The organism is Psychrobacter piscatorii, assembly GCF_043641605.1.
GTDB lineage: Bacteria > Pseudomonadota > Gammaproteobacteria > Pseudomonadales > Moraxellaceae > Psychrobacter > Psychrobacter piscatorii_C.
In genome coordinates this window covers 1-57,671 of the sequence record NZ_JBHZRK010000013.1, presented here as the reverse complement: position 1 = coordinate 57,671, position 57,671 = coordinate 1, and the positions used below count along the sequence as shown (strand labels likewise).

Genomic DNA, 57,671 nt, shown 5'->3' with positions numbered 1-57,671 from the left:
CTGCAAGCGGATTGTTATAAGCATCGTTGCGGCGCTTGCGCGGTGTTTGCCTGCTATCAACAATCTTAAAATCAGGCAAAGCATGGACGATAAGACCAGTACGATAAAAACGTACCCGTTCAGGCTCTAGCATCTCACCCTTGCTATCGCGGCAAAAAACATAAGCGCGTAGATCAATAAACTCACGATGAGCGACCAAACGCGCTTCGTCATCATTATCCAGTACCGCTGTCATGCGAGCAACTTCATCATCAGTATAGTGTCCACATTTATCAGTCAGCGCACCAACTGAGCCAAAGCTTTTAGATTCCTTGGCTCGCGTTTTGGTTAAATGTAGGCGCTGAACATGGTAGATAAACTGCGGTATCTCAAGACTAGCTGGAAGCGGCAGATAATCAGGTGGCATATTGGCCGCTGGATAAAAATCCTTGGCGCGCTCAAGTAGATTTTGCCAGCGCTGCTGATAAGCTTGTACCTCTGCTAAGTTGCCTTCATAGATAGGCATATCGCGAATCTGGCGCAAAATATCCGGCGGAAACTGCTCATGACGAAAGTTTGCAATGTCCTCTTGCAACGTCGATAGCAAAACTTTGGCGTGTTTTTTGCCGTCTTTTGACGTAGGATCATCGATATAGTCTGGGGCGACAAAGGGTGCTGAGCGTCTAGACATAATGTTATATCATCAATGGATCGTGAAAAGGGGTAGTCAGTCTTAAGTATACAGAATTTATATCAAAAATATGGTCGAGAGATAGGGTTTTTCATCACTTTTAACATGCTATTACAATCGTAGAAACAAGTTTTAGGCAAACTTAAGTGAAATATTCTTATTTTATTGGCTCATAGGTTCTTATTTTTAATACTATATAAGACAACAATGATTTATAGCCAATCAAATTATTGAGAATGACCTTTATGAGCAACTACTCATCAGAATTGACAGTCTGTCCTAAGTGGCGAGCCTCATTGAAAATTATTGGCAAAATAGCCTTTATCGTCATTTGTACCGGAGTCATACTTGCACTTGGGTTTTGGTTGCTGATGATGTCAAATATGGGCTCAGTCTATTTGCCAAATATCTGCAACGGCTGTTTAGATACTTCAATCAGAATGACGTTACTCGTAGTTAGTATCGGTCTTTGGGTATTGGTGGCTACTTGGATTGTTTGGCACATATTGCTTTATTTATATCATTTGATGAAACATAACCAATAATTGGCCAGGTTTCTAACAATACTGGTATTTGCTTTTAATGATTATGTCCAATATGACTGTTGCCAGCAGGTGCTTGTCCCGCAATATCGCAAACGAGAGCCTCACTATGTGAGCTGTTTTGTGGATGTAACAGGCTTTCTACTTGAATAGTCGCATGATGAATACCGAGCGCTGATAGGCTTTGTTCAAGATTGGCAATGAGGTTACTCGACTCATGAATACTCATTTCTCCATCGACTACGACATGGCAAGATAGGGCGTTCAGGCCGCTAGTAATGCTCCAAACGTGTAGGTCATGAACTTTTTGTACTTGAGGGTGTGCGAGTAATTTTTGCTCAACGTTGACTAGCGATATGTTAGCAGGGGTGCCTTCCATTAATATATGCACAGAATCACGTACGACGCGGTACCCACTGACTAATATAAGAATCGCAACAATCACGGATGCCACGGCATCTGCCCATACCCAACCAAACCCCATCATCAACAGCGCAGCGATAATAGCAGCAACAGAGCCCAGCAGATCGCTCAGTACGTGCAAATAAGCACTTTGCATATTGAGATTGACAGGTTCTTTATTATCGGGTGTTTCTATTAATGCGGCATCATTTTTACCATGATTGTGCCCGTGCGACTCTCCACCTTGACTGCCTCGATGCATGAGCCATGCAACTAAGATATTGACCAGCATACCGACAGTGGCAACGATCAGCATACCTTGGGTTGCAATTTCTGGTGGAGAGTTAAAGCGTTTGATCGCTTCATAAAAAATCATCAAGGCGATAATAACGAGCGTAGCGCCATTAAGGGTTGCGACCAGTATCTCAAAACGCTTATAGCCAAACGTTTTTTGATGTGTGGCTGCTTTTTCGCCAATTTTGAATGCCATTAGGGTGGCGCCAAGCGCGATTGCATCGCTTAACATATGCCCTGCATCGGATAGTAATGCTAAGCTACCAGTGAGCCAGCCGCCGATAGCTTCAATAAACATATAACCGGTGATAATAATAAAGCTAAAGAGCAAGGTGCGCTGGTAACCCTTGGTGTCTCGTGATGCTGTCTGCTGTTCTAAATGATCATCATGGTCGTGACTGTCCTCGTGATTATGAGTATCGTTACGGTCATAATCGTTACTTGAGTGCTCATGGCTATCATTTTGATGACGATGATTGTGCTCTTCAGGGTTTGGATTATTCTGATTCATAACAACACTCAAGTCAGCGAATAGCTAGGTTAAGTAAACAGTATCGATTGTAGATCGAGTAGACGTGAGATTTTGATCACATACCATTTGATGAGGGTTATAAATTTAACATAGCCAAGTATCAGAAGCTGTAACGACGAAGTAAAAATAACCAGAATGCAAAAATCATAAATATTACAAAGATTACAGCACCATGCAAAACATCTACGTATGAAAGGTGCCGGCTTTACCAACCAACGGGGTCAATGTCTAAGGTAAGCTTGAGATATTTAGCACTTGGTAAGGCAAGTACGGGCTGCCACCATTGATGCAATACATGGTGCAGTTGCTGCCGGTCTTTGGCTAAGAGCAGCAGCTGTGCATGATAGCGGCTATTTTTTTTACTCATAGGAGCGTCAATCGGGCCGAGGACAGCCAAATTATGGGCGCTTGGCAGATGAGCAATGGCATCTTTGAGCGCTTGAGTGGTGGCTGCCAGCGTTTTTCCTTCACAGCGTATCAGTGCGGCATGACTATGAGGCGGTAAGCCCATCATTTTACGTTCTTGCAATAGCTCGTGGGCAAATGACAAATAGCCATCTTTGACCAGTTTTAACAGTAGCTCGTTGTCAGGCTGTAGTGTTTGGATCAATACGCGACCAGCTTTATCACCTCGACCAGCACGGCCCGCTACCTGAATCATAAGCTGTGCCGTATGCTCTGGTGAGCGAAAATCTGCCGATAAAAATCCGCGATCAGCATTAGGTAAGCAGACCAGCGTGACATTAGGAAAGTGATGACCTTTAGCGACCATTTGTGTGCCGACTAATATAGCAGGATTGCCTTGGTTAATTTGCTGATAAATGTTCTCCCAGCTGTCTTTACGCCTTGTGGTATCACGGTCAATTTGAATAATCGGATAGAGCTCTTTACTGGTCTGGGGATTGGCAAAGATCGCATGCAGGTTTTCGCTGAGCCTTGTGGTACCCATGCCTTTGGCATCTAGGTTTTGACTACCACAATCAGGGCATACTGTAGGAATATAAGCCTGCCAATCGCAATGGTGGCACTTTAAATAAGAGCTGCCTGAATAACCGCTGCGCTGCGCTTGACTGCTATAGTGAACGGTCAAATGAGCATCACAGCGGGGACAATCTGCCTGCCAACCGCAAGCCTCACACAATAAAACAGGCGCATAGCCACGGCGATTCAAAAATATTAATACCTGATCGCCGACTTCTAACGTTTGCTTGATTGCCCCAATCATTGAGTCTGTCAGCCCTGTGTCATAGCGAGCACCATCATCTTGCGCTTGCTGGTGAGTGCTTTGCAGGCGCGCATCAATCAGTTGCATGGTTGCAGGCTTGGCATTACCGGGACGAGTCAATAGTTGATACTCTACCAGTTTGCCATCTTCGACCAGTTTCAGATGCTCAAGAGAAGGCGTTGCCGTACCTAATATGACTGGAATGTTATGCTGTAGGCCGCGATAGAGTGCGACATCAGCCGCATGATAACGCAGTGTGTCTTGCTGTTTGTACGAGCCATCATGCGCCTCATCAACGACGATCAATCCCAAGGCTGCAAATGGATAGAGCACTGCTGAGCGCGTACCGATGATAATTTGTGCATGACCGGTGCGGCAGTCTTGCCAGCCTTGCAAGCGATGGGTATCGGTCAAGCCTGAATGCAGCAAAACAATATGAGCGGCAAATCGACTGGCAAAACGTGCCCGTGTCTGCGGTGTGAGACCAATTTCTGGCACCAAAATAAGTACCTGCTTGCCTGCTTCTAGTACCGCCTGCATTGCTTGTAGGTAGACTTCAGTTTTGCCACTACCAGTAATACCATTTAACAGAAAGCCAGTATAGATTTCAGATTCATGCGCAGCAACGATGGCATCAACGGCACATTTTTGCTCATCATTGAGATCAAGCGGCATTTTTGCCAATTTCACGGGGGAAGTGGCTTGCTTAGTTTGGATATAGCGCTCGATTAGACCTTTGTCTTCGAGCGTTTTTAAAAATGCTCGCTGCATACCTTCTAGTAGCAAAACATCTTCACTAGCACCGCGCTCACCATGTAGTTTTAGCATATCAAACTGCTGCTTTTGCTTTTTTGCATTGGCACGAAAATCATCATCCGTGATATGCGGCAGTATTCGCCAATGAGTAATTAGCAGATCTAGTGGTTTGCCTTGGCGGACAAGGCTTGGCAGGATGACGCCCAAGACATCGCCGAGCGGATAATGATAATAACGCGCTAGCCAATAGGCCAGCTTGAGCATGCTGGGATCCAAAATAGGGTCAGCATCCAAACACTTATTAATTGGTTTGATTTTATTGACGGGTACACTGCTCTCATCTTCAGAAACATGAGCAATCACGATACCAATTAAGGTTTGACGACCAAATGAAACCTCAACGCGGCTTCCAATTGGCGGCATAAGACGGTCTGGCGAAGCAAGCATATCCACCGGTAAGCTATAGTCAAACACCCGATAAAGGGGTACGGGCAGCGCAACTTGTACCAACATAAACGGCTTCGCAGTCTTATCAGATTAATATTGATGTGAAATAAAGAAAAAGAGGCAGAGGCCAATAAGCTTAGCATGATGCTAAGCTTATGATGGATTGACTGTTATAAGACTATCTAAATAATAGAACTATATAAACAAAAATTACTATCAGTTTTAGTCAATATATAAGATAGATTCGATTTCGACTACGCCACCTTTAGGTAAGGCTGCGACTTGTACGGCAGCACGAGCAGGATATGGCTCGCTTAAGTTCGCCACAAATACTTCGTTTAAAACCGCAAAGTCACTTAAATCAGTCAAAGACACATTAAATTTAACCACGTCATTGATGCTACCACCAGCCGCTTCACAGATCGCTTTAATGTTTTCGAATACTTGCTCAGCCTGTGCTTTAAAACCTTCTCTTAATTCCATGGTTTCAGGGTCAAAACCAAGCTGACCTGAAATATAAACGGTGTTGCCAACTTTTACGGCTTGTGAGTAAGTGCCTACAGCTGCGGGAGCTTTATCTGTTTGGATCGTTTGACGAGTCATATTATGTCCTTTTCGTATTTTATTGGTTGGCCTGTTGCGCAATAACCAGCAACAGTACCTATTATTGTTTTAGAGATTATCAAAACCTCAGTGCAATGCGTTCAAATCTGACTAGACAAAGAGTTTGCTAGACAGACAAGGTTATTATAATTGATATAGCCGTATGATGTTAGGGAAGCCGAGTAATGAGCGCAGCTCACGAATGCCTTGAGCCAAGTGATTACGACTGCGCACGATGATATGGATGATAGTATCACTATTACGCACGTCAACGGTCTCAACCCCCATATGCAGCTGGCGCAGATGATAAATCACTTCACTGATTTGCTCATCGCTAAGCGCAATAGACAGCTTTAAGTAAGCAGGAAAACGAATTTTGCCGCTATTTTTTATATCATGCTCGTCTGTTTCACCTTGTTTTACAGCGTTATCACTACGCCAACGTAGCTGAATCACCTGATAGGGATTGTCTTTACGAATGTCGTCAAGTGAAAAGCATTTGTGTCGATGAACGACTAAGCCGTGCCGAGATAAGTGCCCAACGATAGGGTCACCATAGATTGGATGACAGCAGTTAGCAAAATCAAGCTCAACCCCAGAGGCATTGGCGATCAGCTGCTGTGGCTGTGTCATGTCTTCGTTGTGCGCTTTGGCTTGCACGTCACTGACTTCATCGTTAAACAAACGAGTGACTACAAGCTGTGGCAGTAGGGTACCTGAGCTTATTTGTTCGAATAGGGCATTTTTTTCAGTCACACCGCGCCATTCAGTCAGATCTTTCCAGTCATCATCTGTTAGGTCATCGAGCGTTTTTTGATAGGTTTTGAGGGCACGATCTAATGCTTGACGGCCATGATGCTGCTTGTCAGCGGTAGATAAGTCTTTGAACCAACGTAATATCTCTTCACGCGCTTTGTTGGTCACCACAAATCCTAACCATTCTGCTTTTGGTTCTGAATGACTGTTTATCTCTATTTCAACGGACTGTCCGTTTTTTACCACGGTACCGAGTTTTGCTGCTTTATCATCGATATTGGCACCGACAGCGACGTTACCAACCATAGGCCCGACTGCGTAAGCAAAGTCTAGTGCGGTTGCCCCTTGTGGTAGCTCATAGGCACGACCTTGCGGGCTATAACAAATAATCTTACTCGAATGCAAATAATCCATTAGCTCATTAATAGTCGAGACCGCTGCCGAAAAGTTAGGACTGTTTTCATTTAAGTTGTCTTCATCGACCAAGTCTTTCATGTTACGCAGTGACGCTTGGATAACTGATTGACTCACATCAGAAGCATGCTCTGCACCGATAACACCGAGCCTTGCAGCACTTTGCATTTGCTTGGTCAAAATAGTCACTTTTACGACATCGTTGTCGCGCTCATAAATGAGCGTGAGTGATTGATTGCCACCTGGTAACGGCCTACGAATATTATCAGCAATATGCGTATCATCAATTTGATACTTTTTAATAAGGTAATACGCCAACTTGTCGCAAGCTTCGATATTATCGAGGACAATCTCAAATGCATAGTGACGTAGCAGCGTGTTGATTTCTCCGCGATTGCGGAAAAACTGGCGGTAAATGACCACGCGATTGTCTAACACTTTGACCAGTCCGTTGAGCCCCAAATTATTGAGCACGATACTCAGATAACGATGAATGGCTTCTCTTTGGAAATTACGCCCAAGTCCATGCTGTAGCAGCTTGTCAGATATCTTGTTATACATATCAGAATCAAGGTTACGATAACACAGTACCTCAATATAATCGGCGATATCATTAAGACCCATCAAGCGTGCAAATGGCACATAAAAATCTAATGTTTCTTGTGCTGTGGTACGTTGTTTTTCGGGGCGCACGGCATCAAGCGTGGACATATTATGCAGACGATCAGCGAGCTTAATGATGAGTACACGTGGATCTGCGAGTGTGGCGGTCAAGATTTTGTGAAAGGTCGCTGCTTTGTTTTGCTGCTTATTGTGAGATGATGACTTTAGTTTCGTCACACCATCGACCAGCCTAGCCACTATCTTGCCGTAACGCTGCTCGAGCTGCTCGTCACTCACATCGGTGTCTTCGACCGTGTCATGCAAAATCGCTGCAATAATCGTATCCCGATCTAAGCGAAAGCCAGCTAGTATCTCAGCCACTGCGATAGGGTGAGTGATATAAGGTTCCCCTGATTTACGCTTGTCTTTAATGTGCGCAATATCACCGAACTCACAGGCATCAACAATGTCACGGCGCTCAGCAGCAGTGAGATAACCGACTGAACGCAGCAAGTTATATTGAGCGTCATCGACGAGATGATGACTGAGTTTGGGTAGGGTTTGACTCATAAATGACGATCCTATTTTCCATGACTGACTGACTTGATCATTGATCGAAGTAAGCAGTGAATGGTGACTGAATATTGACCAACCATACGAAATTTAAGTAGGGATAGACCATTCTCTAATTAATCGCAAATCGCATTCAATGTCAACTGATAAGCGAGTAGGCGATGAAAAAATTTGACTCAGTGGGCTATTTTGATAGATAAATGGCTATCAAAACAGCAAATACAATACAGTTACAACCAAAAAACCACAGCCTATGCTGTGGTCTTTGTTATTAATAAAGGTCATGTTTATCTTATAAAGCCATTATCAGCTTCAAAGACTTGGTAAAACAAACCTTATCAAAAATAGCTTCTCAGAAGCTATGATCGCCTGACAATGCCAAATCAAGTGAGCTCGTTGCAAAGTTATGCTCTGGTTGATTTAGAATGTCGCGGGTGATTTTGCCAGCGGCAATTTCACGTAACGCCAATACTGTAGGCTTGTCATTATCGACATCAACCAACGGCTCGGCAATACCTTTGGCCAATTGGCGGGCGCGTTTGCTTGCGACCAAAATTAGTTCAAAGCGATTATCAACATTATCCAAACAATCTTCAATCGTCACTCGTGCCATAAATAGCTACCTCGGTTGTTTTTATTAGCCACGGACCTTGCCCGCCACTCAATAAAAATAATATCAAATACATAAAGGGGGATAGCTAAATATTATAGCATTTTTTGCCAAGTCGCGTAGTTGCTTTTTATATCTACTTATTAGATAAGCAACTGACGAACATTGTAGCTTAGTTTACTCTTCTACTTGCTTATTTAGCAAGTTGCTAATCGTGCGATGATAACGTTGTTGCTGACGGCTAAGGGTTTGTCTATCCGCCACGATAATCGCTTTTAGTTCAGCTAAGGCTACGTCAAAATTATCATTGATCACCACATAGTCAGCATTCACATATTGTGCCATTTCGGTGACCGCGCCAGCTAGACGGCGCTCTATCACTTCTACAGAATCCTGCGCACGGGTTGAGAGACGTTGGCGCAATGTAGCAATACTAGGTGGTAGAATGAAAATCATAATGGCATCGGCAAAGATATTTCTGATTTGCGTCGCCCCTTGCCAGTCAATCTCCAAAATAACGTCAATACCCGCCGCTAGCTGGGTACGTACGCTTTCCTCAGACGTACCATAATAGTTACCAAATACTTCTGCATGCTCTAAGAATAGACCCGCATTGATACCATTGGTAAAACTCTCAGTATCTGTAAAATGATAGTGCTGACCATCAATCTCGCCTGGGCGCGGGGTGCGAGTCGTATGTGAGACACTGACCGTTAAGTCGTTGGTCGTAGCAAGTAACTGCTTAACCAGTGAGGTCTTGCCAGTACCTGAGGCGGCAGTAACAATAAATAATGAACCTGTCATACAATTTATCCTAATGGAATATGTGCTAGTAAAATGCGTCTTAGTAACAGACTAAAAGATGATTCAGTCATGGGTAGAGACTGGAAAAAAGAAAAAAAGCCATCATGTATGGCGATAGAAATCATAATAGTTGCGTCATTATAAACTGCTTTTATGTGAGATAAAGCGGGTTTTGCAATATGTAGTTAGCATGTTGATAGTTGCACATGACATATTGCAATGAGCGCACTGCTATTTTTGAGGGCAATAAAATCAAATTATGCTAAAGTAGAGCATTGATTTTGCCCCAACTTTTGAATCAAAGCTTTTATACATAAGCTTTAGATATAAATTATCCGACGATAGGCCTTTTTATGCAAATTTATCTTGCCAATCCCCGTGGATTTTGTGCTGGTGTGGACCGTGCGATTGCGATTGTTAATGAAGCACTAACACGTTTTGAGCCACCCATCTATGTCCGTCATGAGGTCGTACATAATAAATTTGTGGTATCGGATTTGGCCAATCGGGGCGCGGTATTCGTCGAAGAACTTCACGAAGTACCAGATGGCTCCATCGTTATATTCTCTGCCCACGGCGTCTCTAAAGCGGTTGAAGATGAGGCTGAGCGACGTGATTTGACAGTGTTTGATGCAACATGCCCATTAGTGACTAAAGTACATATCGAAGTGGCAAAGTTTGCACAAGACGGTATGGATGCGGTGTTGATAGGACATGCCGGACATCCAGAGGTCGAAGGTACGATGGGACGCTTCAATCGCCGCCATGGTGGGCAGATTCATCTGGTCGAAGATGAGAGTGATGTTGCAGCATTGACTGTACAAGATGCCGAACGTTTGGCATTTGTGACCCAAACGACCCTATCGATGGATGATACGGCTCGCGTTATCGATGCATTGCGTGAAAAGTTCCCTAGTATTCAAGGTCCCCGAAAAGACGACATCTGTTATGCCACCCAAAACCGCCAAGATGCGGTAAAAGATTTGGCCAGTCGCTGTGAAGTCGTTTTAGTCGTCGGCTCGCCAAACTCGTCAAACTCTAATCGTCTGCGCGAGCTAGCAGAGCGTATGAATTGCCGTGCTTATTTAATCGATAACGCTAGTGAGATGGATAAGCGTTGGTTGGATGGTGTGCAGAGTATCGGTGTGACTGCTGGAGCATCCGCGCCTGAAGTGTTGATCCAAGAAGTGTTGCAGCAGTTGCAGGACTGGGGTGGCGATCTACCTAGTGAGCTATCTGGTATTGAGGAAAACGTAACGTTCAGTCTGCCAAAAGCCTTACGGATTCCTGTCACCCAAGTTGGTAAGTAATTAGGACACGCCCTCGTATTTGTATGAATCGTCATTTATATGGATAAGCTCGCATGAAAGAACCAAAAGCCAGATTTGTATTGGCAGAAGCCACGCTCGCTGAAGTGAACAAGCAACTGAAACTCAATATGCTCGTCATGGTAGCAGTGGTCTTTGTGCTGTTTATGAATATGATGAAGTTTATGGCAGAAAAAAGCGTTCTTTATGCTGTACTCGCAGTCATAATGATTTGCTTACTGTTCTTTATACAAAAAGCTCGCGGTATTCTTATGCTAAGAAAACAAGAGCTTACCCATAAATAGAAAGTACAAATATAAATAAAAAATACAGGTGAAAGTGCCAAATATAGGATAGCTATGACTGCTTATTACAAATTTATTAAACGCGAACAGCCAGAGGACGGCGTCAGTGTGGCGCATTATCAGCCAACCAAGCATGCACAAGGTGCTTGGAATGAGCATGAGCAGCATATGGCACCAGCGACAGGTCTTCTGACAGCTGAGATTAATAACTTTGCGCCGCAAGCTAATACCCGTATTGCTCGTGTCAGTCTTGATATTTTAGGCCTGATACCGCTCGATGATTTTACCATTACTACTCGCTGCATCCGACCCGGTAAAACCATTGAATTGATTGAAGCAGTTATGAGTAGCCGAGGCCGTGATGCCATCATTGCAAGAGCATGGCGACTGATTACGCAAGATACCAGCGAGATTGCCGGACTTGAAGATCAACCAGCAAAATACAAACCTGAAGAGTTGCCAGTTTGGGAAGACATGAAAGGCTGGCCGGGCGGCTTTATCGAAAGCGTACGTTTGGTGGCGACAGAGGATCGTCGTCCCGGACGCGGCATGGTATGGATTACCAATGATATTGACATGGTGGAAGGCGAGCTGACTGATGACTTGGTGCATCTATTAGGTATGGTCGATACGGCCAATGGTGTTGTACCAAGATTGGGTCTTGGGTTATCTAAGTTAGAGTGGATGTTCCCCAATACAGATTTGCAAATCCATATGCATCGCGCTCCAAAAGGTCGTTGGTTGGGTATTGAAGCCGTACAACAATATGGCGATGATGGTATTGGGTTGACCAGTGCGGTATTGCACGATATATATGGGCCGTTCGGTCGTAGCGAACAGATTCTCACCATTCGCCCGATGCCACGTTAAAAGAGAAAGAATCAATTATTTAGTGATTTTAGAAAACGAAACGATAATTTGTAATCAATTAATTATACAAATATTAGAAAAATGGTTTTAATAGTAACTAATAAGACGATATTACCAACAAGACGATATCAATCGACATAGAGGTTACTATGAAAGCACATACTCAATTTTCAAAAAAACTAACAACTATTTGGGAGTTATTGATAGAAGTTTATTCAGAATAGAGGTTAGCTTTTGTTCTTACGCTAAAAAATGACCGATACTAGAACACCGCCTTGATAAACAAGCGCGGTGTTTTTTATTGAATAGGGCTTTTGAGCTTGAATTTTTTCTCAATGCCCCTATTAGTATAGACAGTTTAACGGTATCACATACGGCAGGTTCTCTGACATTATGAGAGCGGCCTTAGTGAGTATATCGTTATCTGATAATAGGTCTTTCATAGAATTTAAAGGAGTTTTTATGAGTGAAGCAACTCAAGCTGAAGGTCTGAATCCAGAATTAAAAAAACATACGTTTGAAGCGGAAGTGGCGCAGTTGCTGCATTTGGTCACGCATTCACTATATTCTAATGCGGATATTTTCGTCCGTGAGCTCGTATCTAACGCGTCGGATGCTTGTGATAAGCTGCGCTTTGAAGCTACCAATGATGATAGCCTTTATGAAGATGATGGCGAATTAAAAATCCGCATTGCTGTCGATGAGCAAGCTAAAACCATCACCTTTACCGATAACGGTATTGGTATGAACGAAGCTGATGCCATCGAAAACTTGGGTACAATTGCTAAGTCAGGCACCAAGGCGTTTTTGGATAAATTGTCTGAATCACAAAAACAAGATGGTCAACTGATTGGTCAGTTCGGTGTTGGTTTCTACTCTGGTTTTATCGTCGCTGATACCATCAGTGTTGAATCGCGTAAAGCGGGTGAGCCTGCTGATAAAGGCGTGCGCTGGGTATCAGATGGTACTGGTAGCTTTACCGTTGAGCCTATTACCAAAGATACGCGTGGTACAGCGATCACTTTGCACCTAAAAGAAGAATATAGCGAGGGCGAAGACAACTATTTAGATCGCAGCAAAATTAAGCGCTTGGTTAATAAATACTCTGACCATATCAGCTTGCCAATTCAGATGCGTAAAGAAGTTTGGCAAGAAGATGTCGTCGATGACGAAAACGACGATACGCCAGCTGGCGGTGAGATGGTACTGACTGACGAGTGGGAAACCATTAACAAAGCCAGTGCACTATGGACTCGCTCAAGCTCTGAAATTGAAGATGATGAGTATGTCGATTTTTATAAGAATATCTCTTATGACATGGATGGGCCGCTTACTTGGACGCATAACCGTGTCGAAGGCCGTGTACAGTATACACAGCTACTATATATCCCTAAAAAAGCGCCAGTCGATCTATACACTCGTGAGCAGCAGCACGGTCTAAAGCTGTATGTGAAGCGCGTCTTTATCATGGACGAAGCTGAACAGTTGCTACCGATGTACTTACGCTTTGTGAAAGGGGTCATCGATTCAGCAGACTTGCCATTGAACGTGAGCCGTGAGCTACTACAAGAGTCACGTGATGTAAAATCTATTCGTGATGGTAACGCTCGCCGTATCTTGACTTTGCTGGCCAGCCTTGCTAATAGCGAAGACAGTGATAAGCAAGAGAAATTTGCGCAGTTCTATGCAGAGTTCGGCGATGTCATCAAAGAAGGTCTAGGCGAGGACGCCGGTAATAAAGAACGTATTGCTAAGCTATTACGTTATGCCACCAGCACGCAAGATGGCCTTGAGACTAGCTTTGAAGACTACAAAGGTCGTATGAAAGAAGGCCAAAAAGCGATCTACTACCTCACCGCTGATAATCTAGCTGCCGCAAAAAACAGCCCGCAACTTGAGTTGTTTAAGAAAAAAGGCATCGAAGTTATTTTGATGACCAGCCGTGTTGATGAATGGGCAATGAATTTCTTAACCTCATTTGATGACACACCGCTACAGAACATCGCCAAAGGTGCCGTAGATCTAGGCGATTTGCAGGATGAAGCAGAAAAAGCCGAAGCAGAGAAGGCCGAAGAAACTTTAAAGCCTGTCGTTGATAAGCTTAAAGCTGCGTTAGGCGAGCGTGCTAAAGATGTTAAGGTTTCAACGCGTTTGGTTGATAGCCCTGCTTGCTTAGTCGTTGGTGAAGGTGAGCTATCACCGCAAATGATTCAGATGCTACAGCAAATGGGTCAGGATGTGCCAGCAAGTAAGCCCACGCTAGAGGTCAATCCTGATCATCCACTGATTAAGAAGCTTGAGAGCAGCGAGCAGTTTGATGATTTGGCGCAAGTCATTTTTGATCAAGCATTGTTAGCAGATGGTGGTCAGTTAGAAGATCCAGCCGCTTATCTAAAGCGCGTTAATGAGCTATTGATGAGATAATGTCTGGTAATTGATGTAAAAGGAGGTCTTGTCTGCAAGGCCTCCTTTTTTATTGAGGTTTATGGTCATATTTGAATGAATTTTACAAATCATCCTTATCCTCTTGACCGACAATCCGTTACAATCGCGATAGATTAGCGAGCTAAACTATTAGGCAGTGCTAGTCATCTTCGATAAACATTCCATCGTGAATTCAATATAAATAGATGTCTACAGCCGTGAAAAAATCGTAAGTCGATTACATAAAACGGCGACGACATCATGATAGTTATCATTGGGTCATTTTATTTTTCTCGACTGGCTAGAGGTCTAAGTCTTTGTCACTTACGTCGTTAAAAACCGTATCGCTCCAGCGTTTTTCGCTTAATTTCGCTGCCAACATTATCGCAACTTTGTGGATGTTGGTGGGTTCAACTCGGGCGTTTTCTTGGGTAAAGCCCACTTTTATACAGTTTGCTGTATTTGCCTTATTGGCACTTGGTAGTAACGTCCTATTTTCGTGGTTAGCGGCTGAAAGTAGCAGCACGTTCAATGAGCAAGGCTTGGTCAGTTATTTGATCTGGCCGATGATTATTTTATTAAGTGGTATTATCTTGGCACGGCGAGCGAGCAATCAGACACTGGTTTTTGTGCCTGTTGTTCTTTGGTTGGTTGCTGATACCTTATCTGCATTATTGCAGAGCTTAGTACAATTTTTTGGTAGCTATGGCTGGTTACCTGAGTGGAGTTACTCGTTTTTACCCATACTATTTTTGGTATTGTTTTTATGGCAGACGCTCGCTTTGCTATGGATTTTTTCTCGTCGCTTGCGTATACCATGGTGGGAGCGAATTATTATTCTAGTTGGTGCTGTGGCATTGTTGACGATTTGGCAGCGTAATGTCGCTGATCAGCCTATCTTTAAGCAAATTCCGGTAGAGCCTGTGTTGGAAGAGGCGGCACTATATGAGCAGCCCCGTTTATTACAGCAAGCATTAAATAGTATAGACCCAAGTATCGATGGCAAAACCGACTGGTACTTTATGGGTGTGGCAGGGTTTTCTGGTCAAAACGTCTTTCGTTCTGAAATCAATAAAGTACGTGAGCTGTTTGATGTGCGTTTTGGGACCAGCGGGCACTCGTTGTCTTTGATTAACAATACGTATAGTTGGATGGACGAGCCAATTGCGACCAAAACTAGCATTCTACGCGGCTTAAAGAAAATCGGTCAGCAGATGAACGCTGATGAAGATGTGTTGTTTTTGACGCTGTCTTCACATGGTAATCAGGATATCGTTCAGTTAGCGAATCCGCCAGTCGCGATGGACAATCTAGATGCTGCATGGCTTCGTGAAGCGCTGGATGCTTCGGGTATTCGCTGGCGCGTGATTGTGGTATCTGCTTGTTATTCGGGTTCATTCATCGATGAACTAGCATCTCCGACCACAGTGGTGATAACGGCATCAGCCGCTGATAAGGCATCGTTTGGCTGTACCAATACCGCTGAGATGACGTATTTTGGTCAAGCATTTTTTGCTGAAAGCTTGCGAGGAAATACCAGTTTTGAGTCAGCTTTTAAGGATGCCAGTATACGGGTCAATGAGCGTGAGAGCGCAATGGGGTTTGAGCCATCAGAGCCGCAGATGGTAATCGGTAGTTTGATGGAAACCGCCTTACCTGCGTTTGAGCAAGTGCTGTTTGATAAAGCGCGACCTTCAGTTGCGAGTATTACGAATAATACTGCTTCTACAACCGTCAATGTTTTATCTGAAACTAATACTAATCTATCGGTAGGCGAAGCAGATGCAGCTGCCGAATAAATATGAGAAATGATCTAGTAACTGACAAATGCTAGTATCAAATAACGAGCACTTATTAAACGCTATCGTTGGTTTTTTGAATAAAAAGGATATCACTCATGCAGAATTCTTATAGTCATAGTTTGTCTAACAATAAGCAGCTTACGCAAAAAAGTGTGAATCGTTGTTTTAATGGTGAGCAGCATTATTATAGCCATGAATCAAAAGCCACCCAGTCCCCAATGACGTTCAGCATTTATTTGCCTGATGAAGCGTTGGCTGGGCGACGTTGTCCTGCGATATTATATCTATCGGGTCTGACGTGTAACGCAGACAATGTGACGCATAAAGGGCACTTTCAACAAAAATGTAGCGAGCTTGGTATTATTTTTATTGCGCCTGATACCTCTCCACGTAGCCATGCTGATATCGATGTGGCTGATGATGAGCGCTATTTTGTTGGTCAAGGTGCAGGTTATTATGTAGATGCCACTCAAGCACCATGGGCGCAGCATTTCAATATGGAAACCTACATCGTTGACGAGTTGTATGATTTGCTACGTGCAGAGTTCCCAATTATCAATATGGGTATCATGGGACACTCAATGGGCGGGCACGGGTCATTGTTATTAGGCTTCAAGCACCCCAGTAAGTTTATTAGTGTCTCAGCCATGTCGCCTGTGTGTGCAGCCAGTGAGTCATCATGGGGGCAACAAGCATACACCGAGTATTTCGGCGATGACAAAGCCCTGTGGGAACACTTTGATGCCTCAAAAGTCGTTGCACGCGCAGGCCAGCAGTATGTCAGTATTTTGGTGGATCAAGGCGGTGCTGATGAATTTTTCTTAGAGGGCCACCTGCAGACGTCAAAACTCCAAGCGGCCTGCGAAAAAGCCAAGCAGCCATTGACACTACGTTATCACGCTGGACATGATCACAGCTATTATTTTATACAAAGCATGATGAGCGATCATATCGAGCATCATTGGCATATGGCTCAACTGAGTTAAGATACCGTGCAGGCGACCGTGATACATTTTTGACGATCTCATTCATGCTCAACAGGTGATTTTTATGGCAAGTTATCAAGATTTGACAGCTTCTAACTCAAAGAATAAGTCAGCAGATACTAGCGCTACAAAGGCTACTATGCAGGCTGATATGGATGCCGCTTTGGCAAAAAAACAACGTACTACGACTGATAATGATCAATTATCCCAGATGAAGTCAGACGAGTTGATTGCAAAAACCGTTAACGATGCGGGCGATAGAGTACTTGATGAGGTACAAATATCTCGCGTGATAGAAATGGCATGGGAAGACAGAACGCCATTCGGTGCGATAGAGCATAGCTATGGTCTTGATGAGACTGCGGTTATCAAACTCATGCGCCAAGAGCTAAAGCCATCGTCTTTTCGCTTATGGCGTCAGAGAGTGAGCAATCGTGCCACCAAGCATGAGGCAAAGCGCTCTTTTGAAGTTGGCCGTGCTTATTGTAAGACCCAATACAAGCAGCGCTAAACCACTAAGTATTTAACATCAATATGTCAAAGGCTCGCAGCATATGTGAGCCGATTAGAATTTTCTTTTTAATCTATCCATATCTTATATAAACATGAATTAGGTAGCCCAATTATGAACAGTCCTGCTAAACCTTATCTTATTGCTCCATCGATACTTTCAGCTGATTTCGCGCGGTTGGGCGAAGAAGTAGAGAAGGTACTAGAGTCGGGTGCTGATGTGATTCATTTTGATGTGATGGACAACCATTACGTACCCAATCTGACGTTTGGTAGCATGATTTGTAAGGCATTGCGTGACTATGGTGTTGAAGCGCCAATTGATGTGCATCTGATGGTTTCACCTGTCGATAGTATGATTGAGCAGTTTTTGGAAGCAGGTGCGAGTATCATTACCTTTCATCCAGAAGCTAGCGCTCATATCGATCGCTCACTACAGCTTATCAAAGATGGCGGTGCAGAGTGCGGTCTGGTATTGAACCCAGCGACCCCATTACATTATCTCGATTACGTCATGGATAAAGTAGATCAGATTTTATTAATGAGTGTGAATCCAGGCTATGGTGGACAGTCGTTTATCGATAGTACTTTAGATAAAGTCCGTCAGGTACGTCAGCGTATCATTACTAGTGGTCGAGACATTCGATTGGAAGTTGATGGTGGTGTTAAAGCCAGTAATATCCGTGCGATTGCTGAAGCAGGGGCTGATATGTTTGTCGCGGGTTCTGCGATATTCAACCAAGAAGACTATAAAGCCGCTATTGATGAGATGCGCGCAGAGTTGTTATTAGCAAACAACAGCTAGCAAGTGTTGGATGGTTAATAAACGCTATTAGCCATCCAACAATACTATTAAAATGTGCTGTATAACTTATGACTATATAGTTAATCCTCTATAAAAGAGCTACAGCGTTAACATCGCTTGAAGTATCATATATACATCTGCACTCAGTTGCCTTGTATCTCTTTTGAATTGAATCAACTATAGATAACGGTCAGTCACGTAAAGGTGAAATATGGACACAAAAAATTCTAGCAGTTCGGCAGAGCCTTCTGAGCAAGCAAACTCTCATGAAGCGCTGAATCAGCAGGTTAGGCGGTCAAGAAGTGAGACCCCGCAGCGTAGCTTAGTGCCCAAAGGTATTACCATTGGTATGGCTATGTTCGCACTGGTACTTAGCTTGGCAGGTTATGGCTTTCGCCTGATGGTGGGTGATGATGTCGGAACAGTGTTGCGCCATGCTGCGGTCATTGTGCCTGCGTTCATGTTAGGTATTCCGCTATTTTTTTGGGTGGGTTCTCGCATACTCAATAAAGTCAAAGGCCTGCATATCGAGAGTTGGAATGCCATTAGTTTGGGTTATTTGACTTCTTGTATATCGATGCTATGGCTGATGGGTACTTATAGTTAAATGCTTTAGCACAAGGATAGTATCTATTCATAAATATAGCGTTGGAATATTTTTATACGCTATTTTCTATACCTTTTTAATCGTTAAGCCTTACTTTGTAAGCAAGGCTGGAATTTTATATGAGAATTGTACCGGCCAGTATTGCTAAAATTATCTATCCTAAAGACTTACCAAATGGCCTGTTTACTAGCTTAATCATAGCTTGTCTTTTGATGGGGCTCGCTTCACTGCGTAACGGGACAGATTTACAGGGTTGGCTCAATGTGATTGAGAACTGGCTGCTGATGTTATTGATACTTCCGACTGCAACGGCGACTGTTGCTCTGCCTTTTAAATACCGCGATCCCACCCTTGAGTTAAAGCTGGTCTATTACCTTGGGATGTTCGTTGCTTTCTTATTTACGTTAGCGAAACTGCGCTATTGGCGCTAATGTATACTCATTGCAAGGCATTCAGGTTTGTTTTTATAGTGAAGACTTATGTGATAGCCCTTGAATTCTAGTGTTAAAGCGTCCATTGTATGAGTAAGACAGATTTACCCGCGTTACTGTAAGATGATAGATTTGCTGAATGAGTTTGTTTTCAATCAATAACTGCTTTGCAATGACTAGTTTCTCTACCAGTACTAAACGGGATAATAAGGAATACATTGATGCCATATGATATCGATAACGATATAGAAGTAGACAACGAAAGTAGCGATCAATTTGCAGGGTTTGCTAAAGAAACCACGTTAGAGTTGGTGGAAGCAGATGATGGTAGATTGTTATTGCGTGATGCCGAGCAAGACGAAGCGCCGCTAATGACGATTGATTTCTCTGATAAGCTTAAAGAGCTACTTGGTAGTGACACTCAGGCGATTGGTCAACATATGATTCATGCTGCGATTCAGGTTATTATGCAAAAGCAGATGAGTAAGTGGCATGCGCATGTGTATGATAAAGAACCAACGCACTACAGTTGATCTTTAGTGTATTAGCGAGCTGAAGATAGCTAAATATACAAGCATGAAAAAAGGGTTTATCAATTGATAAACCCTTTTTTCGTTCAAATAGTACCATTTATAAAATGGAGATTATTTGATTTTAGCTTCTTTAAAGATCACGTGCTGGCGTACTTTTGGATCAAACTTTTTGATTTCCATTTTGCCAGGCATAGTGCGCTTGTTTTTAGTAGTGGTGTAGTAATACCCAGTACCAGCTGTTGATACTAATTTAATTTTATCTCTCATGATAGCTTTCCTGTAAATGAGGGGTCTTCAAACGATAGGTACGTGTCTAGAAGAATAAGTCGCTACCTATAATGTAGCAAAACAGCAGCCTGAATGATGAGAGTCATCACTCAGCTGCTATTTTTAACTTAAACTTTTTGACCTTGTGCGCGTAGATCCGCTAACACTTTATCGATACCAAGTTTGTCAATGATGCGCATACCTTTGGTAGACACACGTAGACGTACAAAGCGGTTTTCAGACTCTACCCAAAAACGATGGTTGTGAAGGTTTGGTAGAAAGCGACGACGGGTTTTGTTGTTTGCATGCGAAACATTATTACCCACCATAGGGCGCTTTCCAGTCACTTGGCAAACTCGAGACATGGCGAACTCCTAATCTATGAGGTATGAGTTTTTCTCATACCAGTCTGGGCAAGTTGCACGTTTTTGCGGCATGGACACAGCAAGCGGCAGCTTTGCACCAAACAAAACTATATGAAGGTTGAGCTGGTTTTGCTGTTATCTAAAGGCAAATAACAGGCTGACCAATTCAGAAAATTTTAAAGCCGACATTTATACCATAAAACAGATGAATACTCAAATATTTTTACAATAACTGTCGAATTAAAGGAGGGCTATTATACCCTGAAATGAGCGCGCTATGTTGTTGATTGTTTAATAGTAAAGATTAATTTTTAGTTGTAAGTTATAACAAAAGTCAGTAAAGTTGCTGTTATATATTTAATACAATCTGTTAATACATCGGTATCACTGTAAATCTAACTATCATTACCAATCTTCTTTAATTCTGTGTAATGGTTTTCTGCCTTTTTGCTCGAATAAATTACTGCTCATGCGGAGTCAAAAACATGTCATATCCCTCGCTACCTACTTCTAAGTTGTTTCAACTGACAGCGCTAACCTTATCATTGGCCTTGGCAGGTTGTGGTGGTGGGGGCACAGATACGGTTGCGCCAGAGCCTGATTTGGGTGTGCAACTACCTGGTACGGATAATGGCGGCGGTACAGAAGTTCCAGTGGGTGCTTTAAATATTAGTAGTAGTCAATTGGTAGATGCAGACAATAACCCAATAAATGCTATTGGTCTAGAAGGGGCTTACTACGAAGTTTTAGTAACTGACGATAATAGTGAGCCTGTTATTGGTGCTAGAGTGAGCTTTTCAATCGATGCCGAAGGCATTGCTTTGTCACAAACAACATCAGGATCTACTCTAACGAACAGTGATGGCGAAGCTCGTATATTTTTAAAGCCTAATGCTCCTGATGTTTCGGGCGCTTATATTATTACTGCGAATGCGAGTAATGGTAATAATACCGCGATTGATAACCTGACTTTTTCAGTGCAGGCGACTAATGTGAGTTTGAGTGCATTGCAAGTTACTGACTCACAACTAAATGCAGGTGGACAGACAGCTGTATCTTTAAAAACCACTGATACGAGTGGTAACGCCATTAGTGGTGTACTGGTCAACTTAAATGCTCCTTGCGGTCAGCTACCTGAGCAAGTTACCTCCGATGAAAATGGCATGGTTGATTTTGTGTACAAAGCCATTAACGTCGATAATACTTTGTGCAGTGGTGCTGTGCGAATATCAGCCAGTACTGGTGGCGTTACTCAATCGGCTAGCGTTTCTATACAGGCTCCTGAAGCGACTTCCATTGTCTATACAGCTAATGATCTAACGCTAGGTATTCAAAATAGTGGCTCCTCAGCAACAGGCGCAGTTGAGTTTACTGTATTTTCAAATAGAACGCCGCTTGCCAACGCCGAGGTAACTTTGTCCTTGGAAAAATCTCCGTTAGGGCTAACTTTTGGTGTACTTGGCAATACATCTAATATACCTGCTACTACTGATAGTAATGGTGTTGTATCAGTTAATATTTATCCAGGTACAACGCCTGGGCCCGTAGAAATAAAAGCTACTTTGGATAGTGATCCTCGCATCAATGCCCTATCAAAAAATATTTCTATTGCAAGCTCAAGGGTGACTCAGACAGGTCTTAGCCTATCATGGGAAAAGAATGTTTTGGATTGGTCTTTAGATGGCGATACTAGTAATATTACAGCGCGTATGGTCGATCGTAATGGCAATGCAGTACCTGATGGTACGGTCATTAATTTTACAGCTGAAGGTGGCAAGGTAACTTCAAGCTGTCCAACTAGCAATGGTGTATGTTCGGTCACTTTCTCAACGCAAAATCCACGTCCAGGTGATGGGCGTGTGAGCATTCTAGCGGTAGCGGAAGGTGAAAAAGATTATATTGATTTGAATCAAAATAACGCTTGGGACAAAGATACCGATATTTTAGTTCATAATATCGGTGATACTTTCCGTGATGACAATGAAAACGGCACTTATCAACTTGGTGAGTTTACTTATCCGTTAACGACGAGTGCTAGTGAGTCATGCGATAATAACCTTGATCGATATATTAATCTTAAGTTTCCATCATTATCTGATTTGAAAAGAATGCAGTATAAGGCAAATTATATTGGTGAGTTTGTCTCGCCAAATAAAGTTAATACCTGTAATAACGATTTGGATGCTGTAGTGCGTTATCAGGGTATTACTTTGCTTTCTGATAAGGATGCTAGATTCACGATAATCGCCCCCCAACTCAATGCGCAAACGCAAGAAGTCTATGCTAATAACAGTCTGATTTCGATAAGAATGAATAGTGATGGTTTTTATGATCTAAACCCTATGCCTTCTGGTACTACAATTAGTGCTACGGCTACTGACAATACTGATTCTGATTCGATTAATATTGATGTGAGTCCATCTGGTCGAGCTAATACTTATGATCTTGTGTTCAGCGGCGTAGAGTCTGGACGCATTTTAAAATTTACTCTTGATGAAACCACATACACAGCCACAGAAAATGATAATGGCACATATGTTTTTGAAGATTTAGAAAGAGATACTCCACCAACAGCTGATGATATTCAGGTAGAGAGCGAAGATGGTTCTTGTTCGGCTGAGATACGCTCTGGCGTAGAAAAAGTACCTGCTAATGTCGCTACTGGTAGTCCTGGAGACAATTTGGGCACTATTACTACATTTAAGTTGAAAGACTGTTCAGCTGGTGATGAGTTTACAGTAATAGCGACTACTCCAAGAGGTAACGTCACGAAACTTACTTATCCAATTCGCTGAGGCGTATTTCAAATAAAAAACCCCCAACCCTACGTTGGGGGTTTTTGTATTCCCCTTTTAAATAACTCAATTAACCTAAATAACCAAAAACAACCAACTCGCTCAGCAAAGCATCGCAAAAAAGATTAAAATAACCGGTTTACTACGCTGTCAGTCACTTCAGCGAACAGTCATCATTTTTTATATTGGGCGTATTATGTCAGACAATACCAAAACGGCTTCATCATCAAATACAACAAACACAGCCTCACAGAGCAAACAGATCCCTAGCTTTACTGATACAGCGACATTGCTCATCAAATGCAAAGATCAGGCTGGCATCGTGCAAGCAGTCTCTGAATTTATTCATCGTTACGGCGCGAATATCATTACGCTCGATCAGTATTCAACGGCTCATGAAGGTGGGCAATATTTTATGCGTTTGGAGTTTGCTTTGGCAGGCTTGAGCGATATCATTGATAATTTTGAGGCCAGCTTTGCGCATACCGTTGCTAAGCGTCATAATATGGACTGGCGTCTACACAACAATGCGACCAAGACCAAAGTGGGTATTTTGGTCTCAAAGTTTGATCATGCATTGTTAGATTTACTGTGGCGACATCAGCGTGGCTTGCTGGATTGCGAGATTACTTGCGTGGTCAGCAACCATCCTGACTTACAGCAAGCAGTACAAAATTTTGGTATCACCTTTCATCATGTCCCCGTGACCAAAGACAATAAGGCCGAAGCAGAAGAGCAAATTCATCAGTTGATGGCAGGTAATGACTTACTGGTGTTGGCGCGTTATATGCAGATTCTATCGTCTGATTTTGTGAAACGCTGGCCGATGCAAGTGATTAATATTCATCATTCTTTCTTGCCTGCGTTTGTGGGTGCAGATCCATACCGTCAAGCTTATGATAAAGGCGTCAAGCTCATTGGAGCGACCGCGCACTATGTCACAGCGGAGCTTGATCAAGGCCCTATTATTGAGCAAGATGTACACCGTGTGACCCATCGCCAAGGGGTAACAGAATTACGGGCGATTGGGCGCGATATCGAGCGCAATGTATTGGCACGCGCTGTCAACTGGCATGTGCAAAATCGTGTGATTGTGGCGGGTAACAAAACCGTGGTTTTTAACTAAAAAATCAGTATAAAATTAAGTAAGAAAGGCGGTCAGTAGCAACAGTTACTGACCGCCTTTTTTATAATGTGATATTTTATATCAGCATCTCCAAAACAAACTTACTACCCACAAAGCCAATCGCTAACAGAATAAAGGCATAAATAGTGATATTCGCCGCACGCTTGCCTCGCCATCCTGCGCGCCAATTGCCAAGCAGCAACGTACCAAATAATAACCACGAGAGCAGACTAAATACCGTTTTGTGCACAATGTGCTGTGCCATCAAATCTTCGACATAGATAAACCCGATGCCCAGTGCGATACTAAGTAGCACAAAGCCTACCAAGAGCATATCGAATAATAGACTCTCCATACTTTGTAATGAGGGTAATTTATTGACCCAAAATCGGTGAATGGTATGATGCTTGAGCTCGCGAATTTGTAGACGCAAAAATAGCGCTTGTACTGCCGCCATCAACAGCACACAATAAGCCGCTAATGATAATAGGATATGAGTTTCAAGACCGACACTGACGTCAGTAAGCGGTTGATAGGGTGCGCGGCCAATATAGCCGACGGTCATACCTATTAGCGCAGTAGGCGCAGCCAAAATACCAAGGCTCAGAATAGGGCGGTACAAACAAAACAGCAGATAAAAGAATAAGAAGAATAAACTGGTCAGACTAATGATATTGAACAAGTTGAAATTAAGACCATAAAGCGTCACAACATATGGATAGAGTAAGGTCGCATGTGCGGCCATCCCTACCAATAAAAGCCCCAAACTGACGCCTTTATGAATAGGTTTGTCCTGAATCAGCGCCCAACCAATGTGGAGGCTGACTAAGACATAAGCCATGCTAGCAAGTAAGAATGCAAGGTGCACAGATAAAAGGCCTCATCTTATACTGAGCATAAACTGCCGCTCAATGTATCGCTAAAGTGGTATTATCAGAATGATTAGAATAATCGTCCAATTTATCATAAAATGGGTGCCAGTTGAGTACCATCTTGATTATTCCTTATAAATGTTTGCCAAGGCTGCAATGAGCAAAATATAAAATCAGTCGCTTATGAATAGTCACTGATAAGAAATCACTTATAAAGATAAGAACTGAGTCTTTTGCAAAACCACTATAAGTTTTGAGCCGTGTTGATGCTATAGTATTGATAATATGATTTTTTATACATTTCTTATCAGAGAAACTCCAGTATTTGATAGTCCATCCTAATAGTATTGATGAACCATTTGATAGTATTGATGAACCATTTGAATCGTTTGATTCGCCACTATTTTATTGAAAGCTATTTTAATTGCGTATTATTTAATTGAAAACCATTTTAATTGAGAGTTATTTATGTTTGATACCTTAACAGAACGCTTATCGTCTAGCCTACGTAATATCGTCGGTACGGGGCAGTTGACCGAAGACAATATCAAAGACACCCTGCGTGAAGTACGTATGGCATTGTTAGAAGCTGACGTAGCACTGCCTGTCACTCGTGATTTCGTCAAACGCGTCAAAGAGCAAGCGCTTGGTGCTGAAGTGCTAAAAGAGTTAGCGCCAGGTCAAGCCTTTGTCAAAATCGTGCACGATGAGCTGACCGAAATGATGGGCAGTGCCAATCAGCAGTTAGAGATGACAGGCAAACCGCCCGTTGTCTATTTGCTAGCAGGTTTGCAAGGTGCGGGTAAAACGACCACAGCTGGTAAATTGGCCAAATATCTACAAGAACGTCAAAAGAAAAAAGTCATGCTGGTATCGGCTGATGTCTATCGTCCAGCGGCTATCAAACAGCTTGAGCAAGTCGCCGGTCAGGTGAATGCTAAGTTTGTGAACTCAAGCACGGATGAAAATCCAATCGATATCGCAAAGCGTGCGATTGAAGAAGCCAAAATCCAATATCAAGATATTCTGATTATTGATACCGCGGGTCGTCTACATATCGACGATACCATGATGGATGAGATTAAGGCGCTAACGGCTGCGGTTAACCCATCTGAGACGCTATTCGTCGTCGATGCAATGACGGGTCAAGATGCTGCCAATACCGCAAAAGCTTTTAATGATGCGTTGCCATTGACGGGTGTTATCTTAACTAAGACTGACGGTGATGCGCGAGGCGGTGCGGCGCTTTCTGTACGTGCTATCACAGGTAAGCCAATTAAGTTCTTGGGTCGCGGTGAAAAACTTGATGAGCTAGAGCTGTTCCACCCTGAGCGTATTGCCCAGCGTATCCTTGGTATGGGTGACGTACTAAGTTTGGTCGAAGAAGTTGAGCAAAAAATCGACCGTGATAAAGCCGAAAAAATGGCGAAAAAGATGCAAAAGGGCGGTGATTTCGACCTTGAGGATCTATTGACTCAGTTCCAGCAGATGAAAAGTATGGGCGGCATGGCAGGCTTCTTAGATAAGATGCCAGGTATGGGTGGCTCAGACATGCAAAAAGCCGTCGAAGACGCCAAACCAGAAGAAAAAGTGCGCGAGATGGAAGCATTGATCAACTCAATGACGCCGTTTGAGCGTAAAAACCCTGATAAAATTAACCCAAGTCGTAAGCGCCGTATCGCTGCAGGCTCAGGTCGTGAGATTCAAGATGTCAATCGTTTGCTTAAACAGCACAAGCAAATGGCAAAAATGATGAAAATGATCTCAAAGCCTGAAGGCATTAGTAAAATGATGAAGTCTATGCAAGGACTAATGGGTGGCGGCAGCGCGGGCGGTGGCGGCGGTCCATTATTTGGCGGTGGTCAGCAAGGCACTAAAGATGTGAATCCAGAACAAATGGCCAAGAAAATGGGACTGGATCCAAATAACATGCCAAGCACCGAAGAGATGCAAAAGCAAATGCAAGAAATGCAAAACCAAGCGCCAAAGAAGTTTAAAACGCGCTTTTAGATAACGGTTAGTTATTTTTAAGAAGTTTGATAAAAGCCCCGAAGCCAATGAAGCTTCGGGGCTTTTTATCGTTAGCAGTTGCGGATAAACACTGATGGATAAAGTGTGAAAAATATAGAAATTAATAAAATTCGTGTACCCTAAATGCTATGATAGGCGCTGTTTCATTCTGTCTAAATTTTGATAGTACATAAATAATAAATAGCTATTAAAATCTGACAAACCCATTTAGAACGCCAAAAGTAAAAGCCGAGGTTGTGATGTTTTTAGCAATGGATACCGTGTTCGATCAGTGTTCGATCGCGATTTTAGATTCGAGCGGACAGGTACTGTCGAACTATACCGAAACAGGTAAACGCCAGCAGACTCAGCAGATTTTACCGATGATTGATGCTGCGTTATCTGAGGCCCAGTTACGTCTTGCTGATATACAGGCTTTAATATTTAATCGCGGGCCGGGTGCGTTCAGTGGTATCCGCATTAATACGGCAGTGGTGCAAGCGTTGTCTGTCGCGCATGACTTGCCTTGTGTTGGTGTCTCTAGCCTACAAGCGATTGCACAATCTGCTTATCAGCATTACGGTCTGACACACCTATACAGCGCCCTTGATGCTCGTATGCAGCAAGTTTACTTTGGGCAATATGAGTTGGTAGTTAACGACCAGTTAGGTTATAGCACCATGCAGCCGGTCTTGGCTGATGGTAGCGATAGTACAGAACAGCTATTAAATTATGATAGCCAAACAGCCCTTAACTTGCCTATCGCGGGTAATGGCGCGCCTCTATTAGCACGACATGATCAGCAAGCCTGTCATGAGGATGTCTGGCCAGACGCTGTCATCATCGGGCAGCTTGGTGTTGCCCAATTTGCAAACGTTGGCGGTACGGAGGCAGCGCAAGCACTACCAAAATATCTACGCAACCAAGCTTGGAAAACGCTCAAAGAACAAGGTAAAGCATAGCTTTTGAGTATTTTTTAAGCATTAATCAATATAAAACCAACGTCAATATAGGACAGCCAATCGGCCTGTTTTTAGGAAAGTCATTGTGGATATACTGTTATTCGTTCAAGCTGTCATCATGGGTATCGTGGAAGGTATCACTGAGTTTTTACCTATCTCTAGCACGGGGTATTTGATTTTATCAGCCGATGTAATGGGCTTTTGGACCAAAGAAAAAGTTGATTTGTTTGTGGTCGTGGTACAGCTTGGTGCTATTTTGGCAGTGATATATGATTATTGGGGCAGACTGTGGCAAGCGTTGATGGGTTTGTTGACTGGCAAAGCAGAAGGCATGACCAATCCTAGGCAGCTGGGGCTCAGTCTCATTGTCGCGACCATTCCTGTGATGATTGTCGGTTTTACCTTTGCTGATGAAATCAAAGCGTATTTGTTTAATCCTATCGTCGTTGCCATTATGCTCATCATCGGCGGTCTGCTCATATTCTATGTGGAAAAACGCCCTAAAACCATCATTGCAGAAGAAGCAGAAGATGTCAGTATAAAAACGGCCTTAATGATTGGGCTGTTTCAATGTCTGGCTCTGATACCAGGTACGTCACGTTCGGGAGCCACTATCATTGGGGCGCTATGGCTTGGGGTCTCACGTAAGGCATCTGCTGAATTCTCATTCTTTTTGGGTATTCCTGTCATTGTAGGGGCAGCACTGTTGGATTTGCTCAAACATGGTGATGTACTGAGCAATCGTGAAGACTGGTTGGTATTAGGTGTTGGAACCATCGTATCATTTGTCGTCGCGCTTCTTTGTATTCGCCTACTTGTAGCATGGGTGAGTCGCCGTGACTTTACCATTTTTGCTTGGTTACGCATTATTACGGGTGTTATCGTGTTGGTTGCGGCTTGGGGCTTTGGTTACCAAATGGCGGGCTAGATTTGTACGATGGCTTGTAATTCTATAGGTAAAAAGTAAGCAGTTATAAGTAAAAAGGATGATAGTTATGACAGCGCTGCATCACACAGATAATAAGTCAGGTGACCTTGTACAGTGCCAGTTGTTCTATATGAATGACAGCCAACAAGCACAGATTGAGCGCTTACAGTCATTAATAGCTGAGCACAAACTACCAATCGTCTTAAATACTGAGCTCTCCACGGAGAAATTAACACAAAAACGTCGCCAGCAACTGAGCCAAACATCCTCTCAACCTATTTTGCTGCTTGATGAAAAAGATAAGCTATCATGGCTTAGTGATGGACTGAGCGTGTCACCAGAGTGGGATAAGCTGCAACGCCGCGTGGTGAGTGCTGGTCGTAAGTCGGAGCTATTACTGCAAGCAGCAAAGATTACCGCAGATAGCCATGTTATCGATGCAACGGCTGGCTTTGGCCATGATAGTTTGATATTGGGCAGTACGGGTGCAAAAGTCATTATGCTTGAGCAGCAGCCTTTGATGGCGCTGCTGTTACTTGCAGAGCAAGAGCGTATGCGCGCGCTACCTAATTGGCAAAAGCTGATGAGCCGTCTACAGATTATCAATACCGATGCGCTGAGCTATTTTGCGAGCCTAAAAGCTGACGATATATCGAATGATGTCAATGCAGCCGATGCAGTGTATTTGGACCCTATGTTTCCAGAGGATAGCTATCAAGACAGTAAAACGGGCAAAGGCGCAAAAGTCGGCAAGCACATGCAAGCACTGCATCAATTGGCGCGTCCACCAACGCTAGAGGAAGAGCGCCAACTGCTGAATAGTGCTAAGGCAATTGTGAGTCGAAGCGCGCAAGGACAAGGCCGTGTGGTCGTGAAACGTCCGCAATTTGCGCCCTTGCTGGCTGAACAGTCGGCTAGTGAAAGCTGGCATAATGAAGCTGTGCGCTTTGATGGGTATTTTGTCTGATAGCGATTGTTTGATGTTTATCTGACAGTCACTGTTTGTGATAAATGAGTGGATAAGTATTAATATACGCAATTCATCGGCTTGAGTATTTAGAATACATGTATTCAGGAGCAGGAAATGTCAACGCTAATCATTTGGGTCATGGGTGCAGGCTTATTGTTGGTCAATATCATGTTGCGTACTCAAGTGCTCAGGCTTGAAGCACGTTTAAAGGAATTGAGCAGTCCACAAGAGCAATTGGCATTTTTACGTCAACAAGCAGCACACAACGATAAAATCCCTGCGATTAAAGCATTACGAAAACAGTATCCTGAATTGTCTCTAGTCGAAGCCAATAACTTATGGCAACAAATCTAACGGTTAGCCAAAAAGCATATAACACTCTTTATTAATGATAATAAGAAGCCATGACATTCAAAGACAAACTACAAGCCTACATCCAGCTCACGCGTTTTGATAAACCAGTGGGTATTGAGCTCCTACTATGGCCGACATTATGGGGCGTACTACTGGCTGCCATGGGCCAAGCCCAGCAGCAAGGAGTTACAGCAGGTCTTCCAACGCTCAAGATATTTGCGATATTTGCGCTTGGAGCGATATTTATGCGCGCCGCTGGTTGTGCGATTAATGATTTTGCTGATCGTAAAGTAGATGGTCATGTGACTCGCACTAAAGGTCGTCCATTAGCAGATGGACGTCTATCTGGCAAAGAAGCCATTGCTGCATTTTTGGTACTGGTATTGCTAAGCGCCAGTTTGCTATTCTGCTTACCGATAGCGGTATTTTATTGGTCATTGGGTGCTGTTGTCTTGGCCTTTATTTATCCATTTATGAAGCGCTATACCCATCTACCGCAAGTATTTTTAGCAGCGGCGTTTGGGTGGGCCATACCGATGTCTTATGTGGCGGTGCAGGGCGCTCCCGATATTTGGTGCTGGATATTATTCTTTGCTTATATGTGCTGGACGGTGGCCTATGATACGCAGTACGCGATGGCTGACCGCGAAGATGATCTCAAGATTGGCGTCAAATCAACAGCGATATTATTTGGCCGCTATGATGTGATTATTATCTCAATCCTGCAAATGCTATTTTTGCTGATGATGGGCGCGGCTATGTGGCATTACTTTGCCCCAACAACGCTAGGCGTGACACCCGTATTCGGATTGGCATTGGTGGCGATGATGTTTGCCAAACAAAACAGCGCGTGTGCCAGTCGCAATGCACAGGCTTGCTTTCAGGCATTCTTAGCCAATATCTGGGTAGGACGCTATGTTTTTGCCGTTGTTGCAATTGCTTGTATATGGACGACTCTAAATGGATAGATTTAAGAAGTTGCCGAAATTTAAAGTAAAGAAATCCTTCGCTACACATGGCTCAGGCGTCGACTATCAGGCAAAACTTGCTGAGCATGGATTGACGCGCGAGCAAGTCATTGCCACCGAGCGTAAACTAGCAAAGTTTGCTAATACAATGGATTCTCTTGTCCGCGTGCCTTTTACCAAGCAAGGCATGGGTGCGGATGCGGCGCTCTCTACCATTCCTCTCGCAGGGGATGTCGCAGGACTGATATTGACGAGCTATGCTTTTATACTGGGTCGTCAGCTGGGTGTTCCTGCCGATAAAATGACACCCGCTGTTAGACTGGCGCTGATTGATATGATCGTTGGTATTGTACCGGGCATTGGGACATTGCTAGATATTTTTATTCGCCCTAGCCGCAAGACATTGGGTATCGTACACGAGCATTTGCATCAGGAGTATGGCATCACTGAAACCATGCATATGGATCGGCCTTTTTTGCATCAATCACTAGAAGACAAGCAGCAACAAAGCCGCTTTGGTGCCTTTTGGCGAAATCCTATAGTGGCTTGGCTGTACTTGCATATCCCTGACATGTTAGGACTCATCGTGATTGTATTTGTCGGTTGGGGAATATGGACGGCGATAAGCTGGTTGGTCGGACTTTTTGGTCAATCGACTGGGTTTGGATAAATAAAGTTATATATTAGAAATTTGAGTGAATGCAAGTAAGCGGAGAGCATTCAGTATTAGTGAAAAAAGCGGCAATGATAGTAACGTTTGCCGCTTTTTAATTATTTAAGATAAGACTTTCAAAAAGCATACAGCTAGCACTTATTCAGTGACGACTTCTGCTTCAGCGCTGACCGCATCAAAGCTCGTGACAGTATCATTTTGGATAAGATCAATCGTACTACCACCTGCATGACTCACCAGTTGGATATTGCCATCGGCTGAGCGATAAGTGGGATTGTTACCTTGTCCTTCTGGTGCGCTGAGCGTCATTTTTGGCTGGTTGGGGCGGGTGACGATGGCATTGAGCAACCCTGCTGCTGACGTTTCAAAAACGACCGATAAGGTACCGCCTGCTTCGCTTTTGTAGCGCACATCAGTGATCTGTGCGCCCTTGATTGCCTGTTCTGGATTGGGTGCTGTATCCGCATTATTTGGCGCAGTGTCTCCAAGGTTTTTTTCTAATTCTGTCACGCTCACATCGTGTGCTGGAGCAGTGTCGCTCTGTACAGGTGTGGTACCGTCATCGACAGTATTGTCATCTGCTGCTTCATTGACATTAATATTTGTGGTGACTGGTGTGGTCTGTGTTGACGTTTCAGATGGTGTTTCGGCAGGTGCTTCAGATTCTGGCGTTTCTTGACAGGCACTCAGCAGAAATAAACTCAAAAAAACAGCAGAAGCCTTGAGACCGTGAGACTTAGGGTTTGTTGGGATTGGTAGTTTTGAGGCAAAAGGGGTCATCATGAGGTTTATCCGTTAATAGCGCTCTATATCAATGTGGCAATTTGCAGGCGTTAACCTGCCAGTGAATAACTCTATATTATTACGTATTGACCGTAATAACCAGCTTGCGCTGTCCGCCATATCCAGTCACGTCTCTATGCTCGCACAAGTAAACCCCTTGCCATATACCCAAGCCCAATGCACCATCGACTAGTGGAATGGTTAAGCTGACACCCAGCATCATGCTTTTAAAATGAGCGGGCAAGTCATCTGACCCTTCTAGGGTATGGCGATACTCTGGTTGATCGGCGGGAGCGATTTTATTGAGCCATTCTTCAGTATCTAGTCTGACATCTGGGTCAGCATTTTCATTAATTGTGAGACTGGCTGAGGTGTGCAGCAAGAACAAATGGACCAACCCCGCTTTGTTAGAGTGCGGTATCAGCTGAGCAATGGCCGCTTCGATAATCGGGGTGATGATATGAATACCACGGGCATAAGTAGGTAGGGTAATGGTGGTTTGATGATAGCTCATGGTGTTGTCTCACTTAATTTTTAGACTATCGGTCGCCATGCCGCTTTCTTTATAGACATCATCTAGATATCGGCGGCTAGCAAGTAGCTTGTCCACGACACCAATTTGGCTTTGGGTGTTCAGCTTCTGCGAAAAATCTAGAATGGATGTTAATTGCTCAAGCACCATATCATAGCTGGTATTTTGTTTATCCGTATCAATCAGGACAGTTTTTGCATAATGCGTGTCAAGGCTCAGATAGTCAGTAATCAATTCTGGCACACGGGTCGCAACGAGCTTATTGAGTGTGAATAACTGTGATTCGGTAATTTGCTCGTGATGGGTAGACTCATATTGCTGACCGATAGCATCCATAATGGCTCGAAACGTGTGAGGGACTTGCTCATCATAGAGCAATTTTACAAAAGGGTGATGCGCTGAAAAATGGATAACATTGAGACCATGACTGGGTTCGTTATTTGTCTTTTCTCTTGACGTCATCTGCGCTTGAGAGTGGTCAGCCTTAAGACTTGCTGCTGCTAAATACTCTTGATGACGCTGTGCCATATCCATTTGCGACTGCTTAGATTTTTCTTTTATGACAAAAAATATAGGCACAATAAGGATCAGGCTAAGCAAAATGAGTAAGGTAAAAAAAGACATGTCAGGACTCTGTCGTTAAGAATGCTATTTATTTAAAAGATAATTTTTAGCTTACAATATAGCATGGTTGTGTTATTTTAAGGCAAAACAAAGGTTGATAAAATACTTATCTGACCACAGGGTTTGCCTAATTATAATTGAGGATAATAATGAATAATGACACGATTACCAAGAGTCAGCTAGCCGCTTATAAGCCGACTACCGCTTATGTGGGGACTTCTTGGGCCGTTATGTTGGTCGGTGTCCTTGCGTATTTACTGGGACTATGGAATGCTCAAAGTATGTTGTTAAATGAGAAGGGCTATTATATTGCGGTGTTGGCACTTGGTCTGTACTCTGCCATCAGTCTGCAAAAAACGCTACGTGATCGTAGTGAGGGTATTCCAACGACCAATATGTACTACTTTATTAGCTGGGCGGCGCTTGGTTTGTCCATTGCGCTTATTGCCCTTGGTCTTATGAATGCAGGCAGTTTGAGCCTCAGTGAAAAAGGGTTCTATATGATGGCGTTTACCATGAGTTTGTTTGCTGCGGTCACCATTCAAAAAAACACCCGTGATGAAGCGCAGATTCGAACCTTAACAGCACCATCAGCTGTCATTGATAACGATAGTAGCGCGAAAATTGCCCATCAAGCGTCACGCGAGCCTGAGGCTGGCAAGTCATTGTTTGGCGCTGTTAAGTCAAGAATGGAGAGCGGTGAGTAAAAACTATTTGGCAAGAAATCATCTAAGTCAGCGGCGTCTGTAGACGTGTACGATTGGGCGATAGACGTGCAAGCATCGCATTAGATAGTGGCGCAAATGACCCTAGCATCATACCTGCTAATGCCTCAGCGCAGATGGGCGCCAACGCATAGCCTTTTGCTCCCATTGCACTCATCGTCCAAATTCGCTGACTGTTGGTTAGTTGCCCAACGATTGGATGATAATCAGGTGTCTGAGTGCGAATGCCAGCGCGCCCTTGCCATAAACTTGTATCGGCTGGCACGATAGATTCCATCTCAGGAATGGCAGCAACGAGCTTGTCCCGGCTAATTTGGTGTTCTTCATCTCGAATGTCAGTATCCGTATCATTGCGGACAAAGCTCGCGCCTAGTAATAAGTATGGTTCGCCAGCAGCCAAGGTGTTTAGCTCATCATCGCCAGTCTGTGCGTTAAATAGCGCACAGTAACCACTATATTTAAGCGGTATTTTAGGCAAATTTGTCAGTTGCTCCGTCGTAGGTGTAAACCAAGACAGCTGCCCACGAATTTTACGACAATCAAAAATACGCTTATCTAATTGGTGACTCTCGAAGGCGGCGCAAATAACGACATTATCAGCAAGAATAGAGACAGTTTCCTGATTTTGATTGCTGCCTTCAATACACACTTGCTGTTCAGCTTCGTCAATTTTACTCACTTCTAATTGCTGAAAACGAATGAGCGGATGTGTCAATATAATAGTTTTCAATGCTTGCGGGTTGACCAAACCAGACTGGGGTAGGTATAAGTTCTCTGATAAGTCTTGTTCTTGCAACCCACTAATATTCTGCGCTTGCTCATGGGATAGGGTAGTTGCCATCTCATCAGGATAATCTGCGATTTGCTCGGTGCCAATATTGGCTTTTATCAGTAAATCAAACGCAGTAGTCGGTTCAAGTACTGGCGCTATATTGAGTTGTACGGCTCTCTGATTGAGGTCTCGATACAGTCTGCTGCTATAGAGATAACCGATGGTATGCAAGTGCTCGTCAACATGGTGAATAGGCGTCATTTTGGGGGCAAGCAAGGCTCGAGGGTTGCCTGAAGCCCCTGCCAAAGGCGCTGATTTATCCAATAAGGTCACAGTAATACCACGATTGGCAAGCGACCAAGCCGTTAGCAACCCTGAAACGCCTGCACCAATGATGGCAGTGTGATTCAGGGTGCTATCTGTTGTTATCTGCTTCGCATCGTGGCTTTTGTTATCACAATTTTTATTATCACTAGTAACGTCAATATGGTCTGTATCGGTCATGATGGCGGTGAGCATTTCTCGCTTTCGACCAAACCCTTTTACCTTTTTGATGTCAAAGCCATGTTCCTTGAGTCCGCGCTTGACGATGCCTGCACAGCTATAAGTAGCGGCGGTGGTATGCGTACGCGATAGACGCTGCATCTGTGCAAAGATACTGTCAGCCCACAATGTACTGTTGCAAGAAGGCGCAAAGCCATCCAAAAACCACGCATCGATACGAGGCTGAGGCGTAGACTGCTGAGAGTGATCTATTGCTAATTTTCTAAGGCTTTGGGCTGCATCACCAAGCCATATATCGACCGTCAGATTATCATAAGAGAAATCCAAACGATGACAGCCTGCGATGAGAGGCGGATACGCTGCCAAAAGCGGCTCAATCAATGGGGCAAGCTCGGGTGCACGCTCACTCCACAAAGCCAATATGTGTGTCAGATCTGTCAGTGGTATCGGGAATTTTTCAGTGGTAATGAAATGTAGGCGAGCATCTGCCAGTTGCGGGTGGGTATCGCGCAGCTGTCGCCATAACTGCCAAGTCGCCAAGAGGTTGAGCCCAGTGCCAAAACCCAATTCCGCAATCGTAAAGCATTGCTTTGGGGCAAGTTTTGCTAGTCGTTCAGGCAACTGATTGTGCTCTAAAAACACATGACGTGTCTCTGCTAGGCCATCCGCATGAGAAAAATACACATCCCCAAACTCACCGGATACGGGCACCATATTGCCAGTATCATCCATTTGCCACTCAACCTTAGCAGGTGTGATAATATTTAATGGTTCAGCGTTTGCGTGATGAGCGATAGACATGGGAACTTCTTAGCAGAATGATTTACTATAATAAAAATGTTCTTGATGACAGAATCAAGTTCATAAAAATACAATGAGACGCAGCAGAATAAAGCAGGTCAAAAGCTAAATTTATAAAGAGCGCATCGCTTACCAACGATCACGGCGAACAAACACCAGCCATGAGATAAAAATACCTACCAACAAACTGATCAAAACGGTAAATGCACCATACAAAAACAACTGACCTTTGCTCTCATAGACTAAAACGTTTGCTTGGGTCTGCAAGTCGTTCACTTGACGTTGCAATTGTGCATTACGGCTGAGCAGTTCTTGATTGGCCGCTGACAGCGCTTTAGTAGACGGTTGCAACTGTGCGGCCAGAGTATCATTGATATCTAGTGCTGAACTTGTTGACGCATCGCCTACAGCAGGTTGACTTGTAGGGGCTGCTGTTGGATTCGCTGCATCTGCGTTGGGTGCCGTTGGTGCGGCATGCACTGATGCTGCTGCCATTAGTAGCAGGCTAGCCAAGCTGTTTTTATAGAATCGAGTATTCAAATAAAGGACTTTCTGACTCACGATGCAGCTACTGTATCAGTTGGTGCTGGCAATGCTTGAATAAATGGCTTGATATCCACGTGACTATAGACGCCATCACGTAAATAAGGCTCATCGTTTGCCCACGCTTGTGCCGCCTCGAGAGAGTCAAACTCAGCAATAATTAAGCTGCCTGACATATCGCTCTTGCCATGTTCGATAGGCGTTGGGCCTGCAATCACCAGACGATCTTCACGACTTAGCGCCTGTAATCGCTCAATATGTTCAGCGCGAGTAATCAGACGCTGTGCGCTGCTATTAGCCACATCATGACCAATAATGACAAATAAAGACATGGAACTTCCTTAGTTGATAATAAAACGTGATGATTGATTTGAAATACATCGTATAACGCTAATGGGTGATTACTTCGAGCTTTAAAAGCAGTTTTATCAATTATAAGACAGTAGCTGCAATCAGCGCATAACTGTTATTTGCTGGTTTTGTCCGTCAGCGCAGGGTTTAGATGCTTTTTGAGTACAGCAAACTGAGCCACGACAAATACCAGCATAATCGGAATCCAGCCATAAGTCTTGAAGTTAATCCACGCTTCATCTGACATAGTGAATGCTGTGATATAATGAAGTACAGCCATGAGGGCGAAGAAAAATGCCCAAGCAACGGTCAGCTTTTTCCAACCACTAAGTGTCAAAGTAAATACTTCTTTCATTGCTAGCTGCATCAGTGGCTTATTGATAGCGGCACTGACAAACAAGGTCAACGCAAAAATACCATTGATAATGGGCGATTTCCAACGCAGATAGATATCATCGCGCAACAGCAATGTGCCACCGCAAAATAAAATGGTTAATAGTAAGACGACCCATTGTTGCTTATCAAACTTGCCTTTTTGGCGAATAAAGTGAATGGCATAAACAATGATAGTAGCGACGAGCAAAGCCCCTGCCGCTGCCAAAATACCGTTATAACGCGCCGCGATAAAAAAGGCAATCAAAGGGATAAAGTCTAATAATGCTTTCATAGCAAAGGTTGTGTCCAACAAAAACGTATGGGGTAGTTTACACGTCTACTGCCCCAAAAAAAAGCAATCAACACGATAATCCTGCGATATACGTCACCTACAGAGTAATACGGTCTTATTGCGACTAATGACCATAGCATTGACCAAATATAACCATCAAATACAGCAGCAATAGTCGCTAAATCCAGAGAATTGGCTCAGACATTATCGTTAATAATAGCAACCAATATGAATAGTGACTATCTACTATCTACTATCTACTACCTACTACTAAATTGTTTATACGCTTATTTTTTAAAATATTAAGGTTTATCTTATGAAATACGACTTACATTGTCACAGTACCTGTTCGGATGGTACTTACGCACCAACTGAAGTAGTAAAGCGCGCGCACGCAGCGGGCATCAATGTACTGGCACTGACTGACCACGATACGCTGGCGGGCATTGATGAAGCAAGAGCAGTTGCCAACGCTCATGATATACAGCTGATCAATGGGGTAGAAATCAGCTGTGAGCATACGTTGAGCGGTGGCTATGGTAAAAACAAATCTACCAACAAGATCATCCATGTGCTTGGGCTAGATTTTGCTGATCGCGAAAAGATGCATGCCACTCTGCAGCAACTACAAGACAGTCGGGCCACACGTGGTCAGCGCATCACCGAAAAGCTCAGTGAGCTGCTGGTTATAGATTTCGATGAGTTGTGGCAAGCTATTCTCGACAAGGCAGGTGGTAATCCACAAGCGGTCGGACGCGCACATATTGGGCAGGTACTATTTGAGCGTGGCGAGGTCAAAACCGTTCAGAAAGCCTTTGATAAATATTTGGCGGACAATAAACCAGCTTATGTGGCGATCGAGGCGTTGACGATGCAGCATGGTATCGAGTTGATTCATGCTTGTGGTGGCAAGGCGGTGCTCGCGCATCCCACGCGTTATCAGCTATCCGCTACACGCGTGCGCAAGCTGATTGAAGAGTTTGCTCAGCTTAGCGGCGATGCCTGTGAGCTACCAGCCACAAGTGAACCAATCAGCACCCGCAGAATGGTTGATCGTAGTATTGCCGAGCACAATCTTGTCACCTCGATTGGCAGCGACTTTCATGGTAGCAATATGCCGTGGCGTCGTCTGGGTGATGTGCCTATCTTGAACGCTGACCAACAAGGGGTTTGGGAGTCGTTCAACACGCCTGCTTAGTCTAAAGGTTTTATCATTTTTTATGAACGTTTTAGCAGTCAGTCACTTTTGTGTTTCGTCATCAAGATGACTGAGTGCTTGCATGTATGTATCATGACACTCAAAAACTGCTGATTGATAAATAAATGTATAAAACAGATTGATAATACAGACAGAACTTGTAACACTTAAAGGGTTGTTTAGAAAAGTTTATATAATATTTTACACTCCTTAACTTGGTATCAGCGTCTGTGGTTTTGGGGCGTTGATATTTTCTGCGGTAGCCCATCTATGGCTGTATCGATCTCTCATCTTGGATACAAAAAGCTCTCTCAAATGATTTTTGAGTGGCAGGCGGCTGACAGAACGTCATTGATGGCGCTATTTATTGTTATGGAAGTAGCATTACATTGGCTGTGGTGTCTGTTTGTCTGGTGGCGACAGGATGCACTTCATACCTATGTAAATATGCATTATCTGTATCCGCTATGGCTGGGTATCAGCTTGATGGGTTTGTTTTTTTTGTGCATGGTTAAGTATTTGCCGCATTCTGGAAGTAGACGGGATATTTTAGACAGATGGCAGATCGTGCTAGTTTTGACGTATACGTTTTATATTGCCACCGTCATTGTGATGATAGGTTATAGCAGTCTGTTTGCTGGAATATCGCTGGTCGGCGGTGCGATGCTAGGCATGATGCTTATTAAGCGACGCTATGCTTGGCGTATGTTTTGGCTACAAATAGCCTTAATGCTGCTGGCGATCATGTCACCTTATTTTGGTATCACTTTACCCAATCTGCGGCAGTTGACCGTTATCCACCCGCTACTAGAAACTCATAATTATTTGACTTACAACGAGATCATGGTGGTTGAAAATGCCGTTGCTGCTTCAGCGTTTGAAAACAATGTATTAAGTTGGGAAAGTATCAGTGAAATACAGCGTTCGTCAGCATTTTTTTGGCGTTCAACCCATTTATATTTAGCACTCCCAAAAGCGATTTTTATCGTTTATATATTTCGTGCTTTGCTATTGGTTTTAGATGATAGTAGGCAAGAAACCTTGCAGTATGCCAACCAAGATGAGCTTACTCAGTTAAAGAACCGTCGCTACGGCCTGAAGAAAATGAAGTATGCGTTGTCAACGGTACAAGACGATCAAGATTTGAGCGTGATGCTATTTGATTTGGATTGGTTTAAACGCATCAACGATAACTATGGTCATGATGTGGGGGATCAAGTGTTGATCGAAATATCGCAGACGCTATTGCAATCGTTATCAGATGAAACCATCATTAGCCGTTACGGTGGTGAGGAGTTTTTGGTTGTGCTACCAAATACGTCGCACGATAGTGCAATGGTGATTGCTGAGCAATTACGGCTTAGTATTGCTAAGCATGTCATCAATGTCGGTGATGTGTTTGATTTTAGCGTGACAGCGAGTTTTGGGCTTTATACCTTGACCCATCAAGAAAGGGCTTGCATTGCCAAAAATTATAAATCTATTTTGGCAAAAAAAGCCCAGTCTCAATCAAGTGCCTCACCTCTTATCAAGCCGATTGCCACGCAGAGAGCTGAGAGCCAAATGGCATTTATGCAAAAACTGCCTAGCGATATCTGCCAACGTTTGATTAGCACAGCAGACAAGGCTCTTTATGAAGCCAAGCACCGTGGACGCAATCAAGTCGTGAGTGCCAATCATATGTTTACTGAAAAAAATGGTGGTATCCATTCACTCTACAAAAACCGCTAGCTGCCACTTTGCGAGTAGCCACTACACTATCAATAACTCAATCATGAATCCATCTGCTGAACCAAACTTGCCAGCACACTAGTGGCAAAGCTACCCGTGGTCAACGTAAAGCTCAGTACCAATGTCTGCTCATTCGACCACTCCCAGCTTAATTGCTCAATAGGCAGTCGTAGCGCACGTCTTTGTGCTTTGATATCACGCTGCTCCAATCCCGTTGCTAGCTGAATGAGCAATGGGCTGTGTTGTACGACTTCGTTTTCTAACGCGGCCGCACTGCCACTGACTTTATCATTACCTGTACCCCACAATACGGCAGTTGGATGAATATCGCCGCTACTCATGCGTGCGCGTAACGTATCGTCTATCTCCTCACTGGCAAATATCGACCCCGAACCATCTAGGTTAAATACTTCCCCTGCTAAGCCAGCGTTCCAGCTACCATTACGAACCCGCGCTGCCAATATCTCATTGAATATCAAGCTACGTGCTGCCGACAGCTCCATCGTATTTTGTTCGCGCGGCGCACGCTTGCGTTTGCTCTTTTTGGGTTGCGGCTTTGGCTCGCGCGCTGGACGGGCAAATAGCGACAACGCTTCTCTGACATTATTACCCTGACGACCAAAACGCTGTGGGCCAAAGTAATTAGGCACACCTGTTTTATCAATGCGTGCTAAATGCTGCTCGACGCGTTGCTTAGCTGTTTGCTCAGGCGATTCAGTGTTTTCATCGTTAGTATCGGCAAACTGAATATCACGCAAGGTAATGATAAATTGATTGGCACGGTGGGTACCGCGATTGAGTTTTTTATTATGCCAGTGCTGCGCCAGAATAACGACGGACTCATTTTCGCCAATATCTACCGGCGCAAACTCCGTAGGTGGCAGTTGTTTTTTTGGTATTCGTAAGCTAAACCATTGGGTCGTCACCGCATGACGATCCTTCAGTCCAGAGTAGCCGACATCACGCAGTGGAATATCTGCCCACTCTGACAAGAGTTTTGCCAAATACGCGGTGTTCATGCCTAATTTTTTAATATGCAGCCATAAATGCTCACCTTCGTCGGTGAACTCTAGCGGTAATATTTCATTGACCACAAAATCTGTGGCATCTGCTTTATAAGTGGCTTGCTGTATCGGTGGACGGTTCGGCTGTGGCAAGTTTGCGGTGTCAGTGACAGCGGCAATATCAATATTACTGAGATCAAAACTATCGGTAGCCTGATTATTTGTATCGCTATCTGAGTCGCTATCTAATACGGACTGAGTAACAGAGGTGTTTTCAATATCGCTAGAGGTGTCTTGAGAAGTCATAATGTGGTCTTTTATTGTGTTTATTAATGATAAATGGAGACAGCAAATGTGCTGATAGAAATGGCGAAATTACGTTTTGCAACGCAGCAAGCATACAAAAAAACATCGTGTGCCAAGTGGTCTTGCTACTATCAATCTATAGAACGCTAAAAATAATAAGGTAAGTTGAATTTGTCTGGTTTGTTGTGGTCATTTTCAACTCGCTGTCATCAGGAAATCATTATAACTGTTAAGGAAGCATTATGACCAAGGCGATGATCAACACAGTCACGATAAGCAAAGCGGATATCCCAAGTGGTGGCATGAAATCGTATAAACAAGAAGACGATAGTATCATTTTAATCACTCGTGATGACGATGAGTTCCGTGCATTTGATGGAAAATGCCCACATGCTGGTGCAGATTTGGGTGATGGATTGCGTTGCGGTAATCGAGTGGTCTGCCCTTGGCATCATGCGAGTTTTGATAGCCGCGATGGGTCGTTACTAGAGCCGATAGCGACAGAAGGTTTGACTCAGTACGAGCTTACCAATGACGGCGATAGCGTGACGGTCGATACCTCAGCTAAGATAAACAAGCCGATAGAAAACGACAAATTAACGGACACTCATACGATTATTGTGGGCGGCGGCGGTGCAGGATTTATGACCGCTAACCAATTGCGTCATGGTGGTTATGGCGGCAAAATCACGATGATTAGTAAAGATGACAAAGCCCCTTATAACCGTCCACTATTATCCAAAGCATTTTTGGCAGGGAATATGGACGAAGACAAGCTGCTACTAGGCGGCGCAGATTGGGCGAGTAGCAACGATATTGATCTACGTCTTAATCAAACGGTCAGCGAAGTGCTACCTAATGAGGCGACCATTATCATAGAAAATGAAAACGGTACTAGCGAGCGAGAGACTGCGGATTTCTTAGTCGTGGCTACTGGTGCGTCACCGATCACTCCGCCTATCAAAGGAGCAGATATAGACGGCGTCTATACCCTGCGCAGTATGGCAGATGCCAAATTGATCAAAGCAGCCAGTCATGACCAGCGCGTGGTGATTATTGGTACAGGTTTTATCGGTATGGAGACCGCTTCGGCATTAGCGCAGGCAGGTACGACCGCTTCTATTACCGTGATTGGGCAAGGTAGCCGTGTGATGGGCAATATCGTCTCAGAAACGGTAAGTAGTGCCCTAATTAAGTTGCATGAAGAAAAAGGCATTAACTTTGTGTTCGACGCAACTGTCAATGAAATTACTAAGATCGACCGTCAAGCGGATAACGATGGCGATAATAATAATCAGGCTTTCTCAAATGTAGGCGGTGTGACGTTGGCGAATGGTGAGCATATTGATGCTGATATCGTGGTCTTGGGTACAGGTGTGTCGCCACGTACAGAAATATTGAATGAAGTTAACGATCCAGATGGTGTGCAAGTGGACGCTCATCTACAGCTGCGAGATGGGGTCTATGCACTCGGTGATATCGCCAAAGCCAGCAATCAAATAGGTCGTATGCGTATTGAGCATTGGCGCGTAGCATTGCAGCACGGCATGGTCACAGCTGGTGCGATATTAAACGATGACAATGTCGATTCGCTAGAAGCGCGCATTCCGTTCTTTTGGACCATGCAATATGGCAAAAGCCTACGCTATAGCGGTCATGCTGAGACACCTGAGCACAATATCCTGTTTGGAACGCCAGATACGCTCGACTATATCGAATATTATTTCGATGACGAAGGCGAGGATACGCGTGCGAGTGCAGCAAGTACGCTCGGACGCGACAAGGAATTGGTTGCTTTCTCTGAACTACTGCGCCGTGGTCATGCACCGACGCGTGCACAGCTCAACGCAGGATTTGATATGATTGACCAAGCGCATGCATTATCGCGCTAGTACTATAGACGGATAAGTATTAGTATTTAAGCTGGCTTAGTGATCTAAGCCAGTTTTTTTATAAATAAAAAAGGGAAAATTACAATATGAATAAAAGCAATCTGAGCAAAGATTCCGTATTTTTACGTCAGGCTGAAGCGAGTGATATCGGCGCACTTGAGCAACTATTAAACTGCTGCTATCGAGAGACGGCAGGCTGGACTAATGAAGCAGACTTGGTCGGCGGTATTCGTATCACGCCAGATGAGCTGGCGAGTACGATTAATAATCCCACTCATTATCTGTTTGTGTACCCAAAGACCACGACAGGTGAGCGTGAGGCAGAAGAGACAGGTGAGATACTTGGCTGTATTGCTGTCGATATCAAAGCCGATGCTGACTCGAATAAAAAAGCCTATATCGGTATGTTTGCGGTGCATCCTGCGCTGCAAGGGCAGGGCGTTGGCAATGTCATACTACAAGCGGCTGAGACCTTTGCAGATCGCCACTTACAGTCACAGAATCAGCCGAGCCGCCTGACCATGTCTATCTTGAGTCATCGCCCTGAGCTTTTGGCTTACTATCAGCGCCGTGGCTATCAATTAAATGGTAACAAAATACCGTTTCCAAACGATGGTAATAATGGCGAGCCAAAACGTGAAGATTTAGAGTTATTAGAACTGGAGAAGATGGTTAGCGAGTAAAGCCTATCTCGATTGACCCCAAAAATGTCCAAAGGTCATAAATAGACCAATACTTAATAAGATAAACGCCACAATAATTAAGCGCTTAAACCAATTAAAGGCTGGCAAGCGCGTGGCATTGTCGTCAGACATTAGATAAGCAAACAAAAACAACAAGCTTGCTGCCAACGTCATGATCCCAAGACCAATCGGTAATATAAACAAATACACCTGCCACACAGTCATCTCTCAACAGTCGTTATTACCTGCATCATAGCAGCAACGGGATTATGCTGTCAGTATGAACCAACCAAAATAACGCGTAGAACAACAGCCTATGATCTATACAATCGCGCGGCGGCGATAAAACAATAGCCCCGGAATGGACAAACCGAGCACCAAAGCGGAGGTCACAAATAAGGCCTCAAACAAATACACCATCATCTGGCTAAATAATTCGTCCGAATAGCCAAAATAACCAATCTGAACCATGCTCACCATTGCCTTATAAGCCGCGATACCCGGCATCATACAGATGACGCTGGGTGAGATTAAAGCTTTGGGCGGCAGAGTGTATTTCTTAGAAAAATACACGCCCAAAAAGCTGGCGAGCATCGCCCCAAAAAAGCTGGCGATCACCAGATGGACATGCTGATAAACAAGCGCCGTTTTTAACCCAAAGCCAAAAGCCGTCATCAGCAGACACGGCAAAATATAGCGTTTGGGTACGCTAAACATCAGCGTCCAGCCAAGTGTGATGATACAAGACAGTACGACGGTCTCAATAAACCACATCTAAAACCCCCAGTGCTGTATGCGTAGTAACACCAGCGCCATCACGATGCCCACACAGGCGGACAAAGTGAGCATATAAGTAAAGACGGCACGACCAATCCCAATATTGACATAGCCTTTTAAGATATCGGACAAAGAGTTAATCAGCGGAAAGCTTGGAATAAGTAGCAACACGCTAGAAGCCACGGCAATATCGGCATTATTGCCAATATCAAAATAATAGGTCGTCGCGCCAATAAGAGAGGCAATAAAAGCCGTCACAATGACGGTGATAAAAGGGTTAAAGTGGTGCTTGGACAAATAAATACGGGTAAACATCGCTACCATACCCGCGATGAAGGTCACCGCCGTAATCGACCAGCTGCCACCATTCAGATAAGCAAACGCCGCACATGACGCACCGACAAAGATGCTCACTAGCCATGTTGGATACACGGTTTTATCTAACTCATCAAACGCAAGCGTCGTGCGGTCAATCAAGTCATTATTATTGATAGTAGCCTCCGTCTTATTGACGATTTGCTGGATTTGCACTAATAAATTGACATTGATGCTCTGATTGATCGTATCTCGGGTGGTGGTGATACAGCGTTCATCACAGATGGTCGTCAGGGTAATGGCATTGAAGTTCAGCGAACATTCGACGCTGTTCATTCCCAAGGCAAGCCCCAAGCGTTTGGATAAGTCCACCACCACGGCAGACTCAGCGCCATACTGCATAAGGAGTAAGCCGCAGCGTACGCATAGTCGAGTGATACGCTGCTGCTTGACGTAGCTGATAGAGGTCATGGATGAGATACGCAAGTTGGTTGGCGATTAATACGCTATTATAAAGGGTCTGGATGCTGATTCGCAGACATTATCGGATATTATATTTGATGCTACTATAAAATATAAAATTTTTGGCAAGGAGAATAAAATGCATATCGCGATTTTGACATTGACATTTTCATTGCCCGGATGCGGCTCATTAAAAGAAAAGCGCCAACGTATGGGCGGCTTGCACGCGCGCTTTGGCAATACGCCAAGCGTCGCGGTTTGTGAGAGTGGCGGCCGCGCGCGCCATGATGCCAGCGAGTGGACGTTTGTGATCGTTGGGCTGTCTAAGCGTGAGGTCGAGGCGCAATGTAGTCAGATTGAGGAAAAGATAGAACGTACGGTAGATGCACGGGTGATGAATGTTGAAAGGGAGTTTGTTTAGGCTGTGAGCTTTAACTAGCCTACGAGCTAAGTTAGGTTTTCTGTCAAATCATTAGTATTATCTAACCACATTTTTATAGAAGGTTCGTTGTTCGGGTTATCAACAATGTTCTCTTGCAGTAGTTCCAGTATCCATAGTCTAATTTCTTCACGTTTACCATTAATCTCTCCTAGACATGGATGTAGTAAAATTGAATGGATAAATAACTTACGATTTCCTAGAAATTTATCAGTATTTATCCAAATTATCTCTCTCAATATATCTTTATCAATTAGCTCTAATATTTCTTTGTCATTACTATTGTAAGCTCTACGACTATGCTCATGAAAGTCTAAAAATATCGATGATATAGTGTTAGAGCTGATATTTTTATATTTATAGTTTGCTATCTTATCAACGGTGAAATTATAAAATCGATCATTTTCTTTTCTTCCAAAGGAGTAAAAATCATCAATAGATATTCGTATCTGATGATATTTGATACTATTTTCGATATGTCGTTTTATATGTATTTCTAACTGAATGGCTAAGTTTTTTCTATTACATGTATCAAGAATATCACAGTAAAAACTTAAGTTAGTAAGTTGTGCTCTCCCTATCTTAGCACAGGCCACATAATATAAGCGTTCTGCAAAGTTAGGTTTTAGGTCTATATTATGAAATTCGTTCAAAACCTCAGATGCTAATCTGTCGATTAATAAGACTTCTTCAGTAATCTTATCTTTTGCTATGAGATCCTTAGTGACTTCTTTATCAAAATCTAATTCTGTAATCCAAGATACAATAACTTCTCCCCAATCTGAAATTTCAAAATAATTGTAAAATGGATGAATATAATCATTAATCTTGTTGAATTTCACTATATCATCTGAAATTTCATTTTGTTCTTTATAAGCATTTTGTTTTTTGTAGCCTCTAAAGTTTTTAATATTTTTAGAGTTGAAGCTATCAACGAAAAATTTAAAGTCAATATCATTACCTAATCTTGATGGTATCTCATATATCATCCGAATTATTAAAATAAATCTTAATATTTGCTCTTTACTTAAGTGTGATAATGAAGGATATGCCTTGTCAAACAGTTTGAAAGACTTGTCCACCCGTTGATAGAACCGTAAGTTTTTTATTCCAATAATTTCATAAAACTGCTTATATACTGTGAATAGCTTACTGTCGACAATATCGTTTATGATAGATAAAGAATCATCTAAAACTAATAGCTCATCAAAAACCTTCTCTTTATACTCTTGAAATTGGTCGTTTGCTTTAGCATCATGTAAGATTACAACAACTTGACATTTTTTCTCTAACTTTAAATCGTTAATTACACCCATGACGTCTTTAAGTGATAAGCTATCTGAAATTCTTTCAATATCATCAATGCAGATAACAGTGCTAGATACTAAGCTAGAAAGAGCACTAGTTATGAGGCTCTTACCTATATTTAGACTTAGTCCTTTCCCTTGTATGCTAGATAAATCAATAGTGTCCAAGGCTTTATTAAACAATGATTTAGCTCCTTGCATTCTGTCTTCTAACTGATTTATTGCATGAGTTTTGACAGCAATTTCGTATTTCAAAGAATCAAGTGAGTCAATGCCGAATAGAGATACATAGGCATACTTTTGTAATCTAAATTGATTGAGATTTCTTTGCTTGAAGTATTTCCAGAAATACGTTTTTCCTACACCCCATTCGCCAGTTAACGCAATAGCAAATGAGCTTTCTTCCCTAATTAAATCTACAAGTCTTTTCTCAAGATTTGCTACATTTGCCATTGCTTATTACCTTATATATGTTCCTGCAATATCAATTACACTAACACCCAACCCCAAATTCTGCCCACTAAAAAAGACCCTCATGACAGAATAGCTTTTTATCACTCATTCAATAATTTCTATTAGCTTACGTCTTTGAGCGTATAGGTATTCTAAAATGATAATATTAAAATAGAAATATGTTTATTCAATCAATTATACTTAAGGATTAATAGAGATATAAAGGATAGTCATGACCATCACCACCATCCAGCTATTTACTTTCATCATTGCTGTATTCATATTTATCATGACGCCGGGTCCTGGTGTATTTGCCACGATTGCCAAAGCTATGACACAAGGCTCTTGGGCGGCGCTGCCTTTAATCATTGGACTTGCCGCAGGCGATACTATTTATATGGTGTTCTCCGCTTATGGTCTGAGCGCGTTAGCAAGCAATTTTAATACCTTGTTTACTATCGTTAAGTTTGTCGGTGCCGGTTATTTATTCTACTTGGCGTACAAGATGTGGACGACGGTTCCAAGTGAAATTATCACTGGGGATATAGCGTTAAAGAGTAAGAACGAGGGATTAAAAAGTGTAACGTCAGGCTTTTTGGTGTCCATTAGCAATCCAAAAGTTATTTTATTCTACATAAGCTTGTTACCTAGCTTTTTTCCAGTAACTAGTCTGACAGGGGTAGATATTACGATTTTATGTCTAGTGATTTTTGGCTGCGCCATTATTGCCATGATGATGTATGCCTTTATGGCGAGTTACGCGCAAAAACGTCTAAAAAGCCCTAAAGCCCGTCAGAAATTTAACCGAGTAGGGTCTTCATTTATGGGGTTGGCTGGCACATGGTTGATCGCGAAGGGTTAGGTTCATAGTTAAAATAATTCGAGTAATCCTAAAATAATACCTAATAGAAAACATATTCCAAAGAATAAAAATTTATACTTGGAAGTTTTGAAACGACTTAAATAATGGTTTTTTTTATCATAGCTCTTAAATAGCTCAGTACTATCTAATTCTTTTGTAGTAAATAATGCAACTGCTATTGGGGGTTCGTTATAAAGTTTATAGTACGCGACTTTAGTACCTATCGACAAGATATCCTTACCTCTATAACTACATAATTCATAGTGAAACATGGTATCTTCGTAGATATCTTGAATGTATGCGATACCTAATTTGCTATCTATATTAGTAATGATACCGTCACTTAGGTCAGGACCCATTCTAACCTCTTTAGTCTGTATGTTGAGTGAATTATGTGATATCTAACAATATGTTTTTACTTAATATTGAATTTTTCTCATCAACCTAGCCTGCGGGCTAAAATTAATAAACTTATCTTCTCGTTGATTGAGAGAGTTGACTATACCTGCTATCTTTTTTAAATTTTGATTCAAAATGGTAATACCAATTCCACATGAATTTGGGTAGAAAACCATTTTCAGATTTCACCTCGTTCATCATGATAAATAATTCAACTTTAACATCGTAGTCTATTCGGACAGGTGATTTTGTACCTTCAGCTATTAAATCTTTTAAAATATTAATCTTATCATTTCCAAAATATGTAAAGTAAACGGATAGTATTTCTTTATCCTGTTTGGATAGATGCTCTTTATAGAAAATATACTTTCCAGCCTGACGAAAATCGTTCTTTTCAATGTACAAGTTGGCAAGATTCTCACACAGAAAAGGATGTCCGTAACGAAGCCGCATATATCCTTTTAGATTGTGAATAGCAGTATCTATATCATTATTGCGAATAATTTTGTCAATACCATTTCTCAGCTCAGCTTCATTCAAATGCAACCTCTTTTGACATATAGTGTTGAATAATAGATATTATTGTACAACATAAAAAAAAGCCACTCCCGAAAGAGTAGCCTTTTAGCAATCATTCGCTAATTTGTATTAGCTTACGTCTTTTAACCCTTGCTCAAGCATCGGCTTTAGGAACTCACCCGTATACGAGCCTTTCACTTCCGCCACTTCTTCAGGCGTGCCTTCAGCGATGATCATGCCGCCACCTTTACCGCCTTCAGGGCCAAGATCAATTACCCAATCGGCAGTTTTTATCACGTCCAAGTTATGCTCAATGACCACGATGGTATTGCCCTTATCGCGTAGGGTATGCAGGATATGGAGCAGCTTGTAGATATCATGGAAATGCAAACCCGTGGTCGGCTCATCCAAGATATAGAGCGTCTGTCCCGTATCACGCTTGGCAAGCTCACGTGCTAGTTTGACACGCTGCGCTTCACCGCCAGAGAGCGTCGGTGCAGACTGGCCCAAACGAATATAGCCAAGACCGACATCCATGAGCGCTTGCAGACGGCGATAAATCGCTGGTATCGCTGAGAAGAACTCAGTCGCGTCTTCAACGGTCATATCAAGCACTTCGGCGATGCTTTTGCCTTTATAGTGAATCTCTAGAGTCTCACGGTTATAGCGTTTGCCTTCACAGGTATCACACGGCACGTACATATCAGGTAAGAAATGCATCTCAACTTTGATAAGACCATCACCTTGGCACATCTCACAGCGTCCGCCTTTGACATTGAAGCTAAAGCGACCGGGCTTGTAGCCACGAGCGCGCGCTTCTTGCGTTTGGGCAAACATCTCGCGTACAGGGGTAAACACGCCAGTGTACGTCGCTGGGTTTGAGCGCGGCGTGCGACCGATGGGGCTTTGATCGATATCGACCATTTTGTCCAAATGCTCAAGACCGCTGATGCTTTCATGCTTGTCTGCGATAAGCGTTGAGGCGTTATTTAACTGCGTCGCTGCCAATGGCATAAGCGTACGGTTGATCAAGGTTGATTTGCCCGAACCGGATACACCCGTCACACAGGTCATGACACCGACAGGAATGGTCAAATCGACATCATGCAAGTTATTGCCTGATGCGCCTTTTAGCTCGATGGTCATTGGTACTTTTTGGGCTTTGGCCTTACCTTTGACTTCGACGTCCATGGTTTTGGCTTTATGACGCACGGTTGGAATCTCAATACGTTTTTTGCCAGACATATATTGTCCAGTGAGTGATTCTTTGTTTGCCATGATGTCATCGACCGTACCCTGGGCGATCACATGACCACCGTGTACGCCGGCACCGATACCGATATCGATGACATGATCTGCTTGACGAATGGCATCTTCATCATGCTCAACGACCAGTACAGTATTACCTAAATCACGCAAGCGCGTGAGCGTCTTTAGCAGACGATCATTGTCGCGCTGATGCAGACCGATTGATGGTTCATCAAGCACATACATAACGCCCATGAGACCAGCGCCGATTTGGCTCGCAAGCCTGATACGCTGTGCTTCACCGCCTGATAGCGTTTCGGCAGAGCGCGCAAGAGTCAAATAATCTAGACCAACGCTCACGAGGAAGTTTAAGCGTTCATTAATCTCTTTGAAGATTTTTTCCGCGACTTCGCCTTTATGACCGCCAATCTTTAGCGTTTTATAATAATCGGCAGAGTCGCCGATAGAGAGCTTAACGATGTCAGCGATGGTCTGGTCATCGACACGCACATTGCGCGAAATCTCGTTCAGACGCGCGCCATCACAGACATTACACGTAGTATCTGCGAGATATTTAGCCAGTTCATCACGCACAAGGTTACTTTGCGTCTTGGCATAACGACGCTCTAAGTAAGGCAGCACGCCTTCAAAGGGTACGGTTTTGTTGGTCTTGCGACCGCGCTCATCGGTAAAGTTAAAGGTGAGTTTTTCTTTACCCGAACCGTGCATGATAAGGTCTTGCTGTGCTTTTGATAGATCTTGCCACGGCATATCCATATCGATTTTGAAGTGCTTACATACAGTGCTAAGCAAACCAAAATAGTAAGCATGACGTTTATCCCAACCATTGATCGCGCCTTGATTAAGCGATTTTTCATGGTGAGTAATAAGCTTTTCAGCGGCAAAATATTGACGTTTGCCAAGACCGTCACAGCTTGGACACGCGCCGTATGGGTTGTTAAAACTGAACATACGCGGTTCAAGCTCAGGCACGGCACGATCACAGATAGGGCAGGAGTGCTTGGCTGACATGACTTGATTGTCGTCACCGCCTTCTTTTGGGTTGCCATCCATAAAGTGCAAAGTGACCAGTCCTTGACCCAAACGCAGCGCCGTCTCTAAGCTCTCAGCGACGCGGTTACCCAAGTCATCACGGACTTTAAAGCGATCAACCACCACTTCGATAGTATGTTTTTTCTTCTTATCCAGGATTGGTAGCTCGTCGGTGTCGTATACGTCGCCATCGACACGCACGCGCACAAAACCTTGACCAATCAGCTGTTCAAGTAACACGGTATGCTCGCCTTTACGCTCACGAATCACTGGTGCCAAGATCATGATCTTGGTATCTTCTGGCAATGCCATGACTTGATCGACCATCTCGGTGACCGACTGCGCGACCATTGGCTCGCCATGCTCAGGGCAGTACGGCGTACCGATACGTGCATATAGCAGACGCAGGTAGTCATAAATCTCAGTAATCGTACCGACGGTTGAGCGCGGGTTATGGTTGGTCGATTTTTGCTCGATAGCAATCGCAGGGGAGAGACCCTCGATACTATCGACTTCCGGTTTTTCCATTTGCGAGAGGAACTGACGCGCATATGCCGATAAGCTCTCGACATAACGGCGTTGCCCTTCGGCATAGAGTGTATCGAATGCCAGTGACGACTTACCAGAGCCTGACAAGCCAGTGATTACCACGAATTTATCTCGTGGAATGTCTAAATCAATGTTTTTTAAATTATGAGTACGTGCGCCGCGTATTGCGATATGGTCATGTGCCATCGTTTATGGGTTTCCTATTTGCTAAAAGAGTATTGGGAAATATCTCAAATGAAAAGGTAAATACAGATCAGTAAAATTATTGGTTAAAAACGCGAATGATTTCTGAGTTTATAATGTTGTTATAAATAGCTCTGTTATAAAAAATATAGTTATAAATAGTGCTTTTATAAAGCGTTCATACGCTCGTAAAGTAAGGACTATACATGCCAATTTACTGTTTTCTTATTTTGCAGTCTTTGATGCGATTGATTTCTGTTGGACTAAGCAAATCTAAATCAAATTCCTGTTAAGTAACAGGCATCGTTTATTATGGTTTTGACCAAAAATGTCATTTTGTAGAGGAGTTTGTCGTTTGAACTGTCGTTCGAGCTAATGACTAATAACGTTTACAACGCCTTACTTTATTGTTATGGCGACCGCATTATTCAAGGTGTGATTGCGCATCTGACGCAGTTGGTAACAAAATAATTGCGTAATATGAATGGCTTGGGTTGATGCGCTACGGGCGGCTGCGTCAGTAAGACAAAAGTCTCGGCAACCAAACGACGAATGTCTTATACTAGGGGGCTTGATTTATAGGCCAGCGCCTTGATAAACCAGTAGTGATAAATCATGGTGCAGTACAAGTACCAGCAGTGAAAAAACAGCAATGATCAATCAGTGAGGCAAGTATGAATAGCGTAGAGAAACGGGCAATCCTCGGAGTCGGTGGCATCTTTGCCTTGCGTATGATTGGCTTGTTTATGATTGTGCCGGTATTTTCTGTCTATGGTGACAATTATGCACACGCGACGCCGTTTTTGATTGGTCTGGCAGTTGGCATTTATGGACTAGGACAAGCGATCTTTCAGATACCGATGAGCCTTGCCGCTGATAAATTCCCGCGTAAGCCGATTATATTTTTGGGATTGATACTGTTTGCAGTCGGCGGCATGATTGCAGCAAATGCGACGGATATCTATGAAGTGATTATCGGTCGAGCGCTGGCAGGCAGTGGCGCGGTCTCTGCCGTATTGATGGCATTATTGGCAGATGTGACGCGTGAGGAGATGCGTACCAAAGCAATGGCGACAATGGGTTTGACCATTGGAACGTCCATCATGCTTGCTTTTGCTTTTGGCCCTTTATTAGTCGGTACGCTTGGTATCTCGGGATTGTTTTGGCTGACGGCAGGTTTTGCTGTTTTAGCTATGCTGCTACTGCTGATGGTTCCCACACCTTTACGTGTGCTCAAGCACAATCTGGACAACAAGTCGATTCGCGAGCAGTTAGCGACCGTTCTGAAGGTAGGGGATTTGAATCGCTTACACATTGGTGTCTTTGCACTACATCTAACGATGACCGCCATATTTGTCATATTACCGCACCAGCTCAAGGACGTCATGGGTTTGTCGGTGAGTCAGCAGGGCATGGTTTATTTGCCGCTCTTGTTTGTCGGTTTCGCAGTCGCGATTCCTTTTATCATCATTGCCGAAAAGAAACGTAAAATGCGCCAAGTCTTTTTGAGCGCCATTGCAGTAATGACCGCAGCCTTGGCATTTCTTGCCTTTGGTAGTCAGATTGGTGTTGGTATTATTTTTGGATTGCTACTGTACTTTATGGGCTTTAATTTGCTTGAGGCGACGATTCCATCTTGGATCTCTAAGCGTGCACCAGTCGCCAATAAAGCGACCGCAATGGGGCTTAATTCATCTAGCCAGTTTTTAGGTGCGTTCGTTGGTGGCGCGATGGGTGGGTTGTTATTGAATCAATCTAATCTGCTGGCATGGGGGTTATTGGCACTTGTCATGGGCATCGCATTGCTGCTGATTATACCCATTGCCCAGCCACCTTATCTATCAAGTACGACAGTGACCATTCCCAAAAACACTAATATTCAAGAGTGGTCTCGGCAGATGCTAGCAGTCGATGGCGTTGATGAGCTGGTCGTCATGGCAAAAGAACAGGTCGCTTATCTCAAGTTAGATAAGACCCAAATAACAGATGAGTCACGACAGGCGCTATCGCATTTGGCGCAAAGTCCGTTAGATATTTAATACGCGATATAAGTAACATTTTCAGATTAATAAGAATAAATAGACACAACTGAGTAGACAATAATACCGTAGGCCGCCATTATTAATCAGTAAATGCTAAATTTTTATCTCTAGGGAGTGTCCTCATTTTGAAAATGGTGATAAAAATGAGATAAATAGCCGCTAAACAAGGAAAATAGCGCAGATGATATCGAGATATTAACCAGCTATTTAACGCAGTTTAGCAAGATTTAACCATTTTTAGCCCATTTAGATGCTTTCGTTCAGATTGAGGACATGCCCTACTTAAAAGGAATTAATATGAGTAAGTTTAATAAGCTAGCAATAGGCTTTGGACTGTCAGCCACGTTACTGACCTCTGGCTGTGCCACGCAAAATATTCAAGCCTATCAGAACACCACACCAAGGCTTGATATGCATGAGTTTTTCTCAGGTCAAATCGAGGGTTGGGGCATGTTTCAAGGGCGTAATGGTGAGGTCAAAAAACGCTTTTATGTCGATATCGATGCAACTCACGAAGGCGATGATGTCATCGTTTTAAACGAGAAGTTTTCGTGGGCAGATGGCTCGAAATCGCAGCGTATATGGCGACTGACTGAGCAAAGTGATGGACGCTGGATTGGCACAGCAGGCGACGTCGTTGGCGAGGCAACAGGTGATGTGGTAGGTAATACCCTGCATTGGGATTATGTATTAAATCTGCCAGTCGAGGACAAAACCTACAAAGTGAATTTTGACGATTGGATGTATCTTATCAATGACGATGTCATGCTCAATCGTTCAGTCATGACAAAGTTTGGCGTCGAGTTAGGCAGTGTGACGTTAAGCATTCATCGCAAAAATACTGATACTCAGTAACAGATAGAGCGTGAGGAACGACTTAAAAAGAATAAGCGGACGGTGTTCATGCCTATTCTAAAATGGCAAAATAGTGACGTGTTTATTGGTTTAACTTTTATCTTGCATACCTAAGCGACATAGATTGACGTTTATCATAGCTAGACTGTAGATATTCGAACAAAAATTGGTTAAAGTAAAATCATATCATTGGTAGAACGTGTAGGTTCTATCGAATAATTATTCATCAGTAAAAGGACGGTATCATGCGCGGAGTTAATAAAGTTATCATCATCGGTAACCTTGGAGCAGATCCTGAGGCACGCCAGTTCAATAATGGCGGTAGCGTGACCAATATCTCGGTTGCGACATCTGAGCAGTGGACGGACAAACAAAGCGGTGAAAAAAGAGAAGCAACAGAGTGGCATCGTATCTCACTGTTTAATCGTTTAGGCGAAATTGCCGCGCAGTATTTGCGCAAAGGCAGCAAAGTCTATATCGAAGGCAGCTTGCGTACGCGTAAATATCAAGATCAAAGCGGCCAAGACCGTTATATTACTGAGATTCGCGCTGAGCAAATGCAGATGCTTGATGGTATCAGTGGTGGTCAAGGTGATAACGGCGGCTTTGGCAATAATCAAGGCGGTCAGAACTCAAACAGTTACGGCAATCAAGGCGGTCAAAGCAACCAAAATAACTTTGGTCAGCAGGCTAATAATCAGCCAGCACAGCAAGGCAGCTACAATAACCAAGCGAGTGGTGGTCAGAACAGCTTTAATAACCAAAATACGCCAGCTCCGCAAAACCAGTTTAACCAACCCGCGCAAAAACCAGCGCAATCTAGACCTACAGCAATGCCAGACGGCCCTGTAGACGATGATATTCCGTTCTAACTTATACAATAAATAAATGTTGTATTTAAAAAACCTCGCTATTATGAACTGCCCCCCAAAACTTGGACGGTTTAGTTTACCCCAAGGACTGAGTTCTGTATTGCACAGGACTCAGTCCT

55 protein-coding genes (1 of these 55 running past the window's edge) are annotated in these 57,671 nt (G+C 43.4%); 30 read left to right on the top strand and 25 right to left on the bottom strand.

The genetic code is table 11. The features are described 5' to 3' along the window. The 7 genes from ACHUET_RS11820 to gmk form a co-directional block, all read right to left on the bottom strand. Nucleotides 1-670: the 5' portion of a hypothetical protein gene (locus tag ACHUET_RS11820; protein WP_394213047.1), read on the bottom strand. Its footprint begins 35 nt before the window's first position; only the first 670 of its 705 coding nucleotides appear in the window; the start codon lies at nucleotides 668-670; its stop codon lies off the left edge, out of view. Nucleotides 671-1,249: 579 nt separating this feature from the next. Then, entirely contained in the window at nucleotides 1,250-2,419 is a 1,170-nt protein-coding gene (locus ACHUET_RS11815) for a cation diffusion facilitator family transporter (RefSeq protein ID WP_394213045.1), read from the bottom strand. Nucleotides 2,420-2,645: 226 nt separating this feature from the next. Further along, nucleotides 2,646-4,934 carry a primosomal protein N' gene (locus tag ACHUET_RS11810; protein WP_394213043.1) on the bottom strand — a complete coding sequence of 763 codons (2,289 nt, stop codon included), beginning with the start codon at nucleotides 4,932-4,934 and terminating at the stop codon, nucleotides 2,646-2,648. Nucleotides 4,935-5,090: 156 nt separating this feature from the next. Then, nucleotides 5,091-5,471 (bottom strand): RidA family protein, encoded by a 381-nt coding sequence (locus ACHUET_RS11805; RefSeq protein WP_058024599.1) that lies wholly within the window; start codon nucleotides 5,469-5,471, stop codon nucleotides 5,091-5,093. A 144-nt stretch (nucleotides 5,472-5,615) separates the two neighbouring features. Beyond that, on the bottom strand, nucleotides 5,616-7,814 hold the full coding sequence (locus tag ACHUET_RS11800) for a RelA/SpoT family protein (RefSeq protein WP_394213041.1): 2,199 nt from the start codon (nucleotides 7,812-7,814) through the stop codon (nucleotides 5,616-5,618). Nucleotides 7,815-8,169: 355 nt separating this feature from the next. After that, nucleotides 8,170-8,430, bottom strand: coding sequence for a DNA-directed RNA polymerase subunit omega (gene rpoZ, locus ACHUET_RS11795; protein WP_057761396.1), 261 nt, complete (start codon nucleotides 8,428-8,430; stop codon nucleotides 8,170-8,172). A gap of 174 nt (nucleotides 8,431-8,604) precedes the next feature. Next, the gene (gmk, locus tag ACHUET_RS11790) at nucleotides 8,605-9,231 is read right to left on the bottom strand and encodes a guanylate kinase (RefSeq protein WP_394213040.1); all 627 of its coding nucleotides are present in this window, start codon (nucleotides 9,229-9,231) and stop codon (nucleotides 8,605-8,607) included. A gap of 353 nt (nucleotides 9,232-9,584) precedes the next feature. Here gmk and ispH point away from each other — a divergent pair, with 353 nt between their 5' ends. The 11 genes from ispH (at nucleotide 9,585) to ACHUET_RS11735 (ending at nucleotide 19,811) form a co-directional block, all read left to right on the top strand. Then, nucleotides 9,585-10,541 (top strand): 4-hydroxy-3-methylbut-2-enyl diphosphate reductase, encoded by a 957-nt coding sequence (ispH, locus tag ACHUET_RS11785; RefSeq protein ID WP_160022292.1) that lies wholly within the window; start codon nucleotides 9,585-9,587, stop codon nucleotides 10,539-10,541. 53 nt (nucleotides 10,542-10,594) lie between these two features. Further along, nucleotides 10,595-10,843: a hypothetical protein gene (locus ACHUET_RS11780; RefSeq protein WP_201598095.1), complete on the top strand. Its 249-nt coding sequence runs from the start codon at nucleotides 10,595-10,597 to the stop codon at nucleotides 10,841-10,843. A gap of 54 nt (nucleotides 10,844-10,897) precedes the next feature. After that, on the top strand, nucleotides 10,898-11,713 hold the full coding sequence (locus ACHUET_RS11775; protein ID WP_394213038.1) for a thioesterase family protein: 816 nt from the start codon (nucleotides 10,898-10,900) through the stop codon (nucleotides 11,711-11,713). Between the two features lie 462 nt (nucleotides 11,714-12,175). After that, nucleotides 12,176-14,137, top strand: a complete 1,962-nt coding sequence (htpG, locus tag ACHUET_RS11770) for a molecular chaperone HtpG (RefSeq protein ID WP_394213036.1) — start codon at nucleotides 12,176-12,178, stop codon at nucleotides 14,135-14,137. 317 nt (nucleotides 14,138-14,454) lie between these two features. Next, nucleotides 14,455-15,936, top strand: coding sequence for a C13 family peptidase (locus ACHUET_RS11765; protein ID WP_394213034.1), 1,482 nt, complete (start codon nucleotides 14,455-14,457; stop codon nucleotides 15,934-15,936). Between the two features lie 98 nt (nucleotides 15,937-16,034). Next, complete coding sequence (gene fghA / locus ACHUET_RS11760) at nucleotides 16,035-16,925, top strand: S-formylglutathione hydrolase (protein ID WP_394213032.1); 891 nt, start codon at nucleotides 16,035-16,037, stop codon at nucleotides 16,923-16,925. A gap of 211 nt (nucleotides 16,926-17,136) precedes the next feature. Beyond that, a complete protein-coding gene (locus ACHUET_RS11755) occupies nucleotides 17,137-17,436 on the top strand; it encodes a TIGR03643 family protein (RefSeq protein ID WP_394213089.1) in 300 nt (99 codons plus the stop codon). 114 nt (nucleotides 17,437-17,550) lie between these two features. Next, nucleotides 17,551-18,240: a ribulose-phosphate 3-epimerase gene (rpe, locus tag ACHUET_RS11750; protein WP_394213031.1), complete on the top strand. Its 690-nt coding sequence runs from the start codon at nucleotides 17,551-17,553 to the stop codon at nucleotides 18,238-18,240. 211 nt (nucleotides 18,241-18,451) lie between these two features. Beyond that, entirely contained in the window at nucleotides 18,452-18,847 is a 396-nt protein-coding gene (locus ACHUET_RS11745) for a hypothetical protein (protein WP_394213030.1), read from the top strand. A gap of 119 nt (nucleotides 18,848-18,966) precedes the next feature. After that, on the top strand, nucleotides 18,967-19,278 hold the full coding sequence (locus ACHUET_RS11740; RefSeq protein WP_058024609.1) for a hypothetical protein: 312 nt from the start codon (nucleotides 18,967-18,969) through the stop codon (nucleotides 19,276-19,278). 221 nt (nucleotides 19,279-19,499) lie between these two features. After that, nucleotides 19,500-19,811, top strand: coding sequence for a hypothetical protein (locus ACHUET_RS11735; RefSeq protein WP_101205798.1), 312 nt, complete (start codon nucleotides 19,500-19,502; stop codon nucleotides 19,809-19,811). Nucleotides 19,812-19,922: 111 nt separating this feature from the next. On the opposite strand, the gene rpmG is transcribed toward ACHUET_RS11735, so the two are convergent. Together rpmG and rpmB are read right to left on the bottom strand one after the other, a co-directional pair. Further along, a complete protein-coding gene (gene rpmG / locus ACHUET_RS11730) occupies nucleotides 19,923-20,078 on the bottom strand; it encodes a 50S ribosomal protein L33 (protein ID WP_010201403.1) in 156 nt (51 codons plus the stop codon). A gap of 128 nt (nucleotides 20,079-20,206) precedes the next feature. Continuing rightward, nucleotides 20,207-20,443, bottom strand: coding sequence for a 50S ribosomal protein L28 (gene rpmB, locus ACHUET_RS11725; protein WP_057761372.1), 237 nt, complete (start codon nucleotides 20,441-20,443; stop codon nucleotides 20,207-20,209). 485 nt (nucleotides 20,444-20,928) lie between these two features. Between rpmB and ACHUET_RS11720 the strand changes: the two genes are divergently transcribed. Both ACHUET_RS11720 and purU read left to right on the top strand, forming a co-directional pair. Then, nucleotides 20,929-23,238: an Ig-like domain-containing protein gene (locus tag ACHUET_RS11720; protein WP_165597726.1), complete on the top strand. Its 2,310-nt coding sequence runs from the start codon at nucleotides 20,929-20,931 to the stop codon at nucleotides 23,236-23,238. A 196-nt stretch (nucleotides 23,239-23,434) separates the two neighbouring features. Beyond that, nucleotides 23,435-24,364 carry a formyltetrahydrofolate deformylase gene (purU, locus tag ACHUET_RS11715; protein WP_394213028.1) on the top strand — a complete coding sequence of 310 codons (930 nt, stop codon included), beginning with the start codon at nucleotides 23,435-23,437 and terminating at the stop codon, nucleotides 24,362-24,364. 76 nt (nucleotides 24,365-24,440) lie between these two features. Here purU and ACHUET_RS11710 read toward each other — a convergent pair whose 3' ends face one another. Beyond that, nucleotides 24,441-25,232: a cytochrome C assembly family protein gene (locus ACHUET_RS11710; RefSeq protein ID WP_394213026.1), complete on the bottom strand. Its 792-nt coding sequence runs from the start codon at nucleotides 25,230-25,232 to the stop codon at nucleotides 24,441-24,443. 472 nt (nucleotides 25,233-25,704) lie between these two features. On the opposite strand from ACHUET_RS11710, the gene ffh reads away from it, so the two are divergent. The 7 genes from ffh (at nucleotide 25,705) to ACHUET_RS11675 (ending at nucleotide 32,098) form a co-directional block, all read left to right on the top strand. Beyond that, nucleotides 25,705-27,246 carry a signal recognition particle protein gene (gene ffh, locus ACHUET_RS11705; RefSeq protein ID WP_394213025.1) on the top strand — a complete coding sequence of 514 codons (1,542 nt, stop codon included), beginning with the start codon at nucleotides 25,705-25,707 and terminating at the stop codon, nucleotides 27,244-27,246. A 260-nt stretch (nucleotides 27,247-27,506) separates the two neighbouring features. Next, nucleotides 27,507-28,208, top strand: coding sequence for a tRNA (adenosine(37)-N6)-threonylcarbamoyltransferase complex dimerization subunit type 1 TsaB (gene tsaB, locus ACHUET_RS11700; protein ID WP_394213088.1), 702 nt, complete (start codon nucleotides 27,507-27,509; stop codon nucleotides 28,206-28,208). Nucleotides 28,209-28,293: 85 nt separating this feature from the next. After that, nucleotides 28,294-29,136 (top strand): undecaprenyl-diphosphate phosphatase, encoded by an 843-nt coding sequence (locus ACHUET_RS11695; RefSeq protein WP_394213023.1) that lies wholly within the window; start codon nucleotides 28,294-28,296, stop codon nucleotides 29,134-29,136. A 67-nt stretch (nucleotides 29,137-29,203) separates the two neighbouring features. Beyond that, nucleotides 29,204-30,103, top strand: coding sequence for a class I SAM-dependent methyltransferase (locus ACHUET_RS11690; RefSeq protein WP_394213021.1), 900 nt, complete (start codon nucleotides 29,204-29,206; stop codon nucleotides 30,101-30,103). Between the two features lie 117 nt (nucleotides 30,104-30,220). Then, nucleotides 30,221-30,460 (top strand): hypothetical protein, encoded by a 240-nt coding sequence (locus tag ACHUET_RS11685; RefSeq protein WP_394213019.1) that lies wholly within the window; start codon nucleotides 30,221-30,223, stop codon nucleotides 30,458-30,460. Between the two features lie 50 nt (nucleotides 30,461-30,510). Further along, on the top strand, nucleotides 30,511-31,428 hold the full coding sequence (ubiA, locus tag ACHUET_RS11680; RefSeq protein ID WP_394213017.1) for a 4-hydroxybenzoate octaprenyltransferase: 918 nt from the start codon (nucleotides 30,511-30,513) through the stop codon (nucleotides 31,426-31,428). Beyond that, the gene (locus ACHUET_RS11675; RefSeq protein ID WP_394213015.1) at nucleotides 31,421-32,098 is read left to right on the top strand and encodes a DUF4112 domain-containing protein; all 678 of its coding nucleotides are present in this window, start codon (nucleotides 31,421-31,423) and stop codon (nucleotides 32,096-32,098) included. Before ubiA ends, ACHUET_RS11675 begins: the two co-directional genes overlap by 8 nt. Before the next feature lie 141 nt (nucleotides 32,099-32,239). Here the strand turns inward: ACHUET_RS11675 and ACHUET_RS11670 are convergent, their stop codons facing one another. From ACHUET_RS11670 to ACHUET_RS11660, 3 genes are all read right to left on the bottom strand, one after another. After that, a complete protein-coding gene (locus ACHUET_RS11670; protein ID WP_394213014.1) occupies nucleotides 32,240-32,884 on the bottom strand; it encodes a hypothetical protein in 645 nt (214 codons plus the stop codon). A 79-nt stretch (nucleotides 32,885-32,963) separates the two neighbouring features. Next, a complete protein-coding gene (locus tag ACHUET_RS11665; protein WP_394213012.1) occupies nucleotides 32,964-33,398 on the bottom strand; it encodes a secondary thiamine-phosphate synthase enzyme YjbQ in 435 nt (144 codons plus the stop codon). Nucleotides 33,399-33,407: 9 nt separating this feature from the next. After that, entirely contained in the window at nucleotides 33,408-34,040 is a 633-nt protein-coding gene (locus tag ACHUET_RS11660; protein WP_394213010.1) for a hypothetical protein, read from the bottom strand. Between the two features lie 149 nt (nucleotides 34,041-34,189). On the opposite strand from ACHUET_RS11660, the gene yiaA reads away from it, so the two are divergent. Next, entirely contained in the window at nucleotides 34,190-34,747 is a 558-nt protein-coding gene (yiaA, locus tag ACHUET_RS11655; RefSeq protein WP_394213008.1) for an inner membrane protein YiaA, read from the top strand. Nucleotides 34,748-34,769: 22 nt separating this feature from the next. Here yiaA and mnmC1 read toward each other — a convergent pair whose 3' ends face one another. The 4 genes from mnmC1 to ispZ all read right to left on the bottom strand — a co-directional run bounded on the left by mnmC1 (nucleotide 34,770) and on the right by ispZ (nucleotide 38,403). Then, nucleotides 34,770-36,842 (bottom strand): FAD-dependent 5-carboxymethylaminomethyl-2-thiouridine(34) oxidoreductase MnmC1, encoded by a 2,073-nt coding sequence (mnmC1, locus tag ACHUET_RS11650; protein ID WP_394213006.1) that lies wholly within the window; start codon nucleotides 36,840-36,842, stop codon nucleotides 34,770-34,772. A 129-nt stretch (nucleotides 36,843-36,971) separates the two neighbouring features. Continuing rightward, entirely contained in the window at nucleotides 36,972-37,403 is a 432-nt protein-coding gene (locus tag ACHUET_RS11645; RefSeq protein ID WP_394213004.1) for an SH3 domain-containing protein, read from the bottom strand. Further along, nucleotides 37,400-37,717: a YciI family protein gene (locus ACHUET_RS11640; protein WP_394213002.1), complete on the bottom strand. Its 318-nt coding sequence runs from the start codon at nucleotides 37,715-37,717 to the stop codon at nucleotides 37,400-37,402. Before ACHUET_RS11640 ends, ACHUET_RS11645 begins: the two co-directional genes overlap by 4 nt. A gap of 134 nt (nucleotides 37,718-37,851) precedes the next feature. Next, the gene (gene ispZ, locus ACHUET_RS11635; protein ID WP_394213000.1) at nucleotides 37,852-38,403 is read right to left on the bottom strand and encodes a septation protein IspZ; all 552 of its coding nucleotides are present in this window, start codon (nucleotides 38,401-38,403) and stop codon (nucleotides 37,852-37,854) included. Between the two features lie 316 nt (nucleotides 38,404-38,719). On the opposite strand from ispZ, the gene ACHUET_RS11630 reads away from it, so the two are divergent. Both ACHUET_RS11630 and ACHUET_RS11625 read left to right on the top strand, forming a co-directional pair. Continuing rightward, complete coding sequence (locus tag ACHUET_RS11630; RefSeq protein WP_394212998.1) at nucleotides 38,720-39,601, top strand: PHP domain-containing protein; 882 nt, start codon at nucleotides 38,720-38,722, stop codon at nucleotides 39,599-39,601. Between the two features lie 270 nt (nucleotides 39,602-39,871). Next, on the top strand, nucleotides 39,872-41,332 hold the full coding sequence (locus ACHUET_RS11625) for a GGDEF domain-containing protein (RefSeq protein ID WP_394212996.1): 1,461 nt from the start codon (nucleotides 39,872-39,874) through the stop codon (nucleotides 41,330-41,332). A gap of 41 nt (nucleotides 41,333-41,373) precedes the next feature. Here ACHUET_RS11625 and truD read toward each other — a convergent pair whose 3' ends face one another. Then, a complete protein-coding gene (gene truD / locus ACHUET_RS11620) occupies nucleotides 41,374-42,642 on the bottom strand; it encodes a tRNA pseudouridine(13) synthase TruD (RefSeq protein ID WP_394212995.1) in 1,269 nt (422 codons plus the stop codon). 242 nt (nucleotides 42,643-42,884) lie between these two features. Here truD and ACHUET_RS11615 point away from each other — a divergent pair, with 242 nt between their 5' ends. Then, nucleotides 42,885-44,534 carry an FAD-dependent oxidoreductase gene (locus ACHUET_RS11615; RefSeq protein ID WP_394212993.1) on the top strand — a complete coding sequence of 550 codons (1,650 nt, stop codon included), beginning with the start codon at nucleotides 42,885-42,887 and terminating at the stop codon, nucleotides 44,532-44,534. An 86-nt stretch (nucleotides 44,535-44,620) separates the two neighbouring features. Then, complete coding sequence (locus ACHUET_RS11610; protein WP_394212991.1) at nucleotides 44,621-45,217, top strand: GNAT family N-acetyltransferase; 597 nt, start codon at nucleotides 44,621-44,623, stop codon at nucleotides 45,215-45,217. A 3-nt stretch (nucleotides 45,218-45,220) separates the two neighbouring features. On the opposite strand, the gene ACHUET_RS11605 is transcribed toward ACHUET_RS11610, so the two are convergent. The 3 genes from ACHUET_RS11605 to ACHUET_RS11595 all read right to left on the bottom strand — a co-directional run bounded on the left by ACHUET_RS11605 (nucleotide 45,221) and on the right by ACHUET_RS11595 (nucleotide 46,780). Beyond that, complete coding sequence (locus tag ACHUET_RS11605) at nucleotides 45,221-45,442, bottom strand: hypothetical protein (RefSeq protein ID WP_371531878.1); 222 nt, start codon at nucleotides 45,440-45,442, stop codon at nucleotides 45,221-45,223. Between the two features lie 96 nt (nucleotides 45,443-45,538). Beyond that, complete coding sequence (locus ACHUET_RS11600; protein WP_394212989.1) at nucleotides 45,539-45,991, bottom strand: threonine/serine exporter family protein; 453 nt, start codon at nucleotides 45,989-45,991, stop codon at nucleotides 45,539-45,541. Next, entirely contained in the window at nucleotides 45,992-46,780 is a 789-nt protein-coding gene (locus tag ACHUET_RS11595; protein WP_394212987.1) for a threonine/serine exporter family protein, read from the bottom strand. A 130-nt stretch (nucleotides 46,781-46,910) separates the two neighbouring features. On the opposite strand from ACHUET_RS11595, the gene ACHUET_RS11590 reads away from it, so the two are divergent. Then, nucleotides 46,911-47,192: a DUF503 domain-containing protein gene (locus ACHUET_RS11590; protein WP_394212985.1), complete on the top strand. Its 282-nt coding sequence runs from the start codon at nucleotides 46,911-46,913 to the stop codon at nucleotides 47,190-47,192. A gap of 26 nt (nucleotides 47,193-47,218) precedes the next feature. On the opposite strand, the gene ACHUET_RS11585 is transcribed toward ACHUET_RS11590, so the two are convergent. Continuing rightward, nucleotides 47,219-48,970, bottom strand: coding sequence for a P-loop NTPase fold protein (locus tag ACHUET_RS11585; protein WP_394212983.1), 1,752 nt, complete (start codon nucleotides 48,968-48,970; stop codon nucleotides 47,219-47,221). Nucleotides 48,971-49,202: 232 nt separating this feature from the next. Between ACHUET_RS11585 and ACHUET_RS11580 the strand changes: the two genes are divergently transcribed. After that, a complete protein-coding gene (locus tag ACHUET_RS11580; protein WP_394212982.1) occupies nucleotides 49,203-49,832 on the top strand; it encodes a LysE family translocator in 630 nt (209 codons plus the stop codon). A gap of 8 nt (nucleotides 49,833-49,840) precedes the next feature. Here ACHUET_RS11580 and ACHUET_RS11575 read toward each other — a convergent pair whose 3' ends face one another. The 3 genes from ACHUET_RS11575 to uvrA form a co-directional block, all read right to left on the bottom strand. Then, nucleotides 49,841-50,191 (bottom strand): hypothetical protein, encoded by a 351-nt coding sequence (locus tag ACHUET_RS11575; RefSeq protein WP_394212980.1) that lies wholly within the window; start codon nucleotides 50,189-50,191, stop codon nucleotides 49,841-49,843. 112 nt (nucleotides 50,192-50,303) lie between these two features. Then, nucleotides 50,304-50,771, bottom strand: a complete 468-nt coding sequence (locus ACHUET_RS11570; RefSeq protein ID WP_394212978.1) for a DUF6584 family protein — start codon at nucleotides 50,769-50,771, stop codon at nucleotides 50,304-50,306. A 108-nt stretch (nucleotides 50,772-50,879) separates the two neighbouring features. Then, the gene (gene uvrA / locus ACHUET_RS11565) at nucleotides 50,880-53,786 is read right to left on the bottom strand and encodes an excinuclease ABC subunit UvrA (protein WP_394212977.1); all 2,907 of its coding nucleotides are present in this window, start codon (nucleotides 53,784-53,786) and stop codon (nucleotides 50,880-50,882) included. 671 nt (nucleotides 53,787-54,457) lie between these two features. Between uvrA and ACHUET_RS11560 the strand changes: the two genes are divergently transcribed. The 3 genes from ACHUET_RS11560 to ssb all read left to right on the top strand — a co-directional run bounded on the left by ACHUET_RS11560 (nucleotide 54,458) and on the right by ssb (nucleotide 57,552). Further along, nucleotides 54,458-55,822 (top strand): MFS transporter, encoded by a 1,365-nt coding sequence (locus tag ACHUET_RS11560; protein WP_394212975.1) that lies wholly within the window; start codon nucleotides 54,458-54,460, stop codon nucleotides 55,820-55,822. 300 nt (nucleotides 55,823-56,122) lie between these two features. Next, complete coding sequence (locus ACHUET_RS11555) at nucleotides 56,123-56,680, top strand: DUF3833 domain-containing protein (protein WP_394212973.1); 558 nt, start codon at nucleotides 56,123-56,125, stop codon at nucleotides 56,678-56,680. Between the two features lie 245 nt (nucleotides 56,681-56,925). Next, nucleotides 56,926-57,552 (top strand): single-stranded DNA-binding protein, encoded by a 627-nt coding sequence (gene ssb / locus ACHUET_RS11550; RefSeq protein WP_394212971.1) that lies wholly within the window; start codon nucleotides 56,926-56,928, stop codon nucleotides 57,550-57,552. The last annotated feature ends 119 nt before the right edge of the window (nucleotides 57,553-57,671 follow it).

What these genes read in the sequence shown, in the direction of transcription:
- truD (WP_394212995.1), bottom strand. Translation starts at nt 42,642, where the DNA reads ATGACTTCTCAAGACACCTCTAGCGATATTGAAAACACCTCTGTTACT.
- ACHUET_RS11640 (WP_394213002.1), bottom strand. Translation starts at nt 37,717, where the DNA reads ATGTCTTTATTTGTCATTATTGGTCATGATGTGGCTAATAGCAGCGCA.
- mnmC1 (WP_394213006.1), bottom strand. Translation starts at nt 36,842, where the DNA reads ATGTCTATCGCTCATCACGCAAACGCTGAACCATTAAATATTATCACA.
- ssb (WP_394212971.1), top strand. Translation starts at nt 56,926, where the DNA reads ATGCGCGGAGTTAATAAAGTTATCATCATCGGTAACCTTGGAGCAGAT.
- ACHUET_RS11735 (WP_101205798.1), top strand. Translation starts at nt 19,500, where the DNA reads ATGCCATATGATATCGATAACGATATAGAAGTAGACAACGAAAGTAGC.
- ACHUET_RS11575 (WP_394212980.1), bottom strand. Translation starts at nt 50,191, where the DNA reads ATGGGTCCTGACCTAAGTGACGGTATCATTACTAATATAGATAGCAAA.
- rpmG (WP_010201403.1), bottom strand. Translation starts at nt 20,078, where the DNA reads ATGAGAGATAAAATTAAATTAGTATCAACAGCTGGTACTGGGTATTAC.
- ACHUET_RS11665 (WP_394213012.1), bottom strand. Translation starts at nt 33,398, where the DNA reads ATGAGCTATCATCAAACCACCATTACCCTACCTACTTATGCCCGTGGT.
- yiaA (WP_394213008.1), top strand. Translation starts at nt 34,190, where the DNA reads ATGAATAATGACACGATTACCAAGAGTCAGCTAGCCGCTTATAAGCCG.
- tsaB (WP_394213088.1), top strand. Translation starts at nt 27,507, where the DNA reads ATGTTTTTAGCAATGGATACCGTGTTCGATCAGTGTTCGATCGCGATT.
- ACHUET_RS11815 (WP_394213045.1), bottom strand. Translation starts at nt 2,419, where the DNA reads ATGAATCAGAATAATCCAAACCCTGAAGAGCACAATCATCGTCATCAA.
- ACHUET_RS11745 (WP_394213030.1), top strand. Translation starts at nt 18,452, where the DNA reads ATGGACACAAAAAATTCTAGCAGTTCGGCAGAGCCTTCTGAGCAAGCA.
- ACHUET_RS11800 (WP_394213041.1), bottom strand. Translation starts at nt 7,814, where the DNA reads ATGAGTCAAACCCTACCCAAACTCAGTCATCATCTCGTCGATGACGCT.
- ACHUET_RS11720 (WP_165597726.1), top strand. Translation starts at nt 20,929, where the DNA reads ATGTCATATCCCTCGCTACCTACTTCTAAGTTGTTTCAACTGACAGCG.
- fghA (WP_394213032.1), top strand. Translation starts at nt 16,035, where the DNA reads ATGCAGAATTCTTATAGTCATAGTTTGTCTAACAATAAGCAGCTTACG.
- ACHUET_RS11630 (WP_394212998.1), top strand. Translation starts at nt 38,720, where the DNA reads ATGAAATACGACTTACATTGTCACAGTACCTGTTCGGATGGTACTTAC.
- rpoZ (WP_057761396.1), bottom strand. Translation starts at nt 8,430, where the DNA reads ATGGCACGAGTGACGATTGAAGATTGTTTGGATAATGTTGATAATCGC.
- ACHUET_RS11600 (WP_394212989.1), bottom strand. Translation starts at nt 45,991, where the DNA reads ATGTGGTTTATTGAGACCGTCGTACTGTCTTGTATCATCACACTTGGC.
- ffh (WP_394213025.1), top strand. Translation starts at nt 25,705, where the DNA reads ATGTTTGATACCTTAACAGAACGCTTATCGTCTAGCCTACGTAATATC.
- ACHUET_RS11660 (WP_394213010.1), bottom strand. Translation starts at nt 34,040, where the DNA reads ATGTCTTTTTTTACCTTACTCATTTTGCTTAGCCTGATCCTTATTGTG.
- uvrA (WP_394212977.1), bottom strand. Translation starts at nt 53,786, where the DNA reads ATGGCACATGACCATATCGCAATACGCGGCGCACGTACTCATAATTTA.
- gmk (WP_394213040.1), bottom strand. Translation starts at nt 9,231, where the DNA reads ATGACAGGTTCATTATTTATTGTTACTGCCGCCTCAGGTACTGGCAAG.
- ACHUET_RS11780 (WP_201598095.1), top strand. Translation starts at nt 10,595, where the DNA reads ATGAAAGAACCAAAAGCCAGATTTGTATTGGCAGAAGCCACGCTCGCT.
- ACHUET_RS11580 (WP_394212982.1), top strand. Translation starts at nt 49,203, where the DNA reads ATGACCATCACCACCATCCAGCTATTTACTTTCATCATTGCTGTATTC.
- ispZ (WP_394213000.1), bottom strand. Translation starts at nt 38,403, where the DNA reads ATGAAAGCATTATTAGACTTTATCCCTTTGATTGCCTTTTTTATCGCG.
- ACHUET_RS11685 (WP_394213019.1), top strand. Translation starts at nt 30,221, where the DNA reads ATGTCAACGCTAATCATTTGGGTCATGGGTGCAGGCTTATTGTTGGTC.
- ACHUET_RS11755 (WP_394213089.1), top strand. Translation starts at nt 17,137, where the DNA reads ATGAAGTCAGACGAGTTGATTGCAAAAACCGTTAACGATGCGGGCGAT.
- htpG (WP_394213036.1), top strand. Translation starts at nt 12,176, where the DNA reads ATGAGTGAAGCAACTCAAGCTGAAGGTCTGAATCCAGAATTAAAAAAA.
- ACHUET_RS11595 (WP_394212987.1), bottom strand. Translation starts at nt 46,780, where the DNA reads ATGACCTCTATCAGCTACGTCAAGCAGCAGCGTATCACTCGACTATGC.
- ubiA (WP_394213017.1), top strand. Translation starts at nt 30,511, where the DNA reads ATGACATTCAAAGACAAACTACAAGCCTACATCCAGCTCACGCGTTTT.
- ACHUET_RS11810 (WP_394213043.1), bottom strand. Translation starts at nt 4,934, where the DNA reads ATGTTGGTACAAGTTGCGCTGCCCGTACCCCTTTATCGGGTGTTTGAC.
- ACHUET_RS11555 (WP_394212973.1), top strand. Translation starts at nt 56,123, where the DNA reads ATGAGTAAGTTTAATAAGCTAGCAATAGGCTTTGGACTGTCAGCCACG.
- ACHUET_RS11675 (WP_394213015.1), top strand. Translation starts at nt 31,421, where the DNA reads ATGGATAGATTTAAGAAGTTGCCGAAATTTAAAGTAAAGAAATCCTTC.
- ACHUET_RS11775 (WP_394213038.1), top strand. Translation starts at nt 10,898, where the DNA reads ATGACTGCTTATTACAAATTTATTAAACGCGAACAGCCAGAGGACGGC.
- ACHUET_RS11690 (WP_394213021.1), top strand. Translation starts at nt 29,204, where the DNA reads ATGACAGCGCTGCATCACACAGATAATAAGTCAGGTGACCTTGTACAG.
- ACHUET_RS11590 (WP_394212985.1), top strand. Translation starts at nt 46,911, where the DNA reads ATGCATATCGCGATTTTGACATTGACATTTTCATTGCCCGGATGCGGC.
- ACHUET_RS11560 (WP_394212975.1), top strand. Translation starts at nt 54,458, where the DNA reads ATGAATAGCGTAGAGAAACGGGCAATCCTCGGAGTCGGTGGCATCTTT.
- purU (WP_394213028.1), top strand. Translation starts at nt 23,435, where the DNA reads ATGTCAGACAATACCAAAACGGCTTCATCATCAAATACAACAAACACA.
- ispH (WP_160022292.1), top strand. Translation starts at nt 9,585, where the DNA reads ATGCAAATTTATCTTGCCAATCCCCGTGGATTTTGTGCTGGTGTGGAC.
- ACHUET_RS11625 (WP_394212996.1), top strand. Translation starts at nt 39,872, where the DNA reads ATGGCTGTATCGATCTCTCATCTTGGATACAAAAAGCTCTCTCAAATG.
- ACHUET_RS11740 (WP_058024609.1), top strand. Translation starts at nt 18,967, where the DNA reads ATGAGAATTGTACCGGCCAGTATTGCTAAAATTATCTATCCTAAAGAC.
- rpe (WP_394213031.1), top strand. Translation starts at nt 17,551, where the DNA reads ATGAACAGTCCTGCTAAACCTTATCTTATTGCTCCATCGATACTTTCA.
- ACHUET_RS11670 (WP_394213014.1), bottom strand. Translation starts at nt 32,884, where the DNA reads ATGATGACCCCTTTTGCCTCAAAACTACCAATCCCAACAAACCCTAAG.
- rpmB (WP_057761372.1), bottom strand. Translation starts at nt 20,443, where the DNA reads ATGTCTCGAGTTTGCCAAGTGACTGGAAAGCGCCCTATGGTGGGTAAT.
- ACHUET_RS11805 (WP_058024599.1), bottom strand. Translation starts at nt 5,471, where the DNA reads ATGACTCGTCAAACGATCCAAACAGATAAAGCTCCCGCAGCTGTAGGC.
- ACHUET_RS11615 (WP_394212993.1), top strand. Translation starts at nt 42,885, where the DNA reads ATGACCAAGGCGATGATCAACACAGTCACGATAAGCAAAGCGGATATC.
- ACHUET_RS11605 (WP_371531878.1), bottom strand. Translation starts at nt 45,442, where the DNA reads ATGACTGTGTGGCAGGTGTATTTGTTTATATTACCGATTGGTCTTGGG.
- ACHUET_RS11610 (WP_394212991.1), top strand. Translation starts at nt 44,621, where the DNA reads ATGAATAAAAGCAATCTGAGCAAAGATTCCGTATTTTTACGTCAGGCT.
- ACHUET_RS11585 (WP_394212983.1), bottom strand. Translation starts at nt 48,970, where the DNA reads ATGGCAAATGTAGCAAATCTTGAGAAAAGACTTGTAGATTTAATTAGG.